Origin of the sequence: Nocardia asteroides (genome assembly GCF_021183625.1) — a bacterium.
GTDB classification, from domain to species: Bacteria; Actinomycetota; Actinomycetes; order Mycobacteriales; family Mycobacteriaceae; genus Nocardia; species Nocardia asteroides_A.
In genome coordinates, this window is sequence record NZ_CP089214.1 from 4,397,357 (window position 1) to 4,453,467 (window position 56,111).

Consider the following 56,111-nt stretch of genomic DNA (forward strand, 5'->3'; position numbering starts at 1 on the left):
GACGTCGGTCTTCAGCAGCGTGGTCAGCGTGTCCATGTCGTAGGCCTCGAAGGCGGCGACGAAATCGTCGACCAGCTTGCGCTGCTCCTCGTTCGCCTCGTCGTACTCGTCGGTCTCGGCCGGCGTCACCTTGGACATGGTGGCGCGCGCCCGCTGCAGCGCGCTGTTCACCGAGGCGGGCGACATGGTGAGCGCCTGCGCCGTCTCGTTCGCGGAGAAGCGGAGCACCTCGCGCATGATCAGGATGGCGCGCTGGGTGGCGGGCAGGTGCTGGCAGGCCGCGACGAAGGCGAGCCGCAGCGTGTCCTTGGTGCTGGCGTGCTCGGCCGGATCGGCGCCGAAGGCGAGCGCGTTCGGGATCGGCTCGATCCAGACGTAGTCCGGCTGCGGGGCGGGCAGCGTGGAATCCGGGCGGGACGGCCCGTTCATATCCATCGGCCTGGCCCGGCGCTGCGGGCCGTCCAGCATGTCCAGGCAGACATTGGTCGCGATCCGGTACAGCCAGGAGCGCAGGCTGGCCCGCCCCTCGAAGGAGCCGTAGGACTTCCAGGCGCGGGTGAAGGTCTCCTGCACCGCGTCCTCGGCCTCGAACGAGGAGCCGAGCATGCGGTACGCGTAGGCACAGAGTTCGCGCCGGTGCCCTTCGAAGGCGGTGAGCACCTCCGGAGTGACACCGGCGCTGGTAGCGGCGGTGGGGGTCTCCATGGGCTCACCCTGCCACAGCGCCCCGACAGATTTGAGCCCCGAAATTCGGAGGCGATGAATCCGGGCGCGCGGCGCCGTCTCTTCTGCTGACCCCCGAACGCACCACGTCAGGAGGCCGCCATGGCCAGCAAGATGATTTTCGTGAACCTGCCCGTCGCCGACCTACCGCGTGCCAAGCGCTTCTACGAGACGCTGGGCTGGAAGGTGAACGAGGACTTCACCGACGCGAACGCGTCCTGCATCGTGATCGACGACAACATCTGCCTGATGCTGCTGACCAGGGAGTACTTCCAGACCTTCGGCAAGCGCCCGACCGCCGACACGGTCGCCGCCCGCGCCGCCTCCTACGCGCTCGCGCTCGGCAGCGCGCAGGAGGTGGACGCGCTGGTCGACGCGGCGCTCGCGGCAGGCGCCACCGAGGAGGTCGACGAGACCAAGAAGGCGGAGGAGGCGGCCGTCGGCATGTACGGCCGCAACTTCATCGACCCCGACGGCCACACCTGGGAGCCGTTCTGGATGGACTACCCCGGGGCGGAGTAGCCCGCCGGGCGATATCGCCCGGTGCCGCGGTGGCCGCCACCGCCGCGGCACCCGGCGAAGCCGCCACTACTCGCCGGTGAAGACCGCCTTGCGCTTCTCCGCGAAGGCCCGCGGCCCCTCCTTGGCGTCCTTCGTCTTGAAGACCGCCATCCCGACCTCGCCGTCGATCTTGAACGCCTCGTCCTCCGGCATCCCCTCGGTCTCCCGGATCGTGCGCAGAATGGCCTGCACCGCCAGCGGGCCGTTCCCGGCGATCACGTTCGCGATCTCCAGCGCCTTGTCCAGCGCGCCACCGTCTGGCACCAGGTAGCCGATGAGCCCGATCTCCTTGGCCTCCGCCGCGGTCAGGTGCCGTCCGGTGAGCAGAATGTCGGCCGCGATCGTGTACGGCAGCTGGCGCACCAGCCGGACCGCCGACCCGCCGAGCGGGTACAGCCCCCAGCGCGCCTCGGAGACGCCGAACTTCGCGCCCTCGCCCGCGATCCGGATATCGGTGGCCTGCAGGATCTCGGTGCCGCCCGCGATGGCCGCACCCTCCACCGCCGCGATCAGCGGTTTGCGCAGCCGGCGCCCCTTGAGCAGCGCGGGCAGCGTGGTGGCGTCGAATCCGCCGCTGAAGCTCTCGCCCGGGTGCTTCTTGGTCATGCCCTTGAGATCGGCGCCCGCGCAGAAGGCGCCACCCGCGCCGGTCAGGATCGCGACCCGGATCTCCGGATCCTCGTCCACCTGGTCCCAGGCATCGAGCATGATGCCCATCATCTCGGTGGTGAGCGCGTTCCGCGCCTCCGGTCGATTCAAGGTGACGATGAGGACGTGGTCCCGCTTCTCGACGAGGCACTGCGCCATATCGGGTTCTCCTGACTTCTGAGGCTTGTCAGAAACAGTAACACGTTCTATTTTTAGCTCTGTGAGCTACAACATAGCGGATCTCGTCGAACACGCCATCGATCTCATGCCGGACCGGATCGCCCTGGTCGACGACGTCCGGGAGATCAGCTACGCCCAGTTGGAGGAGCGGGCCAACAAACTGGCTCACCACCTGCTCGAACAGGGCGTGCGTCCGGGCGACAAAGTCGGCATCTACTCGCGGAACACGATCGAGGCCGTCGAGGCCATGATCGCGGTCTTCAAGGCGCGGGCGGTGATGATCAACGTCAACTACCGCTACGTCGAGAACGAGTTGCAGCACATCTTCGAGAACTCGGACATGGTGGCGCTCGTGCACGAGCGGCGCTACGGCGACAAGGTCGCGGCGGTCCGGGCGAAGGTGCCCGCGCTGCGCACGCTCGTCGTGGTGGAGGACGGCACCGAGACGCCGTACCCGGAGGGCGCCGTCGAGTACGAGGCCGCGCTGGCCGCGGCGAGCGGCGAGCGGGATTTCGGCGAGCGCTCGCCGGACGACCTCTACATGCTCTACACGGGAGGCACCACCGGCCTGCCGAAGGGCGTCATGTGGCGCCAGGAGGACGTGTGGCGGGTGCTCGGCGGCGGCATCAACTTCATGACCGGCGAGTACGTCAAGACCGAGACCGAGCTGGCCGAGCAGGGCGCCGCGAGCCCCGGGCTGACCCGCTTCCCGATCCCGCCGATGATCCACGGCGGCTCGCAGTGGGCCAGTTTCCAGAGCCTGTTCAGCGGCGGCAAGCTGGTGATGATCCCGGAGTTCAGCGGGCACGGCGTGTGGCAGCACATCGACCGGCACACCATCAACGTCGTCTTCATCACCGGCGACGCCATGGCGCGGCCCATGCTGGACGCGCTGATCGAGGGCAACCCGGAGACCGGGAAGCCGTACGAGCACTCCGCGCTCTACGCGCTGGCCAGCTCCGCGGCGCTCTTCTCGCCCAGCCTCAAGGACAAGTACCTGGAGCTGCTGCCGAACACCATGATCACCGACTCGATCGGCTCGTCGGAGACGGGTTTCGCCGGGCTCAGCGTGGTCGCCAAGGGTAGTGCGTCCGACGGCGGGCCGCGGGTCAAGATCGACGCCTCCACCTCGGTGCTCGGCGAGGACGGCAAGCCGGTCGAGCCCGGTTCCGGCCAGATCGGCATCCTGGCCCGCAAGGGGTTCATCCCGCTCGGCTATTACAACGACCCGGTGAAGACCGCCGCGACCTTCCGCGAGTACGACGGAGTGCGCTACTCCATCCCCGGCGACTACGCGCGGGTCGAGGAGGACGGCTCGGTCACCATGCTCGGCCGCGGCTCGGTGAGCATCAACTCCGGTGGCGAGAAGATCTTCCCCGAGGAGGTCGAGGGCGCGCTCAAGGCACACCCGGATGTCTTCGACGCGCTGGTGGTCGGGGTCGCGGACGAGCGCTGGGGGCAGCGCGTGGTGGCCGTGGTGCAGCCGCGCGAGGGCGCCAAGCCCACCCTGGCCGAGCTGCACCCGACGATGTGCGAGAGCATCGCCAGGTACAAACTGCCGCGCAGCCTGTGGTTCGTGGACGAGATCAAGCGGTCGCCCGCGGGCAAGCCGGACTACCGCTGGGCCAAGGACCAGACCGAGGCACGGCCCGCCGACGAGCACGCCGAGGCGACCGGCAAGTAGCCGGGTCTTCTCACGGGCCGTCGCGCGGGGACGCGCGGCGGCCCGTTGTTTCTGTGGAGGGTGAGATGAGTCTTCCGTGGGCGTTCTTCGAGCGCACCGCCGAGCGGGCGTTCACGCCGCTGGCCATGGCGGCCAGCGCGTGGTCGCCGGACATGGTGAACGGGCCCGCGCTCTGCGGGCTGCTCGCCGAGTGTCTGGACCGGGAGTACGGCTCGCCGGAGTTCGTTCCGGCCCGGCTCACCGTCGACCTCTTCCGCCCGACCCTGCGCAAGCCGCTCGAGATCGCGACCGAGGCGGCGCGCACCGGGCGGCGGATCGTGGTCGCCGACGCCGAGCTGCGGCAGGACGGCAAGGTGGTGGCGCGGGCGAGCGCGGTCTTCCTGCGCCGCTCCGAGCAGCCGCCCGGTGCGCTCTGGACCCGCGCCGAGCAGCCCGCACCGCCGCCGACCGAGCTGCGCTCCGGTACCGACACGCACATCTGGGGTAGCGACGCGCACCCGTCGGGGTGGAGTTCGCAGCTCGGTGAGCACCAGAACGACAGCCGCAAGCGCTGCTGGCAGGAGCCGGTCTCGGTGCTGCGGGACGAGGTGACCGGGCCCTTCGCGGCCGCCGCGATCATCGGGGAGTCGACCAGCCTGATGACGAACTGGGGGAGCGAGGGGGTCGGGTTCATCAACGGCGATCTGACGCTCGCGCTGGCCCGGTTGCCGCGCGGGAAGTCGCTCGGGGTCGAGGCGGACAACCACATCGGCGTCGACGGGGTCTCGGTCGGCACCGCCACGCTCTTCGACGCCGACGGTGTCTTCGGCAGCTGCATCGTCACCGCGGTCGCCAACCCGGCGGCTCAGGTGGATTTCTCCCGAGGCAACGAAGTCGTCGACGCTCGGAGCCGCGCCGCCGCCGAGCGGCGCGGAGCGTGAGTTCAGCGATGGCGCTGTAGCCGTTTCCCGGTTCGCTACAGCTCGATCCGCAGCGCCTCCCCGGCGGGGGACGACCGGACAGGGGCGTCCGGGCGAACACGCTTGCGCCAGCCGGTGGTACCACTCGGTACCATGGGCGTATGGCCGGCTTGAACATCCGCTTCTCGGACGACGAACTCGACGCCCTGCGGCAGCGCGCCGAGGCCGAGGGGACGAGCATGCAGCAGTTCGTGCGCAACGCGGTGATCACGGCGATCAGCGAGCGGGCGCGGATCTTCAACGAGGCGGCGGACCATGTCCTCCGAGCGAGTGAGGAGCTCAACCGGAGGCTGGCGTGATCGAGTACCTCACGCTGCCCGAGTTGCTTGGTCTCGCGCAGCGGCTCGGGACACCGGAGGTCCGTGATTACGGCCTGCTCGATTCCGCACTGGCCCGGCCGCGGACCAGCGTCTTCGGCCAGGATGCGTACGCCGACCTCTGGCACAAGGCGGCGGCGCTGATGGAATCGGTGGCCCGCAATCACGGCCTCGTCGACGGCAACAAGCGGCTCGCCTGGTACGCGACCTGGGTATTCCTGCACCTCAACGGCTATCCGCTCGATCCCGGGTTCGACGTGGACCGGGCCGAGCGGTTCGTGCTCGCTGTCTGCCAGGGCGAGTTCGGTGTTCCGGCCATCGCAGCCGAGTTGCCGAGCTTCGCGGCGACCCCCTAGACCGCGGCGATATCGGCGCGGTCGGCGAAGAGGGCGCCGATGGCGCGGAGGTGGTCGGTGGCGCCGCCGAGGGCGAACTCGTTGTGCTTGGCGGCGATGAAGTAGCTCTGCACGATGTGGTCGCGGTCGATCCCGACACCGCCGTGCACGTGCACCACGGTGTGCGCGACCCGGTGCCCGGCCTCGGCGGCCCAGAACTTGGCGGTGTGCACGGCGCCCGCCGCGTCCAGCCCCTCGGCCAGCTGCCAGGCCGCCTGGGTGACCGCGAGCCGCAGCCCCTGGATGTCGATGTAGGCGTCGGCGAGGCGCTGCGCGACGGCCTGGAAGCTGCCGACCGGCTTGCCGAACTGCTCGCGCTCGCGGGCATACCCGGCCACCAGCTCCAGCGCCCGCTCCAGGGTGCCGAGCTGCAGCGCGGCGAGCCCGAGCCAGGCGCGCAGCCGCAGCCAGTCGAGCACGCGCGCACCGTCTTCCACGGTGCCGACCAGCTCGGCGGGGGCATCGGCGAGCGCGACCAGGTACTCCGGGCTGCGGTCGACCACCAGCTGCTCGGTGATCGTGACGCCTGCCCCGGCGGGGTCGATGAGCGCGACGGCGACCGCGTCGCCCACCGCGACCGGGACGAGGATCCGCTCGGCCTGCGCCGCGAACGGCACCGTGATCAGCTCACCGGTCACCGTCAGCGCGGCGCCGTCGGCCCGCGCGGTGGCGGCCGGAACCCCGCCCCAGTTCCGCTCCTCGGCCAGCGCGACGGTGAGCAGCGCCCGCCCGGCCAGCTCGCGCTGGGATTCGGAGCCGAACTCGGCGAGCGCACCGGCCCCGAGCACCGCGGACCAGAGGTACGGCACCGCCGCCACGTGCTTGCCGAGCTCGCGCAGCACCGCGGTCTGCTCCAGCACGCCGAAGCCGTTCCCGCCGACCGACTCGGGCAGCGTCGCCGCGGCCACGCCGGCCTCGGTCAGCGCCGCCCAGAGCGGCTCGTCGAAGCGGACGGCGGCGGTGTCGAGTTCGCGCAGCCGGTCGGCGGTGACGAGCTTGCCGCACACCTCCGCGGTGAGCCTGCCCAGATCCTGCTGCGCCTCGGTGGGGGTGAAATCCATGGTTGTTCGACCTCTCCGGGGGAGTTCAGCGGGCGGCGGTGTTCAACGGGCAGCGGCGGGTTGGCGCAGCGCGGTCATGGCGATGATGTCGCGCTGCACCTCGTTGGTGCCGCCGCCGAAGGTGAGGATGAGCGCGGCCCGGTGCATCCGCTCCAGCCGCCCGCGCAGCGCCGCGCCGGGGGAGTCCTGGCGCAGGTACGCCTGCGGGCCGAGCACCTCCATGAGCAGCCGGTACGCCTCGGTGGAGAGCTCGGTGCCGTACACCTTGCAGGCCGATGCGTCCCACTGTCGCGGCGCGGCGTCGCCGCCCGCGTCGGCGCGGCTGGAGATCTCCCAGTTCAGCAGCTTGAGGTGCTCCACCTTGGCGTGCACCCTGGCGAGGTTGAGCTGCACCCACTCCTGGTCGATCACCCGGTTGCCGTCCCGCGACGTGGTCTCGCGCGCCCACTCGACGGTCTGCCGCAGCGCGAGCTGCAGCGCCGCGGCGGAGGTGAGCGCCACCCGCTCGTGGTTGAGCTGGTTGGTGACCAGCGACCAGCCGCCGTTCTCCGCGCCGACACGGGCCGACACCGGAACCCGGACGTCCTGGTAGTAGGTCGCGCTGGTGTCCGGGCCCGCCATGGTGTGCACCGGCGTCCAGGAGAAGCCGTCGGCCGTGGTCGGCACGATGAGCATCGAGATGCCCTTGTGCTTGCGGGCGCTCGGGTCGGTGCGCACGGCGAGCCAGATGTAGTCGGCGTAGGCGATCAGGCTGGTCCACATCTTCTGGCCGTTGACCACGTAGTCGTCGCCGTCGCGCACCGCCGCGGTGCGCAGCGAGGCCAGGTCGGTGCCTGCCCCCGGCTCGGAGTAGCCGATGGCGAAGTGCAGCTCGCCCGCCGCGATCTTGGGCAGGAAGAACTTCTTCTGCTCGTCGGTGCCGTAGTGCATGATCGTCGGCGCGACCGAGTTGATGGTCAGGAAGGGCACCGGCGCGCCGGCGATGGCGGCCTCGTCGGTGAAGATGAGCTGGTCCAGGATCGGCCGGTTCTGGCCGCCGAACTCCTCCGGCCAGCCCAGTGCCAGCCAGCCGTCCCTGCCCATCTCGGCGACGACCTCGCGGTAGACGTTGCCCTCGCCGTACTCGCCGGTCTGCGCGCTCAGCGCCGCCCGGCGCTCGGGGGTGATCAGCTTCGCGAAGTACGCGCGGAGCTCGGCGCGGAGTTGTTCCTGTTGCGGCGTGTACGCGATGCGCATCGGCAGAACCTCATACTCGGATCGGTCGAGGAGAGCCACTCGAGGGGCTTCGACGGAAATGGATTGTCCCGATCATTGCATATCGGCTGAAACATGTTCCAGTATTGATCCACGATCCGGATCGGATCCGGCGCACAAGCCGCAGCCACGGCAGAGGAGAACTCGATGAAGATCATCTTGGATACCGACCAGTGTGAAGCGAACGGTGTCTGCGTCGGAATCGCCCCCGACGTGTTCGAACTCGATGATGACGACTACCTGCACATCCACGGCGAGGAGGTTGCCGAGGGCGACCGCCCCGCGGTGGCGGAGGCGGTGGCGCAGTGCCCGAAGGCCGCGCTGCGGCTCTCCTGAGAATTGCTTGCGGTGAACTGGAACACGTTCTAAAGTCGGCGCCGTGAGCGAAGCAGAACCGATCCTTGCCGGGCGAGTGGCCGTCGTGACCGGTGCGGGCGCCGGGCTCGGCAGGGCGGAGGCGCTCGGCCTCGCCGCCGCGGGCGCTTCGGTCGTCGTCAACGACCTGAGCGAGAACGAGGCGGTGGCCGAGACGCTGGCCGCGATCCGCGCACTCGGCGCCAAGGCGGAGTTCGTCGCGGGCAGCATCGCCGAGCGGGAGACCGCCGACGCGCTGATCGCCACGGCCGACGAGGCATTCGGCGGGCTGGACATCGTGGTCAACAACGCGGGCATCACCAGGGACCGCATGCTGTTCAACATGTCCGACGAGGAGTGGGACGCGGTGCTCGCGGTGCACCTGCGCGGCCACTTCCTGCTCACCAGGAACGCGGGCGCCTACTGGCGCGGCAAGTCCAAGGCGGCGGGCGGCCCGGTGTACGGGCGGATCGTGAACACCTCCTCCGAGGCCGGGCTGCTCGGCCCGGAGGGGCAGGCGAACTACGCCGCCGCCAAGGCGGGCATCACCGCGCTGACGCTCTCGGCGGCGCGCGGCCTCGCCCGGTTCGGGGTGCGCGCCAACGCCATCTGCCCGCGCGCCCGCACCGCCATGACGGCGGCGGTCTTCAGCGACGCGCCGGAGGGCGAGGTCGACCCGCTGGCGCCGGAGCACGTGGCCCGGCTGGTGACCTACCTGGCCTCGCCCGCCGCCGAGGCGGTGAGCGGGCAGGTCTTCGTCGTCTACGGCCCGATGGTGGCGCTGATGGCGGCGCCCGAGGTCGAGCAGCGGTTCGACGCGGCCGGGCCGGAGTGGTCCGACGCGGGACTGGCCGAGACACTCGGCGCCTACTTCGCGGAGCGCCCCGATGGGCGTACTTTCTCCGCCAAGTCCCTGACCGACCTGGGTTGATAGCCGTTCCATCGCCGGGCCGCCGTTTTGATCATCTGTCCAGGACTGTTGATCGTGGCGGCCACGCAGGGTAGGAATGGGGTTGCGCTGTGGGGTGCCTCACAGACACCTGTCCAACTCTGAATAGACACTCGTTACAATTTTAGTCCGCAAATTGGAGGAAATCAGCACTTCAAAGTGCTGAAATCCACCGTTGAGCGGGGTGAACATGTTCTAATCATGCGAAGCAGGGTCGAGCAAGGAGGATCGCCGATGAACCCCGTCCTTGCTGTGCCCCTCAGGGCCGTCGGGGGATTCTTCGAACTCACCGCGGATGTCGGTCGCGCGGCTTTCCGCCGCCCGTTCCAGGCGCGCGAGTTCGTCGACCAGTCCTGGTTCATCGCCAGGGTCTCGCTGGTGCCGACGCTGCTGGTCGCCATCCCGTTCACGGTGCTGGTCAGCTTCACGCTGAACATCCTGCTGCGCGAGATCGGCGCCGCCGACCTGAGTGGCGCCGGTGCCGCGTTCGGCTCGGTGACCCAGGTGGGGCCGATCGTCACCGTGCTCATCGTGGCGGGCGCGGGCGCCACCGCGATCTGCGCCGACCTCGGCGCCCGCACCATCCGCGAGGAGATCGACGCCATGCGGGTGCTCGGCATCGATCCGATTCAGCGCCTTGTGGTTCCGCGCGTGCTGGCCTCGATGTTCGTGGCGCTCATGCTGAACAGCCTGGTCTGCACGATCGGTATCGCAGGCGGCTTCCTCTTCTCGGTCTTCCTGCAGGACGTGAACCCCGGCGCCTTCGTCAACGGGATCACGCTGCTCACCCACCTGCCCGAGCTGATCATCTCCGAGATCAAGGCCGGGCTCTTCGGGCTGATCGCCGGGCTGGTCGCCTGCTACCTCGGGCTGAACGTCAAGGGCGGCCCGAAGAGCGTGGGCGACGCGGTGAACCAGACAGTCGTCTTCGCCTTCATGGCCCTGTTCGTGGTGAACGTGGTCGTCACGGCGGCCGGCATCAAGTTCACGGTGCGGTGACGCGATGGCCTTCGTGATCCAGTCCCGCTTCCCGCGCACGGTCCGGCGGCTGCGCCGCAGCTCGGACTCGCTCGACGCGATCGGCAAGCAGGCCGTCTTCTACATGCAGGCGCTGGCCTCGATGCCGCGCGCGATCACCCACTACCGCACCGAGACCATCCGGCTGATCGCGGAGATCAGCATGGGCACCGGCGCGCTGGCGGTGATCGGCGGCACGGTGGTGATCGTCGGGTTCCTGACGCTCTTCGCAGGCGGCACCATCGCGGTGCAGGGCTACAGCTCGCTCGGCAATATCGGCGTCGAGGCGCTGACCGGCTTCTTCGCCGCCTTCATCAACGTCAGGATCGCGGCGCCGGTGATCTCCGGCATCGGCCTGGCCGCCACCATCGGGGCCGGCTCCACCGCGCAGCTCGGCGCCATGCGGGTGGCCGAGGAGATCGACGCGCTGGAATCCATGGCGATCCGGCCGGTGCCGTACCTGATCGGGACCAGGGTGCTGGCCGGGATGATCGCGATCATCCCGCTCTACGCACTCGCGGTGATCGCCTCCTTCGTGGCCAGCCGCTTCGCCACCGTGGTGATCTACGGGCAGTCGGCGGGCGTCTACGACCACTACTTCTCCACGTTCCTGATCCCCAGCGACATCCTCTGGTCCTTCGCGCAGGCCATCTTCATGGCCCTCGCGATCATGCTGATCCACACCTATTACGGCTACACCGCGGCGGGCGGCCCGGTCGGGGTCGGCATCGCGGTCGGCAATGCCGTGCGCACCTCGCTGGTCGCGGTGGTGTCGGTGACGCTGCTGATCTCGCTGGCGATCTACGGAACCTCCGGCAACTTCCATCTCTCGGGGTGACGCGGACCATGACGACGCAGCAACGCGCGGCCGAGCCGGGCCGGGGCACCCGGTTCCTGGACCGGTTCGGGCTCAAGCTCGCCGGGCTGGCGATGGTGCTCCTGCTGGTGGCGGTCGCCGCGGTGGCGCTGACCATGTTCGTCGGCGGGTTCACGCCGGTCGCGGCGGTCACGGTGGAGGCGCCGCGCAGCGGCCTCGTGCTCGACCCGGACGCCAAGGTGCGGGTGCGCGGGGTGGAGATCGGCCGGGTCACCGGGGTGGACACCACCGGGGACGATGCCAGGATCTCACTGGCGCTCGACCCGGACCAGCTGCACCTGGTGCCGTCGAACGCCCGCGTCGACATCCGCTCGACCACTGTCTTCGGCGCCAAGTACATCAACTTCGTGATCCCGGACGACCCGTCGAGCACCCCGCTGAAGTCGGGCGCGACGGTCGCCGCGGAGTCGGTGACGGTCGAGTTCGACACCATCTTCCAGCACCTCTCCCAGGTGCTGAACGAGCTGGAGCCGGAGAAGCTGAACGCCACGCTGGCCGCGCTCGGCTCGGCGCTCGACGGCCGCGGCCAGAAGCTCGGCGAGCTGCTGAGCACCAGCGACGCCTACCTGCGCGAGCTGAACCCGTACCTGCCGGCGCTGCAGCGCGACCTCGACACCACCGCCCAGGTCACGAACATCTACGCCGACGCCGCCCCCGACCTGCTCCGCACGGTCGACAACCTGACCGTCACCGGCGGCACCCTCGTCCAGGAGCAGCGCAACTTCGACGGCCTGCTGCTGAACGTGATCGGCATGGCCGACACCACCGGCGCGGTGCTGCGCGAGAACGAGACCCAGGTGATCACCGCACTGGAGCTGCTCACCCCGACCACCGCGCTGCTGAACCAGTACTCACCCGCGCTGTACTGCCTGGTCAACGGCTTGGCCACCGCGCTGCCGCTGGGCGAGGCGGTCTTCGGCGGCGGCCAGGAGGGAGTCGCGCTGAACACCAACTTCATGTACGGCGCCGAGCCGTACACCTACCCGAGGGACCTGCCGAAGGTGAACGCCACCGGCGGCCCGAGCTGCCGGGGCATCTCCGACCGCTACCCGGGCATGCACTCGGACTACACCGTCACCGACACCAGCGAGGGCGCGCCCTACACCCCGAACACCAAGATCACCCTCGGCCCCAAGGTGTTCGAGATCCTCTTCGCCGGCATGCCGGGGGTGGGGCAGCCGTGAAACGCAGCAACGCCACCGGCATCAAACTGGCGATCTTCACCGTGGTGATGACGCTGATCTTCGCCGGGCTGGTCGTGGTCTTCAGCCAGATGCGGTTCTCCCGCGAGGAGGGCTACCACGCCGTCTTCACCAGCTCGTCGGGCATGCTGCCGGGGGCGAAGGTGCGGATCGCGGGCGTCCCGGTCGGCTCGGTGACCGCGGTGGAGGTCGGCGACGATCACCGCGCGCACGTCGAGTTCGACGTCGACCGCCGGTTCCCGCTCTTCACCAGCACCAGGGCGGCGATCCGGTACGAGAACCTGGTCGGCGACCGCTACCTGGAGCTGCTGGAGGGGCCGGGCTCGGCCGAGCAGCTGCGCTCCGGCGGCAGCATCCCGCTGGAGCGCACCGCGCCCGCGCTCGACCTGGACATGCTGCTCGGCGGCTTCAAGCCGCTGCTCCGCGGGCTGGACCCGGGCCAGGTGAACGACCTGACCAACGCGCTGCTGCAGATCTTCCAGGGCCAGGGCGGCACCCTGGTCTCGCTGCTGAACAGCGGCGGCTCCTTCTCCCGCACGCTGGCCGACCGGGACGCCCTGATCGGCAGCGTGATCACCAACCTGAACACCGTGCTCGCCACCATCGACGAGCGCGGCGACCAGTTCGAGACCACCATCGCCGAGTTGCAGCGCCTGGTCAGCGGGCTGGCCGAGGACCGCGATCCGATCGGGGCCGCGCTGCCCCGGATCGCGGGCGCCACCGGCGACCTCACCGACCTGCTCGCCCAGGCCCGCCCCGACCTGCGCGCCACCATCGCGCAGACCGACCGGCTCGCCACCAACCTGAACGCGGGCGAGGCCGACGTGCAGTGGGTGCTCGACAAGCTCCCGGAGACCTACCGCAAGCTCATCCGGATCGGCTCCTACGGCTCGTTCCTGCAGCTCTACGTCTGCGAGACGAACATCGTCATGGACGGCCCGAACGGGCAGCCGATCCAGATCAACCTGCCCGGTCCGCAAACGACTGGAAGGTGCGCTGACACAGAATGAGCGAACAGCGTTCCCCCACAGTGACAAACGGTCGTTCCACGACGATGACGATCGGCATCGTCGGCCTTGTGCTCGCGGTCGCGATCGCCCTCTCGGCGCTGCAGTTCGACCGGCTGCCCTTCATCCGCTCCGGCGCCACCTACACCGCCTTCTTCGGTGACGCGGGCGGGCTGGTCCCCGGCGACGCGGTGCAGGTGGCCGGGGTGCGCTCGGGCCGGGTCGAGGACGTCCGGCTGGACGGAGCCAAGGTGCTCGTCACCTTCAGCCTGAACGAGTCGATCGTGCTCGGCGAGAAGACCGGCGCGGCGATCAAGACCAACACCGTGCTCGGCCGCAAATCGCTCGAGGTCTCGCCGGACGGGCCGGGCGCGCTGCGCAGCACCGACACCATCCCGCTGGAGCGCACCAACTCGCCGTACTCGCTGAACGAGGCGCTCGGCGACCTGGCGGGCACCGTGCAGGGGCTCGACATGCAGCGGGTGGACGAGACGCTGGACGCGCTCTCGGTGAGCTTCGCCGACACCCCGGCCCCGCTGCGCTCCGCGCTGGACGGCGTGACCGCGCTCTCCCGCAGCATCAACACCCGCGACCAGGCGCTCACCGACCTGCTCGGCAGGGCGCAGCGGGTCACCGAGATCCTGGCCGAGCGCGGCACCCAGATCAACGCGCTGCTGCTCGACGGCAACGAGCTGCTCGGCGAGCTGGACCGCAGGCGCACCGCGATCAGCCAGCTCATCGTCTACGTGAACGGCCTGGCGCAGCAGCTGCGCGGCGTGATCGCGGACAACGAGGCCCAGCTGAACCCGGCGCTGCAGAAGCTGGACCAGGTGCTCGACCTGCTGACCAGGAACCGGGAGAACATCTCGCTGGCGCTGGACCGGCTCGGCCCGTTCTCCGCGGCGCTCGGCGAGCAGGTCGGCAGCGGCCCCTACTTCCAGGCGTACGTGGTGAACGCGACCAGCACCGGGCTGCAGATCCTGGTCGACTCGCTGGTCTGGCCGCAGCACCTGCCCGACTCGCTGCGCCAGTACCTCGCCGATCCACCGCCCTCGATCGGGCCAGCCGCTCAGGAGCCGCCGCGATGACCGTGCGGAACACCGTCAGCAACATCCCGCGCCGGACGCTCGCCATCGGGGCCGCGGTGCTGGTCGTCGCGCTGATCGCGGTGGCCGGGTACTTCGGCCTGCGCAATATCGGCACCACGACCGTGACCGCCGAGTTCCAATCCACCGCGGGGCTGTACGAGGGCGACGACATCCGGATCCTCGGGGTCAAGGTGGGGCGGATCGACGAGATCGAGCCCGGCGACGACAAGGTCGCGGTGACGATGACGCTGAACCGCGGCGTCGACGTCCCCGCCGAGGCCCGCGCCGTCCTGATCGCCCCCTCGCTGGTCTCGGCGCGCTTCATCCAGCTCGCCCCGGCCTACACCGGCGGCGCGAAGCTGGCCGACGGCGCCACCATCGGGCTGGAGCGCACCGCGGTCCCGGTCGAGTGGGACGACATCAAGACCGAGCTCTCCAAGCTGGCCACGACGCTCGGCCCGGTCGGCGACGACGAGCAGGGCTCCTTCGGCCGCTTCGTGAACGTCGCCGCGGACAACCTGGACGGCAACGGCGACCGCTTCCGGGACACGCTGCGCGAGCTCTCGGCCACCCTGAGCACGCTCTCCGACGGCCGCACCGACCTCTTCGGCACCATTCGCAACCTGCAGAAGTTCGTCGAGGTGCTGAGCGCGAGCAACGAGCAGATCGTGCAGTTCGGCGGCAGGCTGGCCTCGGTCTCCTCGGTGCTGGCCGGGGTCTCGGCCGAGCTCGGCGCCGGGCTGGACAACCTGGATCTGGCCATCGTGGACGTCAGGCGCTTCCTGGACGACAGCGGCACCCAGCTCACCGACAGCGTGCAGAAGCTGGCCCAGGCCACCCAGATCCTCGCCGACAAGCGGCCGGAGCTGGAGCAGGCGCTGCACTCGGGCCCGACCGCGCTGGTGAACTTCTACCAGCTCTACAAGCCGGCCCAGGGCACGCTGACCGGGGCCATCGCGCTGGCCAACCCGGGCAACCCGATGAGCTTCCTCTGCGGCTCGGTGCGCGCCCTGGAGAAGAATCAGTCCGACCGCAGCGCGGACCTCTGCAACGAGTTCCTCGCCCCGGTGATCCAGTCGCTCGGCATGAACTACCTGCCGATCATGACCAACCCGGCGACCGGCGTCACCGCCTTCCCCGACCAGCTCGTCTACAGCCCGCCGAGCCTGGCCGCCGCGGGCCCGCGGGATCAGGGTCCCGCCCCCGCGCAGGCGCCGATCTCGGTGCCGCAGGGGCTGGCCGGGCTCGCCATTCCGGGAGGTGGGCGATGAACCGCCGAGGTCTGACCGTGCTCGCCACGGCCGCCGCGATCGTGCTCGGCACCACCGGCTGCGAGTGGGACGGGCTGAACTCGATCCCCATGCCCGGCGCCAAGGGCACCGACGCCGGGGCCTACCAGGTGCGCATCCAGATGCCGAACGTCACCACGCTGACCCGTAATTCGCCGGTCCGGGTGAACGACGTCGCGGTCGGGACGGTCGCCGACATCACGGTCGAGGGCTGGCACGCGCTGGTCACCGTCTCGCTGGAGCAGGACGTGCGGTTGCCCGCCAACGCCACCGCCGCGATCGGCCAGACCAGCCTGCTCGGCAGCAACCACGTCGAGCTGGCGTCGCCGAAGGACGTCGCGCCCGAGGGCGAGCTGCGCGACGGCGACACCATCCCGCTGGCGCGGGCCTCGGTGTACCCGACCACCGAGCAGGTGCTCTCCTCGCTCTCGGTGGTGCTGAACGGCGGCGGCATCTCCCAGCTGGAGAACATCACCCGCGAGCTGAACACCGCGCTGACCGGCCGCGAGAGCGATGTCCGCGACCTGATCGTGCAGCTCAACGACCTCACCATCGGCTTGAACGGGCAGACTCGGAGCATCATCGACGCGATGGGCGGGCTGGACCGGCTCGGCGGAGAGCTGGTGGCGCAGCGCGACGTGCTCGCCGCCGCCATCACCGACATCCACCCGGCGCTCACCGTGCTGGCCGACCGGCGGGCCGAGATCACCAGGGCGCTCACCGCGCTCGGCGAGCTCAGCGACGTCACCGAGCGGATCATCGACGCCAGCGGCGACGACCTGAAGGCCAACCTCGCCGCGCTGCACCCGGTGCTGCAGACGCTGGCCGACACCGGGCACAACCTCACCGAGTCGCTGAAGATCATCGCGACCTTCCCGTTCCCGATGAAGAACCTGGACCGGGCGATCAAGGGCGACTACCTGAACCTCTTCATGACCCTCGACCTGACCGCGGCCAGGCTGGACTCCAACTGGCTCACCGGAACCCCGCTCGGTGGCCGCTTCGGCGGGATCGAGGGCGTGCTCGGCACCATCGCGCCGGAGACCGCCAGCCAGCCCGGCAACCCCGCGCTCGGCCCGCTCGCCACGCCCGACCAGGCGCCCGGCCCGGCCCCGACCATTCCCGGGCTGCCGCCGATCCCGGGGCTGCCCGCCATTCCCGGCCTGACCGTGCCGCTGCCCGGAGCACCGGCCGCACCCGGAGGTGCCGGGCAATGACGCTCACCCGCTTCGTCCGCATCCAGCTGGTCATCTTCGCGATCCTGACCGCGGTCGGGCTGATCATCATGGGCGGCACCTACGTCGGCGTGCCCGCCATGCTCGGCATCGGCCGCTACCAGGTCACGGTGCAGCTCGCCGCCACCGGCGGGCTCTACCCGAACGCCAACGTCGCCTACCGCGGCACCAATGTCGGCAAGGTCGAGGAGGTGAAGCTGACGCCCGGCGGGGTGGACGCGATCATCTCCATCGACAGCGACCACAAGGTGCCCTCCGACGTCGACGCCTGGGTGCGCAGCGTCTCGGCCATCGGCGAGCAGTACGTCGACCTGATCCCGGCCGAGAACCGCGGCGACGACGGCGATCTGCGCGACGGCGACGTCATCCCGGTGAACCGCACCAAGCTGCCGCAGGACGTCGGGTCGCTGCTCGACCAGACCGACCGGCTGCTCTCCAGCGTCGCCGACACCAGGCTGCGCCAGGTGATCGACGAGTCGTTCCGCGCCTTCAACGGCGCCGGCCCCGACCTGCAGCGCTTCATCGACTCGGCCGCGCTGCTGGTGCAGGAGGCGCAGAGCAGCGTCGAGCCGACCAAGCAGCTGCTCGACCAGATCGGGCCGCTGCTCGACACCCAGGTGCAGTCGGACGCGAACATCCGGAGCTGGACCGCCGACCTCGCCACCGTCACCGACCAGCTGCGCGCGCACGACCCCGCGCTGCGCAATATCCTCACCGAGGGTCCCGGCGCGATGCAGCAGGTCACCGAGCTGTTCCAGACGCTGCGACCGACGCTGCCGCTGCTGCTCGCCAACCTGGTGAGCGTCGGGCAGGTCGGCACCATCTACCACGCCGGGCTGGAGCAGATCCTGGTTGTCTACCCGCCGCTGGTGGCCGCGCTGCTCACCGCGGTGCGCGGGCCGCTGGAGTACGGCGCGATGGTCGACTTCATGCTGACCGTCAACGACCCGCCGCCCTGCACCACCGGCTTCCTCCCGCCCGAAGAGCGCCGCGACCCCACCCTGCTCGACATCCCGGACACCCCGCCCGGGCTCTACTGCAAGGTGCCGCAGGACGCGGCCGAGGCGGTGCGCGGCATCCGCAACACGCCCTGCCAGGAGTACCCGGGCAGGCGCGCCCCCACCCCCGAGCTCTGCCGCACCGGCGCCTACACCCCGCTCGGCAACAACCCGCCCTTCGGGCCGCCGCAGCCGGTCGAGCCCGCCGCCTACACCGGCGGCTCCGACGGCACCGGCGGCTCTGACGGCACCGCCGTCACCCCCGCCTCGGCCCGCGCCTACGACCCCGGCTCCGGGGTGTACATGGGCCCCGACGGCCGCTCGTATCGGCAAGGCGACGTGGCCGACGGATCGGGCACGGTACCGTCGAGCTGGCAGGCGATGCTCGAGGAGCAGCAACGATGAGCGAGATCAACGACGACAAGCCGCGTGCGCGCCGCCGGGCGCTGCGCTCGGCCGGGCCGCCGCCCGCCGAGGGCGGTGCCACACCCGAGGGGACGGTCTCCGGCGTCGGTGACGGCGGCTCCTCCCCGGCGGTGACCGCCGGGCGGAGCGCGTCCACTGCCTCGGTGCCCACCTCCGGCTCCGACGTGGCGTCGACGAAGGCCGAGCCTGCGACATCCGAGGCCGCGGCTCCGAAGGCAGAGCCCTCGGCTGCCGAAAGCGTGCCCGTGGCTGGGGCTGAGACCGCGCCTTCCGCTGCGGACGATACCGCGCCGACGAAGGCCGACACCGTGGCCGCGAAGGCGGAGCCGGCTTCGGATCCCGCGCTCTCGGAGGCGGAGCCCGCAGCGGCGAAGGTCGCGCTCGACAAGGACACCGACGAGACCCCCGCGCCGGAGACGGCCACTCCGGCCCGCTCCTGGAAGCGCCTCGCGCTGACCGCCGCCGCGGCGATCGCCGCCATCGCGATCGTGGTGAGCGCGGTCCTCTCGACCCTCGCGGTCCGCGATAACGACGCCAGGGACGAGCGCCGCAACGAGTACCTGCAGACCGCCCGCCAGACCGTGCTGAACCTGACCACAATCCGCGCCGACTCCGCCAGGGAGGACATCGACCGGATCCTCTCGGTCGCCTCCGGCGACTTCAAGACCGAGTTCGACGGCCGCGTCGACCCCTTCACCGACATCGTGCAGCAGGCCAAGGTCGTCTCCACCGGTGAGATCGTCGAAGCCGCCCTCGAGCGCGACGACGAGAACTCCGCCCAGGTCCTCGTCGCCGCCAAGCAGACCCTGACCAACGCGGGCCAGGCCGAGCCCCAGACCCGCTACTACCGCTTCCGCGTCACCATCGCCCGCGGCGACGAGGGCCTCACCGCGTCGAAAGTGGAGTTCGTGGCATGAGCGAGTCAGGCCCGGAGACGGAAGCGGAGCGTGGCCGCGTGGGGGCCTCGCTCGGGCCGAAGGGATACAGCATGAGCCGAACCAAAATTCTCGCCGGTGCGGCCGCCGTTCTCCTCCTCGCCGCCGCCGTCCTGGCCGGCGTCAACGGCTACCGCCTCTGGGACGACAACCGCACCGAGCAGGCCCGCGCCGACGCCGCGACAACCGCGAGCCGCACCGTCTCCGCCATGTTCAGCTACGACTTCAACTCCGTCGACACCGAACTCCCCAAGGCCGCCGACAACCTGGCCCCCGACTTCCGCGCCGACTACCTGACCCTGATCCAGGACGCCATCGCCCCCGGCGCCAAGGAGAAGCAGCTCAGCGTGCAGGCCGACGCCCAGGCCGCGGGCATCGTCTCCGCGGACGCGAGCCACGCAGTGGTCATGCTCTTCCTGAACCAGATCACCACCAGCAGGGACAGCCCCGAGGGCACCACCAGCGGCAGCCGGGTCAAGGTCGAGCTGGACCGCGACGGCGACCGCTGGCTGGTCGCCGCCGTCACCCCGGTGTGAGGTCGCGGGGCAGCCGCACCGTGAAGGTGGTGCCCTGCCCCGGCGCGCTCACCGCCCGCACCGTACCGCCGTGCGCGGTCACCAGCGCGCGCACGATCGACAGCCCGAGCCCGGTCCCGCCGCTGGCCCTGGTCCGCGAGGTGTCGGTGCGGTAGAAGCGCTCGAAGATCCGCTCCGCCTCGTCCTGTGGCAACCCGGGCCCGGTATCGGCCACCTCCAGCAGCACCTCGTCCGCCGCGGGCGTGAGCCGCACGGTGACGGCCGTGCCCGGCGGGGTGTGCACGACGGCGTTGCTCAGCAGATTGCTCAGCACCTGCCGTAGCCGGGTGTCGTCGCCGAGCACCTCGAGCGTGCCGGTGCCCGGCCGCACCTCCAGCTCGACGGTGTGCGGCTCGGCGTCCTTGGCTCCGAGCATCCGCGCACTGTGCACGGCATCGCTGGCCAGCGTGAGCAGGTCGACCGGCGCCCGGTCCAGCGGCCGGTCGGCGTCCATCCTCGCCAGCATGAGCAGGTCCTCGACCAGCAGCCCCATCCGCTGCGCTTCGCGCTCGATCCGGTCCATGAAGAGCGCGGGGTCGCTGGTCGCGCCCTGCCGGAACAGCTCGGCGAAGCCGCGGATGGTGGTGAGCGGGGTGCGCAGCTCGTGGCTGGCGTCCGCGACGAAGCGGCGCATCCGCTCCTCGGAGTGCCGCGCGGCCTCCTCGGACGCCGTGCGCGCCTCGAAGGCGCGCTGGATCTGCGCCAGCATGCCGTTCAGCGAGCGGGAGAGCCTGCCGACCTCCGTCTTGGTGTTCTGCTGCGGGACCCGCCGGTGCAGATCGCCCGCGGCGATGGCGGCGGCCGTGCGTTCGACGTCGAGCAGCGGCCGCAGGCTCCGGTTGATCACGAAGTACGCCGCGACGGCGAGCGCGACCAGCACCAGCACCCCGACCACGACCAGCAGCATGACCAGCTGGTCGACGGTGTCCCGGTTCTGGGTGAGCGGCGCCGCCACCGTGGTGGTGCCGTCCCTGGTGCGCAGGCTGAGCACCCGCCACCGCACGTCGGCGTTGTCGGTGGAGCCGACGGTCACCGGCCGCCCGATCGGCGGCTCCGGCAGCGCGGGGGTGGCGTCGATGTTGAACGGCCGCAGCACCAGCCGGGCGGGGTCGTCCGGCCGCTCCACCTCGACGAAGAACGGGCTCGGCGGCTGCCTGCCGTCGGCGGGCAGCGGCCCGACCAGCCGGTCCGGCCTGGCCCAGGAGAGCGCGGCCTCGCGCAGCTGCTGGTCGGTGCGGTTCAGCAGCGAACGCTCCAGCGCGGAGGTGACCAGCATGCCGGAGGCGACCAGCCCGGCGGCGCAGAGCAGCACCAGCGCCAGCACCAGCCCCACGCGCAGCGGAATCGCCGACAGCCGGGCGCCGAGCGCGCCCCTTGCCCTCGCTACCCCGACCCGGCTCACCGCCCCGACCGCGCGCGCTGCGGCTCGCGCATCACGTACCCGACCCCGCGCAGCGTGTGGATCAGCCGCTGACCGCCGGTGTCGACCTTCTTGCGCAGGTACGACACATAGGTCTCGACCACCCCCACCTCACCGCCGAAGTCGTAGCGCCACACGTGATCCAGGATCCGCGGCTTGGAGAGCACCGTGCCCGCGTTGACCATGAAGTAGCGCAGCAGCGTGAACTCGGTGGGCGAGAGCGCCACCGGTTCCCCTGCCTTCCACACCTCGTGCGTGTCGTCGTCCAGCTCGATATCGGCGAAGCGCAGCCGCGACCTCTCCTTCGGCGGCTCGCCGTGGCCGGCCCGGCGCAGCACGACGCGCAGCCGGGCCACCACCTCCTCCAGCGAGAACGGTTTGGTGATGTAGTCGTCGGCGCCGAGCGTGAGCCCCGCGACCTTGTCCTGCACCTCGTCGCGCGCGGTCAGGAAGAGCACCGGCGCGTCGATGCCGTCGGCGCGGAGCCTGCGGAGCAGTCCGAAACCGTCCATGCCCGGCATCATGACGTCGACGATCAGCGCCTGCGGACGGAAGCCGCGCGCGCGATCCAGCGCCTGCGCGCCGTCCGCCGCCGTGGCCACCTCGAAGCCCTGGAACCGCAGGCTCACCGCCAGCAACTCCACGATCATGGGCTCGTCGTCGACGACGAGCACCCTGGCCTCGGGCGGTACAGCTGTCATGGAGCCCATCGTCGGTCACCGGCCTCCGAAGTCGCTGGACCTTTCCTGTGAAGTCGCTGTGCGCGGTCAGTCGTCGGTGTCGCGATCGACCTCGTCGTCGTCCTCGTCGCCGACGGTCATCAGCGCGCTGCCCGCCACCTGGTCCTGCGCGAGCGCCTCCAGGAAGGCCCTGGCCCAGCGGTCGACGTCGTGCGCGAGCACCTGCCTGCGCAGCGCCCGCATGCGGCGGCGCCTGGTATCCCGGTCGTCGTCCACCGCGGCGACGATGGCGTCCTTGACGCTATCCAGGTCGTGCGGGTTGCACAGGTACGACTGGCGCAGCTCGGCCGCCGCACCGGTGAACTCGCTGAGCACCAGCGCGCCGTTCAGCCCGCTGTGGCAGGCCACGTACTCCTTGGCCACCAGGTTCATGCCGTCGCGCAGCGGCGTCACCAGCATGACGTCGGCCGCGACGAAGAAGGCGACCAGCTCCTCGCGCGGGATGGGCCGGTGCAGGTAGTGCACCACCGGGTAGCCGACCCGGGCGAACTCGCCGTTGATCCGGCCCACCTGGCGCTCGATGTCGCCGCGCATCTGGATGTAGCTGTCGACCCGCTCCCGGCTCGGCGTGGCGAGCTGCACCATGACCGTGTGCGTCGGGTCGATCCGGCCGTCGACCAGCAGCTCCTCCAGCGCGTTCAGCCGGATATCGATGCCCTTGGTGTAATCCAGCCGGTCGACGCCGAGCAGGATGGTCTTCGGGCTGCCGAGTTCGGCCCGGATCTTGGCGGCCCGCTCGCGCACCGACCGGCGCCGGGAGAGCTCGTCCAGCTCGGCGGAGTTGATCGAGATCGGGAAGGCGCCGACCCGCACCGTGCGGAACCCGACCTGCACGACGCCCAGCTTCGAGCGCACGCCGACGGTGCCGCGCGATGTAGGCTGCCCGGCCAGTCTGCGGGCCAGGTAGAGGAAGTTCTGCGCGCCGCCGGGGAGGTGGAAGCCGATCAGGTCGGCGCCGAGCAGCCCCTCCACGATCTCGGTGCGCCACGGCATCTGCATGAACAGCTCGACCGGCGGGAACGGGATGTGCAGGAAGAAGCCGATGGTCAGGTCCGGCCGCAGCATCCGCAACATCTTCGGCACCAGCTGGAGCTGGTAGTCCTGCACCCAGACGGTCGCGTTCTCCGCCGCCACCTTGGCCGTCGCCTCGGCGAAGCGCCGGTTGACCTCGACGTACGCGGCCCACCAGGCCCGGTCGTAGACCGGGCGCACGATGACGTCGTGGTAGAGCGGCCACAGCGTGGCGTTGGAGAAGCCCTCGTAGTAATCGGCGACCTCGTCCGCGGTGAGCGGCACCGGGTGCAGCTCGAGACCGTCCTCGATGATCGGGTCGAGGTCGACGTCCGGGATGCCCGCCCAGCCGACCCACGCCCCCCTGTTGCTGCGCAGCACCGGCTCCAACGCGGTGACCAGGCCACCCGGGCTGCGCTTCCAGCGGCGGGTGCCGTCCGGCAGCTTCTCCAGGTCGACCGGCAGCCGGTTGGCGACGACGACGAAGCCGGAGCCGCTGCCCGCGACGGGTGCGTAGTCGGCGGCGGTGCCGCCGCGGCCGATCGGTTCGGGCCCTGCGTCGGGCGAGACGGTGTCGGAGTCGTCGGACTGGTGGTCGTTCATGTGATCCACTCACGCATCCTTTGCGCTTCGAGGCCGCTGACGAGCGTCTGCCGCAGTGTGCTGTTGTGTGTGTCGGTCCGGCCGGTCGACGGCGCCCTCGGCGTCGACTGCCCCGGTCTGCCTACTCGGCGCGGGTGCCCGTGCCGATGCCGAGCATCGCCAGCAGCATCCGGCACTCGTCGGCGTCCGTGGCGTACGCCGCGACCACCCGCTGTGCCTGACGTGCGGTCTCGTCGGCCAACGGCTCGAGATCGTCGTCCGCGATGTCGTTCGCGCTGCTCTTCGCGGCCATCTGTCAGTCCTCCCGGCTAATACGCTGGTCACTGCGAATAGTCAATGATATCCGGCGCCGGGGAGCGGGTGCCCCGCGCCCGCGCTCCGAATGCCACGTGGGGCGGCATTCATGCACAGCCCCCGAGTTGTGCACAGCCCGCACCGGTGCGGTGCACACCGCCACCCCGCTCCCTATACCGTGGACCACGAACCACCTCCACGAAAGGACCGACCACGATGCCGCTGGCCACGGTGAACGGAATCTCGCTCAACTACCAGGTCAAGGGCGACCGCACCAGGGGCACCGATGTCAAGGGCGCGGGCCCGCTGGTCGTGCTGATCATGGGCACCGGCAGCCCCGGCCGGGTCTGGGAGCTGCACCAGGTGCCCGCCCTCGTCGCCGCCGGCTACCGCGTCTGCACCTTCGACAACCGCGGCATCGCCCCGTCCTCCGAGTCCGCCACCGGCATCGCCATCGAGCAGCTGGTCGCCGACACCGCCGGGCTGATCGAGCTGCTCGACGAGGGCCCGGCCCTCGTCGTGGGCACCTCCATGGGCGCGCGGGTGGCCCAGGAGCTGGCGCTGGCCCGCCCCGAGCTGGTGCGCAAGGCCGTGTTCATGGCCGGGCACGGCCGCCTCGACCAGTTCCAGAAGACGCTCTCGGCCGGTGAGCACGAGCTCGACGCGAGCGGCGTCCGGCTACCTGCCAAATACGAGGCCGCGCTCACCGCCGTCATGAACCTCTCGCCCGCCACCATGGCCGATCGCAACGCCGCCCGCGACTGGCTCGACCTCTTCGAGTTCACCGGAGGCCCGGTCACGCCCGGCATCCGGGCACAGCGCAAGATGGACCACGATTTCGATCGGGTGCAGGCATACCGGGGCATCACCGTGCCGTGCCTCTCGGTCGGTTTCGCCGACGATCGGATGATCCCGCCCTACCTGTCCCGCGAGGTCGCCGACGTCATCCCGAACGCGCGCTACCAGGAGGTTCCGGACGCCGGGCACTACGGCTACCTGGAGCGGCCCGAAGCGGTGAACAAGATCCTGCTGGATTTCTTCGCCGCCTGAGGTAACGGCCCAGCCGTAACACCCGGCTTGCTAGGGTCGAAACAACGCTCGGGCTCATCGTGGTCGTGCCCGAGCCCGATCCCCGACCAACGCGCCAGTATCTCAGTGAGGTGAAATGAGCACCAACCCCTTCGATGACGAAGACGGCCGCTTCTTCGTTCTGGTCAACGACGAGGAACAGCACTCCCTGTGGCCGGCCTTCGCGGAGGTCCCGGCCGGATGGCGAGTGGTTTTCGGCGAGGACAGCCGCACCGCGTGCGTCGAGTACGTGGAGAAGAACTGGACCGACATGCGGCCCAAGAGCCTGCGTGACGCGATGGCCGCCGACGACGCGGCCCGCCAGGGCGCCCAGTCCTGACCCTCGTTCCGATACTGCGCCGGGACGATCGACCCCCCACCGGGTGACACGAAACCCTCGTGCCACCCGGTGCGGTGCCGTATATGCTGGCACCGCCTTCCGCCTCCTTAGCTCAGTGGTAGAGCACTCGCCTTGTAAGCGAAAGGTCGTCAGTTCAATCCTGACAGGAGGCTCTTCAGCTCGATCCGCGAGGACGGATCACAGCTTCGCCGCCGCAGGAACGGACGAGCAGTGCCGAAACCATCAGGCGTCGAACTGCTCGAACGTCACCTCGTAACCGTCGGGATCGAGATTTCGCGGAAGCCGAGGCGCAGGTAGAGGGCTGCGGAGCGGTGGAGGTCGTGGACTCGGAGGCCGATCTTCAGCTGTTTGGCACCCATCACCGGAGTGAGTCTGGCAGAGAAATCTCAGCCGGTGATGATCGGGACCAGATAGCGGCGGGCGAACTCGTCGAGTTCCGCTTCCGTCGACAGATCGCGACTTCCGTGCGGGGCGAGGATCAGCGAATGCACGATGCGGCAGACGATTTCGGCGCGGGTGACGGGGTCGTCGGGGGAGGCGAGCAGGCCGCGGTCGGTGGCGCGCTGGAGGGCGGCGGCGGTGGCGGCGATGGACATGGCGAAGGTGGTGGCGCCCTCGGTGGTCAATTTCAGGACTACGCGCTCGGGCTCCAGCGACAACATGCGCTGGGCGAGCGGATTGCTGCGCCAGCGGCCGATGACGGTGACGAAGATGTCGACGACCAGGTCGTCGATCGTGTCGTGGCGCTCGGCGATGTCGGCGATCTCCGCAAGCACCGTGCCGACCTCGCGGCTGACGACGGCCTGGACGAGGTCGTCGCGGGAGCCGATGCGGCGGTAGACGGTGACCCGGTCGACGCCGGCTTCCCTGGCGACGTCCTCGATCGTCGTCTTCTTCACGCCGACGGCCTGGAAGCGGGTGAGCGCGGCATCCAGGATCCGCGTTTCGACGGTGTCGGAGACGGCGTTCTCGAGGGAGGCGGACACCCCTCGACGCTAGCAGAACCGGATGGTAGTGCAACATTCTGCGTTGAATTGTTGCCGCAACATTGAAATGTACTTTGTTGCACTGTACGGTCGGCTCATGGCTGAAACAGAGGCGCACGCGATCGAGGCCCGCGATGTGCGGTTCGACTTCGATTCGGTTCCGCTGCACTACATCCCGGGTGAGGTCCTGGCCACCCACATCGTGAACGTCATGCACCTGGTGCTCCCGGAGGGGGAGCGGGCGATGGCGCAGGCGCTCAGCGAGGCGCTCCCGTACATCCGCGATCCGCGGCTGCGCGAGGAGGTGCAGGGGTTCGTGGGTCAGGAGACCACGCACGCCAACTCCCACGAGGCGGCGCGCAGGCACCTGCAGTCGCTCGGGCTGGATGTGGAGTCCTTCGTCGGCAGGATCGGCTGGCTCGTCGACCGGCTGCTCGGCGACCACGGGCTGGACGGGCGGGCGAAGGAGGAGTGGCTCAGGGAGCGGCTCGGGCTCTTCGCCGGGATGGAGCACTACACCGCGGTGATCGGGGAGTGGCTGCTGAACGCGGACGTGCTCGCCGAGAAGAACATGCACCCGGCCATGCTCGACCTGGTGCGCTGGCACGGCGCCGAGGAGGTCGAGCACCGGAGCGTGGTCTACGACGCCTACATGTACCTGGACGGCGGCTACGCGCGGAAGGCGCGCACGGCGGTGCTGGCCGGCGCGACGCTGCTGCCGCTCTTCATCATCTCGACGGCGTACCTGTACCGGAAGGATCCGTCGCCGGACAAGGGCCGGTTCTGGGGGTCGCAGTTCGTCGGCGCGACGCTGCGCGGGGTGGTGCCGAGCTGGACCGTCTTCTTCTCCGAGCTGCCGCGCTACCTGCGCCCCGGCTTCCACCCCTCGCAGCTGGGGCCGATGGACAAGGCGCTGCGCTACCTGGCGCACTCACCCGCGGCCAGGGCGCACTCGTGACAGCCCCGGGTGCGCTGCGGCTGCTCGCTACCGCGATGGACCTCTACAAGCAGGTGTTCGTCGCGGGTGCCGCGGCGCCGCTGCTCTCCAGCCCGCAGCCGGTGCGGAACAGCGGCTTCGACCGGGACGTGGTGGTCGAGGCGGTGGAGCGGGTCGCGCTCGACGTCGTTGCGCTGACGCTGCGCGCCCCGGACGGCGGCGTGCTTCCGGTCTGGCGGCCCGGTGCGCACCTGGAGCTGTTCCTGCCCTCGGGCAGGCAGCGCCGCTACTCGCTCTGCGGCAACCCGCGCGACCGTTTCCGCTACCGGATCGCGGTGCGGCTCATCCCGGACGGCGACGGCGGCTCGCGCGAGGTGCACGAGACGCTGCGCTCCGGCTCGGCACTGCGGATTCGCGGGCCGCGCAATGCCTTCGGGTTCGTCGAGGCGCCGTCGTATCTGTTCATCGCGGGCGGTATCGGGATCACGCCGATCCTGCCGATGGTGCGGGCGGCCGGTGGCCGGGGGCGGCTGGTCTACCTGGGCAGCAGCCGAAATCGGATGCCGTTTCTGAATGAACTGCCCGGCGCCGAGGTGCGCCCGGACGACGAATTCGGCCCGCCGGACGTGGCCGAACTACTTGGCAAGGCCGAGCCCGGCGCGGCGGTATATGTCTGCGGCCCACCCGGCATGCTCGCCGCCGCGCAACGACTGGCCTTCGACAGCAACCCCACCGGGTCGCTGCACGTGGAGCGGTTCGCGCCGGCGCCGGTCGATGGCGGCCGGGAATTCGACCTCACGCTGGCGCGCACCGGCCGCACGGTCCGGGTCGGCGCCACCGAGACCGCGCTGGCGGCGATCCAGCGGGTCGACCCGCGGGTGCCGTACTCGTGCAGGCAGGGCTTCTGCGGCAGCTGCGAGACCAGGGTGCTCGCCGGAGCGGTCGAGCACCGCGACCGGGTGCCTGCCGCGCTGGCCAGGCCCGACCGAATCCGCCCGTGCGTCTCCCGCGCGGCGGGCGACGCCCTCGTACTCGACTGCTGAGAGGAAACCGATGGAACACAACCACGTGCTGATCGTCGGTGCGGGCTTCGGCGGCATCGGGCTGGCGATCAAACTGCGCGAGGCGGGCTTCGACGACCTCGCGGTGCTGGAGCGCGCCGCCGAGCTCGGCGGCACCTGGCAGGCCAACACCTACCCGGGCGCCGCCTGCGACGTGCCCTCGCACCTGTACAGCTACTCGTTCGCGCCGAACCCGGACTGGTCGCGCACCTACGGCAGGCAGCCCGAGATCCTGGCCTACCTGCGCCGGGTCGCCGAGCGGCACGATGTGCTGCGGCACATCGAGTTCCGCACCGAGCTCACCGACGCGCGCTGGGACGAGGAGGCCGCGCTCTGGCGGGTCGAGACCTCGCGCGGGCAGCGCACCGCCGACTTCCTGATCTCGGCGGCCGGCGTCTTCGCCGAGGCCAAGTACCCGAACCTGCCCGGGCTGGAGACCTTCGAGGGCACCGCCTTCCACTCGCTGCACTGGGATCACGACCACGACCTCACCGGTGAGCGGGTCGCGGTGATCGGCACCGGCGCCTCCGCGGTGCAGTTCGTGCCGGAGATCCAGCCGCGGGTGGCGAAGCTGACGGTGTTCCAGCGCTCGGCGCCGTGGATCGTGCCCCGGATGGACCGCGCGACGCTCGGCGCGGAGCGGCTGCTGCTGCGCCGGGTGCCGCTGCTGCGCCGGGCGATCCGCGCGGGCTGGTACACCGCGATCGAGGGGTTCGGGCTGGTCTCGCTGGTGGACAAGCGGTTCCGGCACCTCTACGAGGCGCTCGGCCGGTTCCAGCTGCGCAGGCAGATCGCCGACCCGGAGCTGCGCGCCCTGGTCACCCCGGATTACATGATCGGCTGCAAGCGCGCCATCTTCTCCGACGCCTACTTCCCGGCGCTCGCCGCGCCGAACGTCGACGTGGTGACCACCGGCATCGCCGAGGTGCGGGCGCGCTCGATCGTGCTGCGGGACGGCACCGAGCGGCCGGTCGACACCATCGTCTACGGCACCGGCTTCACCCCGACCCCCAGCGTCTACGGCAGGTACATCGGCCGGGACGGGCGCAGCATCGCCGAGCTCTACCTGGACGAGCCGCAGAGCTACCTCGGCATCGCGGTGGCCGGGTTCCCGAACTTCTTCAGCACGCTCGGCCCGTTCGGGGCGGCGGGCAACCAGTCCGCCATCTTCATGATCGAGTCGCAGATCGGCTACATCGTCGACGCGCTGCGCACCGCGCGGCGGGCGGGCGCGCGGCGGGTGGAGCTGCGGCCCGAGGTGCAGACCGCGTTCCTGGCGGAGATGCGCCGCCGCAGCGCCGACACGGTCTGGCTGACCGGCGGCTGCGACAGCTACTACACCACCGCGGACGGCGCCAACTCCGGGCTCTACCCCAACTGGAGCTTCGAATACCGCCGCCGCACCAGCCGTTTCGACATCGACTCCTACGAGGTGAGCGCATGATCCGCGCACTGTTCCGGGTGACGGAGCCCGACTACCGGGTCCGCGGGCAGGTCGTCCTGATCACCGGGGCGGCGCAGGGCATCGGCCGGGAGCTGGCCACGGTGCTGCACCGGCGCGGCGCGGTCGTCGCGCTGGCCGATGTGGACGAGGTGGGCGCGAAGGCGGCGGCCGCGGCGCTCGGCGGCAGGGCCGCCGCCTTCGGCGCCGACGTCACCGACCGGGCGGCCATGGCCGACGTGGTCGAGCGGGTGCTCGAGCGGTTCGGCGGGCTGGACGTTGTGGTCGCGAACGCGGGCATCGTGCCGAAGCCCGCCACGCTGCGCACCATGGACCCCGCCGTCTTCGACGCCGTGCTCGAGGTCAACCTGACCGGCGCGTTCAACACCGTCAAGCCCGCGCTGGAGGCCATCGTGGCGAGCCGGGGGCACGTGGTGGTCGTCTCGTCCTGCGCGGCCTTCGCGCCCGGCATGGCCGGTTCGCCGTACATGATCAGCAAGGCCGCGGTGGAGCAGCTGGGCCGGGCCCTGCGGGTGGAGCTGGCCGCGCACGGCGCCACCGCGGGGGTGGCCTACTTCGGCATCGTCGACACCGCCATGACGCACGAGACGCTGGACAACGACGACCTCGGCCGCCGGGTCGAGGCGCTGCTGCCCTGGCCGCTGAACGTCAGGATCAGCGGCGCCGAGGCGGCGCGGGTGCTCGCGGACGGCATCGAGCGGCGGGCGCCGCGCACCACCGCGCCCGCGGGCTGGGAGCCGTACGCGCTGCTCCGCGGCGTGATCAACGTCGCGCTGGACGCCAGGCTGAGCAGGGACCGCGGGCTGCACGCGCTGCTGCACGCGGTGGAGCAGCGGGTGCGCGGGTAGTCAGTCCGGGACGTTGTCCGAGAAGCCGAGGTCGCGCAGCGCGGCCTTGATCTTCGCCTGCGCCTCGTCGAGCGATTCGGCGCTCGGGTTCGGGTCGGCGCCGGAGATGTCGAAGTTGCCCATGTCGAAGGCCGGGAAGACGTGCACGTGCAGGTGCGGCACCTCCAGCCCGGCGATCAGCAGCCCGGCGCGCGGCGCGTCGAAGGCCGCGCGCACGGCCTTGCCGACGGTCTGCGCGACGCCGCTGATCCGGGCGAAGACGTCGGCGTCGACGTCCTGCCACTGGTCGATCTCCTTGCGCGGCACCACGAGGACGTGGCCCTGGGTGACCGGCGCGATGGTCAGGAACCCGACGAACTCGTCGTCCGCCCAGACGAAGCGCCCTGGCAGGTCACCGGCGATGATCGCGCTGAATACGGAAGCCATGCCCGCAGCGTAGTCAGACGCCGACGAAGTGCGACAGGACGCCCTGCACCTCGTAGATGTCGACCTGCCGGTTGAACTTCTTCTGCAGCGGCTCGGACGCGCCGGAGATCCAGATCACCAGCTCGGCGTCGAGGTCGAAGGTGCCCGCGGTCTCCACCGCGAAGTGTGTGATCGAGCGGTACGGCACGCTGTGGTAGCTCACCTTGCGGCCGGAGAGCCCCTGCTTGTCAACCAGGATCAGCCTGCGGTTGGTGAAGAGCATGGCGTCGCGCACCAGGATGTAGGCCGAGTAGATCTGCTCGCCGTTGCCGAGCAGCCGCCCGTACTCCTGCTGCGCCCGTGCGGGATCCACACTGCCCGCGTTGCCCATGATTCCGTCGATGAAGCCCATCGGATCTCCCCGTCCCGGTCCAGCGGCGGCGCGGTGGCGCCCCCGCTCCACTATGCCTGCGAGCAGGACACCTTCGTCCTCTACTCTGTTGCGCGTGCGCGCACTCGTCATCGGTTCCGGAGCCCGTGAACACGCCCTCGCCCTCGCCCTGCGCAGGGACCCGGCGGTGACGGCGGTCGTCGTCGCGCCCGGCAACGCGGGCATCGCCCAGCACGCCGAGCTGCGGCCGGTCGACCCGTCGTCCGGGGAGGCGGTGGCGGCGCTGGCCCGCGAGATCGACGCCGACCTGGTGGTGATCGGCCCCGAGGTGCCGCTGGTGCTCGGCGTCGCCGACGCGGTGCGGGCCGCCGGGATCGCCTGCTTCGGCCCGTCGGCCTCGGCCGCGCGGATCGAGGGCTCGAAGGCGTTCGCCAAGGACGTCATGGCCGCCGCCGGGGTGCGCACCGCGCACAGCGAGATCGTGGACACCCCCGCCGATCTGGACGCCGCGCTCGACCGCTTCGGCCCCACCTGGGTGGTCAAGGACGACGGGCTGGCCGCGGGCAAGGGCGTCGTGGTGACCCCGGATCGCCTCACCGCCCGCGACCACGGCGCCGAGCTGCTGGAGCAGGGGCACCCGGTGCTGCTGGAGTCGTTCCTGGACGGGCCGGAGGTGTCGCTGTTCTGCCTGGTCGACGGGGAGACGGTGGTACCGCTGCTGCCCGCGCAGGACCACAAGCGGGTCGGCGACGGCGACAGCGGCCCGAACACCGGCGGCATGGGCGCCTACACGCCGCTGCCCTGGCTGCCAGCGGGCGCGGTCGAGGAGATCGTGCGCGACGTGGTCGCGCCGGTCGCTGCCGAGCTGGTGCGCCGGGGCGCGGCCTTCTCCGGGCTGCTCTACGCCGGGCTCGCCATGGGCGCGGCCGGGCCCGCCGTCGTCGAATTCAACTGCCGCTTCGGCGATCCGGAGACCCAGGCGGTGCTCGCGCTGCTGGAGAGCCCGCTCGGCGAGCTGCTGCACGCCACCGCCACCGGGCGGCTCGCGGAGCTGCCCGCGCCGCGCTGGGCCGACGGCGCCGCGGTGACCGTCGTGCTCGCCGCCGAGAACTACCCCGCGCACCCCCGGCTCGGCGACGTCGTCGCCGGGGCGGGCGAGACCGGCCCGGACGAGGCGACCGTGCTGCACGCCGGGACCGCGCTGCGCGACGGTGCGCTGGTCTCGGCCGGTGGCCGGGTGCTGAGCGTGGTCGGCACCGGCGCCGACCTGGCCGCCGCGCGGGAGCAGGCGTACGCGCGGATCGGCTCGATCAAGCTGCCCGGCGGCCACTACCGCACGGATATCGGGCTCGGCGCGGTCGAGAACCGGATCGCGCTCAGTTCAAGCTGAGGCCGCGGAGCGCGAACCAGCGCTGCGGGTCGACGTGCTGGCCGCCCTCGATCACCTCGAAGTGCAGGTGCGGGCCGGTGGAGTCGCCGCGGTTGCCGATCCGGGCGATCTGCATGCCCGCGGGCACCCGCTCGCCGACCGAGACGAAGAAGTCGTACATGTGGCCGTAGACGGAGATGGTGCCGTCGTCGTGCCTGATTCGCACCCAGAGGCCGAAGCCCTGGGCCGGGCCCGCGTCGATCACGGTGCCGTCGGCGACCGCGTAGATCGGTGAGCCGATCGGGCCCGCGATGTCGATGCCCTGGTGCATGGTGCCCCAGCGGGAGCCGAAACCGCTGGTGAAAAGCCCGCGCGCGGGCAGGACGATGCCGCCGGGGCCGGGGATCACCGAGCCGGGGGTGCTGCCGGGGACCGGGGCGACGCCGGTGGTGAGCCAGGGGACCGCTTCGCCAGCGGCGGCCGCGGCGGCCTCGGCGCGGGCGCGCTCCAGGGTGGCGCGGGCGGCGGCGGCGACCACGGCCTGTTCGCGCAGCCGCTCGCCGTTGGCGACGGCGTCGAGGAGGCGGCGGATCGACGGGGTCGAGGTCTGGACCTGCGGGGGGTAGGGGAGCGCGACGCGCTGGGCCTCGCCGGGGGCGAGCGGGCGGTTCACGACGGCGCCGTTGTTCGCGGCGTCGCCGGTCGCCAGGACGGCGATCACCAGCACCCCCGCGATGAGGTAGCGGTGGTCCTTGGCACGGGTGCGCAGTTCGTCGCGGGTGGGGCGGCGCTGCCAGAGTTCGCGGGGGGTCGGCGCCTCGCGCAGGGTCGCGGCGGCGTCGTGCCGCAGGGTCGCCAGGGTGGACCGGCCCGCCCAGGCGTGCGGGTCGCGGTCGCGCAGGCGCGGGGCCGTCGCGCCCGCGGCGAGGTCTGCCGCGAGCACGTTGTCGTGCTCCGCGCCGGAGCCGTCGGGCGCCGTGACCGCCGCCCCGTTCTCCGCCTGACCCCCGGCCCCGTTCTCCGCCGGGCCCCCGGCCCCGTTCTCCGCCGACTCCGGCGCAGACGACTTCCCCCGCCGCCACCGCTTCCGCCGGTCCGGCGGGACGATCACGGTGCCCCCGGCGCGGTCGAGGCGGGGGCGGCGCGCCTCATCGTCCATTGCGCCGACCATATCCCCGGCCGCTCGCGGACGGGTGCTCTACCGTCGGACGGGTGTCCATGCAATCGCGCCGGTCGACCATCCCCCCTTTCTACGTCATGGACGTCTGGAAGGCCGCAGCCGCGCGCGCCCGCAGCCACGGTGACGTGCTGGTACTCGCCGCGGGGCAGCCATCGACCCCCGCCCCGGCTCCGGTGCTGCGCGCCACCGGAGCCGCGCTCGGCACCGAGCTCCTCGGCTACACCGAGACCTTCGGCATCCTGCCGCTGCGCGAAGCCATCGCCGAGCACCACGCGACCACCTACGGCTACCCCGTCGACCCGGACGACGTCGTGGTGACCACCGGCTCCTCCGGCGCCTTCACCCTGCTCTTCCTCGCCGCCTTCGACCCGGGCGACACGGTGGTGGTGGCCCGCCCCGGCTACCCCGCCTACCGCAACACCCTCACCGCGCTCGGCTGCCGGGTGCTGGAGCTGGACTGCGGCGAGCAGACCAGGTTCCAGCCGACGGTCGCCATGCTCGCGGCGCTGCCCGAGCCCCCCGCCGGGCTGGTGGTCGCGAGCCCGGCCAACCCCACCGGCACCATGATCGACCCGGCCGAGCTGGCCGCGCTCGCCCGCTGGTGCGAGGCGAACGGCACCCTGCTGATCTCGGACGAGATCTACCACGGCATCACCTACGAGGACAGCATCGGCGGCACCTCGTCGGCCTGGGAGACCTCGAGGGAAGCTGTGGTGATCGGCTCGGTGTCGAAGTACTTCTCGATGACCGGCTGGCGGCTCGGCTGGATGCTCGCCCCCGCCGGGCTGCGCCCCGCGCTGCAGCGGCTGGCCTCGAACATGACGGTCTGCCCGCCCGCGATCTCGCAGTACGCGGCGGTGCACGCCTTCGGCGCGGAGGCGAAGCAGGAGCTCGACGGCCACGTGCGGCGCTACGCCGTGAACCGGAAACTGCTGCTGGAGGGGTTGCCGAAGATCGGGATCACCGATCTGGCCCCGGCCGACGGCGCCTTCTACGCCTACGCCGACGTCGGGCACCACACCAGGGATTCGCTGGCCTGGTGCGCGGAGGTGCTCGCGCACACCGGCGTCGCGCTGGCGCCGGGGCTCGATTTCGACACCGCGCGCGGGCACCGCACCGTTCGCTTCTCGTTCGCGGGCGCCACCGCCGACATCGAGGGGGCGCTGGCCCGGCTCGGCCCCTTCCTGACGCGCTGAAACACCCTGTCTCAGTACCGTTGTCCGAATTAGCTGGCTCCCAACAACTTTGCGCGGTACGGCACCGCGGGCAGCGCAATTGGGTAAAAATCGGGTAACTGTGTTCTTCCTCTTTCGATTTCGCACGGATGTATTGATGACGACTGGCACGATGGCACGGTGATAACCGCGACGACCCCGAAAGGCGAACGGCGTCGCCAGGCTCTGGTCGCAGCCGCCGCAGACCTCCTGCTCGAAGGCGGTTTCGAGGCGGTGCGGCACCGATCGGTCGCAACCCGCGCCGACCTGCCACTGGCATCGACGACGTATTACTTCGAATCCCTCGAGGATCTGATCGCGCGCGCGGTCGAGTTCGCGGGCAACACCGAAGTCGACGGCATGCGCAGGCGGGTCGGCGAGGTGAGCCACCGCCGCCGCGGCGCGGAGGCGACCGTCGACCTGGTGCTCGACCTGCTGATCGGCCCGGAGGGCACCGACGACGGCGCGCGCGGCAGGCTGATCGCCCGCTACGAGCGTTCGGTCGCCTCCGCCAGGCACCCCGAGCTACGCGGCGTGCAGCTCCGACTACGCCAGCAGCTCGACGAGCTGCTCGCCGACGTGCTGCGCCGCTCCGACCGGGTGGTCAGGCAGGAGCAGCTGCGCAGGCTGGTCGCGGTGGTGGACGGCGCGGTGGTCGCCGCGCTCGGCGAGATGAACCCGGAGCCGCGCCGGGCGGCCCGCGGCGCGCTGCTCGAGGTGATCGACATCGTCGCCCCGCCGACGTCCCAGCAGCCCGATCGGCTCCGGTCACTAGACTGACCGGACGTGACCACTGCCGAGACCGCCCCCGCACCCGAGAACACCGCGCCCGGCCGGGTGCCCAACGTGCTCGCGACCCGCTACGCCGGGCCCGAGCTGGTGCGGCTGTGGTCGCCGGAGAACAAGATCGTGCTCGAGCGCAGGCTCTGGCTGGAGGTGCTGCGCGCGCAGTCCGAGCTCGGCGTGGACGTGCCCGCCGAGGTGGTCGCCGACTACGAGCGCGTCATCGATCAGGTCGACCTCGGCTCGATCGCCGCCCGTGAGCGGGTCACCAGGCACGACGTGAAGGCCAGGATCGAGGAGTTCAACGCCCTCGCCGGCCACGAGCACGTGCACAAGGGCATGACCAGCCGCGACCTCACCGAGAACGTGGAGCAGCTGCAGATCCGGCTCTCGCTGGAGCACGTGCACACGCACGGGGTCGCGGTCGCGGCCCGGCTGGCCGAGCGCGCCGCCGAGTACCGCGCCCTGGTCATGGCCGGGCGCTCGCACAATGTCGCCGCGCAGGCCACCACGCTCGGCAAGCGCTTCGCCTCGGCCGCGGACGAGCTGCTGATCGCGCTCACCCGGCTGCGCGAGCTCATCGACCGCTACCCGCTGCGCGGGATCAAGGGCCCGATGGGCACCGCGCAGGACATGCTCGACCTGCTCGGCGGCGACCCGGAGAAGCTGGCCCGGCTGGAGCGCCAGGTCGCCACGCACCTCGGCTTCGCCACCGTGCTCACCAGCGTCGGCCAGGTGTACCCGCGCTCGCTCGACCACGACGTGCTCTCCGCGCTGGTGCAGGTGGGCGCCGGGCCGTCGTCGTTCTCGCACACCGTGCGGCTGATGGCCGGGCACGAGCTGGTCACCGAGGGTTTCCAGCCCGGGCAGGTGGGCAGCTCGGCCATGCCGCACAAGATGAACACCCGCTCCTGCGAGCGGGTGAACGGCCTGCAGGTGGTGCTGCGCGGGTACGCCTCGATGGCTGCGGAGCTGGCGGGCGCGCAGTGGAACGAGGGCGACGTCTTCTGCTCGGTGGTGCGCCGGGTCGCGCTGCCGGACGCCTTCTTCGCCATCGACGGCATGATGGAGACCTTCCTGACCGTGCTCGCCGAGTTCGGCGCCTACCCGGCGGTGGTCGCGCGGGAACTCGACCGCTACCTGCCGTTCCTCGCCACCACCAGGATCCTGATGGCGGCGGTGCGCGCCGGGGTCGGGCGGGAGACGGCGCACGAGGTCATCAAGGAGCACGCGGTCGCGGTGGCGCTCGCGATGCGCGAGCAGGGCCGCGAGCCCGACCTGCTGGACCGGCTGGCCGCCGACGACCGGCTGCCGCTCGACCGCGCCGCGCTGGACGCCGCGCTCGCCGACAAATCGGCCTTCGTCGGCGCCGCCGAGGCGCAGACGGGGGCTGTGGTCTCGGCAGTCGAGGAGCTGGTGGCCCGCTACCCGGACGCGGCAGGCTACACCCCGGCGCCGATCCTCTGAGCGCGCCGTGAACCCGTACACGATCTTCGCCGACATCATCGCCGGGCGGGCCCCGGCCAGCGTGGTGTACGACGACCCCGATGTGCTCGCCTTCCTCGACATCCGCCCGGTCACCCCCGGCCACCTGCTGGTGGTGCCGAAGGTGGTGGCGCGCAGCCTCGCCGAGCTCGACCCGGCGCTCGGCGGGAAGCTGTTCCAGGTGGGGCAGCGGCTCGCGGCGGCGCTGCGGAGCAGCGAGGTCGGCTGCGACGGGGTCAACTTCTTCCTGGCCGACGGGGTGACCGCGGGCCAGGAGGTGTTCCACGTGCACCTGCACGTCATCCCGCGCACGCCGGGCGACGGGTTCGGGCTGCGGGCGCGGGCCACCAGCCCGCACCGCGCCGACCTGGACTACCTCGCCGGTTCCATCCGCGGCGCGCTCTCCCGCGGGTAGCTCAGCGCGCCCTGCGGAAGACCCGGAGCACCGCGATCACCACCAGGGTGGCGGCGAGCAGCGCGGCGCCGAGGATCACCGGCCCGGCCGGGGCGCCGAGCACCTGCACCTGCTCGGTGCGGGTGATCCGCTCGCGGTGCTCGGCGTCGGAGTCGGCATCGGCGAAGGTGAAGTCGCTGGTGATCCGCGCGGGATCGGTGATCGAGACGGCGAGTTCGGTGAGGTAGTCGGCGCCTCCCGCGGTGAGCTCGCGGAGCAGCGGGTCGTCGGTCTCGGTCAGCCGCCCGGCGAACTCGACCTCGGTGAACTGCCGCGGCACGTCCGGGTCGGTGCGGCGCACCCGGTGCTCGCCGAGCACGTAGAGCCGCACCGACTGCGGCAGCGTCGCCGCCGACGACATGCGCATGGGGTAGACCGGGGCGGTGGCGTCGAAGGTGAGCCGCACCGGGTCGAGCGCGCCGTCCAGCCCGTCCGCGCCGGTGAGCCGGATGGCGACGAACGACCAGCCGTCCGCCAGGTACGGCGCGAGCGTATCGACCACCTCGGAGCGCATGTGATATCCGTTGTCGCGCAACCAGTTCCGCACACCGTCGAGGCCGCCGCCGGAGAGCGTCGTCGCCTCCAGCGGGCCGAGCGTGACCTGGTTCAGCACGGTCGGGCCCGCGCCGGGCGCGGCGGCCGAGCTGAGCCCGTCGAGGTCGTCGGAGCCGAAGAAATCCCGCTCGGTGACGATCTCCGGCGCGGTCCGCCGCTCGAGCTCGTCGAAGGTGCCCGCGGAGCCCGCGCTCACCGTGGCCGGGGCCGGGGTCGGGACGACGAGCGCGGCGCGGTCGCCGTCGGAGCGCAGGGCGAGCTGCATGAGGATGGTCTGCCGCGCGCCGTCCCAGTGCACCAGCGCCACTTCGTTGTTCACCGTGGCGATCTCGCCGGTTCCGGCGACGGCGCCGCAGGCACAGGCCGCGGCGGGGACGGCGGCGCCGCCGGTCAGCGCGGCCACCGCGAGGAGCAGGGTTGCCAGCACACCGGCCGGACGGGGGCGTGCGGCGAGAGGCATGGAGCGAGCCTAATCACGGCGGCTTCGCGACAGTAGGGTGGTGCGCATGTCTGTCGAGAGTGTGCCGCCCCCCGTCGCGAAGACCGTGCCGACCGAGCGCGTGCAGCACGGCGATGTCGTGATCGACGAGTACGAGTGGCTCCGCGACAAGGACGATCCCGAGGTGATCGCCCACCTGGAGGCGGAGAACGCCTACACCGAGGCGAACACCGCGCACCTGGCCGAGCTGCGCACCGCCATCTTCGACGAGATCAAGGGCCGCACCCAGGAGACCGACCTCTCGGTCCCGACCCGGCTCGGGCAGTACTGGTACTACTCGCGCAGCTTCGAGGGCAAACAGTACGGCGTGCACTGCCGCTGCCCGGTCGACCCGGCCGCGGCGGGGCTCGACGCCTGGACCCCGCCGCAGCTGGAGGCAGGCACCGAGATCGCGGGCGAGCAGGTGCTGCTGGACAGCAACGTGCTCGCCGACGGGCACGACTTCTTCGCGCTCGGCGCCTTCTCGGTGAGCAACGACGGCACCCTGCTCGCCTACTCCACCGACACCGTCGGCGACGAGCGCTACCTGCTGCGCTTCCTCGACCTGCGCACCGGCGAGCAGCTCGGCGACGAGATCCCGGGCACCGCCCCCGGCGCCACCTGGTCGCTGGACGGCTCGCACGTCTTCTACCAGACCGTCGACGACTCATGGCGCCCCGACACCGTCTGGCGGCACCGGCTCGGCACCGCCGCCGCAGCCGACGTCAAGGTCTTCCACGAGCCGGACGAGCGGTACTGGGTGAGCATCGGCAGCACCCGCTCGGAGAAGTACCTGCTGATCTGGGTCGCCTCCAAGATCACCAGCGAGGGCTGGATGCTGGAGTCGGCCGACCCGGAGGGCGAGTTCCGGGTGATCCTGCCGCGCCGCGATGGCGTGGAGTACGGCGTCGAGCACGCCGTGATCGCGGGCGAGGACCGGTTCCTGGTCCTGCACAACGACGTGGTCGACGGGGTGAAGGCGGAGAACTTCGTGCTCGCCGAGGCCCCGGTCAGCGACCCCGCCGCGCTCACCCTGCTCATCGGGCACCGCGACGACGTCCGGCTGGAGGACGTCGACGCCTTCGCCGGCCACCTGGTGCTCGGCTACCGCCGCGAGGCGCTGAGCAGGCTCGCGGTCTGGCCGCTCACCCCCGACGGCTACGGCGAGCGCCGCGAACTCGAGTTCGACCTGCCGCTCTTCGCCGTCGGGCTCGGCGCCAACCCGGAGTGGGAGCAGCCGACGCTGCGCATCGGGCTCACCTCCTTCACCACCCCGACCCAGGTCTTCGACTACGCCCCCGACACCGGCGAGCTGCTGCTGCGCAAGGAGCAGCCGGTGCTCGGCGGGTACGACCCCGCGCGCTACGAGCAGAGCCGGGACTGGGCGGTCGCCGAGGACGGAACCCGCATCCCGATCTCGCTGGTCTGGCGCAGGGACGCGGTGCAGCCGGGCACCGCGGCGCCGCTGCTGCTCTACGGCTACGGCTCCTACGAGGCCAGCATCGACCCCGGCTTCTCGGTCTCCCGGCTCTCGCTGCTCGACCGCGGCATGGTCTTCGCGGTCGCGCACGTGCGCGGCGGCGGCGAGATGGGCAGGCTCTGGTACGAGAACGGCAAGACGCTGCGCAAGAAGAACACCTTCACCGACTTCGTCGCCGCGGCCAGGCACCTCATCGACACCGGCCGCACCAGCGCGGACCGGCTGATCGCGGACGGCGGCAGCGCGGGCGGGCTGCTGGTCGGCGCGGTGGCGAACCTGGCCCCCGAGCTCTTCGCCGGCATCCTCGCCAACGTGCCCTTCGTGGACCCGCTGACCTCGATCCTGGACCCCTCGCTCCCGCTCACGGTGATCGAGTGGGACGAGTGGGGCAACCCGCTCGCCGACCCCGAGGTCTACGCGTACATGAAGTCCTACTCGCCGTACGAGAATGTCGAGGCCAAGAACTACCCGGCGATCCTCGCCATCACCAGCCTCAACGACACCCGGGTGCTCTACGTGGAGCCGGCCAAGTGGGTCGCGCGGCTGCGCGCGGTCGCGACCGGCAACGCCCCGCTGCTGCTGAAGACCGAGATGAGCGCGGGCCACGGCGGGGTCAGCGGGCGCTACGAGAAGTGGAAGGAAGTCGCCTTCGAGTACGCCTGGGTGCTGGACACCGTCGGGCTCGGCAAGGTGGCGCCGTCATAGCGGCACGCTCCGATATGTGACGGTGTTGGCTTCGGCGTCATCCCGGCTGCACGCCGCGGACATGTCGTCCTGCCACCGTTGCGGGTATGACTGCCGAGCTGATCGTCTCCGTGTCCGGCATCCGGGACACCACCCGGGACGCCGCGATCGAGTTCGCGGCCGCGATGGACGACCGGGGCGTCCCGCTGTCGCTGCTCGTCGCGCCGCGGCTGAAGGGCGGCTACCGGCTGACCGATGACCCGGCCACCCTGGCCTGGCTGCGCGGGCGGCGCGCCGGTGGCGACGCCATCGTGCTGCACGGCTACGACCAGGCGGCCACCAAGCGCAGGCGGGCTGAGTTCGGCGCGCTGCCCCGGCACGAGGCGCGGTTGCGGCTGATGGCGGCGGATCGGGTGATGGAGCGGGTGGGGCTGCGCACCCGGCTCTTCGCCGCCCCGCGCTGGGATGCGTCGGCGGGGGCGATGGAGGCGCTTCCCGATGTCGGTTTCCGGCTGGCGCTCGGGCTGACCTCGATCGTCGACCTGGAGCGCAACAGTGCGCAGCGCACCCGCGTGTACGGGATCGGCGAGGGTTTCCGCACCGAGCCGTGGTGGTGCCGGGCGCTGGTCCTCGGCGCGGCCAGGACCGCCAAGCGCGGTGGGGTGGTGCGGCTCGCGGTGTCCGGGGCGCAGCTGGCTCGTTCCGGCCCGCGGCAGGCGATGCTCGACGCCATCGACCTGGCGCTCTACCACGGTGCCTCCGGGCAGCTGTACCGGTGGGAGCCGTTCGGCGCCGCGACACGCGCAGCCTGACCGACCGAACGGTCTGTTTCGGCGGCTGTTCGCGGACGCCGGGTGTGTCGAGCCCGCTCGTCGGGGCGGCGAACCGAACCCCGGGTCGGTGGGCGAAGCCGCCACCCGGCGACCGGGCCGATGTCTCCGGATGTTCCCGTGCCGCCGTTCGGCGCAGCGCCGGAACAACACCGGCAACCCGGCTTCTCCGGAATTTCTATTGTTTCGGTCGGATTCGCCGCTCCCGCACCGAATTGGATGCCGCAGAATTCGGGGTGCCGAAAAGAAATCCGAAAAAATCCGGCCCGGGGGCGTTTGCTTCCATGGTGAACGGTGCAATTCTGTCAGTGCGGCATCCGATCGCATCAAGACGACAGGAAGGAAAGCGCAATGCTCGAAACTCTTCTCGAATTGATCACCACGCTGGTCTCGACCCTCAGCGCGAGCACTCCGGATATCCCCGACCTCCCGCTGCCCTGACCGGCCCAGCTACGCTGACCAGCCGCCCCGCCTCGGACAACTGCCGACGCGGGGCGGCTTCGTCGGTACTGCACAATTGTGTTTTGCAATCGTGGATGCACGTGCATTGCGTCTTCCGGCTATCCCGATGCGTTTTGCGCAGGTGTGCGCGGATCAGCCGGGGAACTCTTTACTTTGCTCGTGATCGATGAGCGAGAACTCCGTCTCCTCCGGCCCCATTTCGGTGAGCCGTCCGAAGTAGATCCCCCGCGCCTCCGGCGCGACGACTCCGTAGTGGATCGGCACCGCGCTCCGCGGGCGAACCGCCCGCAGATAATCCACCGCCTCGCTGATCCGCATCCACGGCGCCGCCGCCGGGATGGCGAGCACGCCGACCGGGCTCGGCGGCACCCAGAGCGAATCGCCGGGGTGCACCAGCTGCGCGGGCTCCGCCGGGGTGCCGAGCTGGAAGACGGTGTTGTCGATGACCGGCAGCTCCGGGTGGATCACCGCGTGCCTGCCGCCGCCGCCGGTCACGGTGACCCCGCCGACGGTGAGCACCTGCCCGGCGTGCACCGCCTCCCACGGCTCCGGCCGCAGCTCGGCGGTCTGCGGGTCGGCGAGCAGCCGGGCGCCGGGGTTGGCGTCGATCAGCGCGCCGATCCGGTCACCGTCGATGTGGTCCGGGTGCTGGTGGGTGACGGCGATGGCGTCGAGCCCGGTGATGCCCTCGAACCCGTGCGCGAAGGTGCCCGGGTCGAACAGCACTTTCGTGCCGTGCAGCTCGACGAGGATGCAGGAGTGTCCGAAGTGAGCTATGCGCATGCGGCGATGCTAGTCGCCGGTGACCGGCGTGACCGGCTGTGATCTCGCACCCCCCGGCAGCCGTCCGCGCCCGCCGCCATTACGCTGTGCCGGTAACCCCCCGAATCTTTCGCGAGGAGAAAACGCGTGGCACGAGTCGTGGTCGAGGTGATGCCGAAGGCCGAGATCCTGGATCCGCAGGGTCAGGCCATCGTCGGTGCGCTTCCCCGCCTGGGATTCGCCGGTGTGTCCGATGTGCGGCAGGGCAAGCGCTTCGAGCTCGATGTCGAGGACTCGGTGAGCGACGCCGAGCTCGAGCAGATCGCCGAATCGCTGCTCGCCAACACCGTCATCGAGGAGTGGAAGGTCGTCCGGCTGTCATGAGCCCGCGCATCGGGGTGATCACCTTTCCCGGCACGCTCGACGACGTCGACGCGGCCCGCGCGGTCCGGCTCTCCGGCGCCGAGGCGGTGAACCTGTGGCACGCCGACGCCGATCTCAAGCGGGTCGACGCGGTGATCGTGCCCGGTGGCTTCTCCTACGGCGACTACCTGCGGGCAGGCGCCATCGCCCGGTTCGCCCCGGTGATGGGCGAGGTGGTGCGCGCCGCGGGCCAGGGGCTGCCGGTACTCGGCATCTGCAACGGCTTCCAGGTGCTGTGCGAGGCCGGGCTGCTGCCCGGCGCGCTCACCCGCAACGACGGGCTGCACTTCGTCTGCCGCGACGAGTGGCTGACCGTCGAGTCCACCGGCACCGCGTGGACCGGCCGGTTCGAGCAGGGCGCGCAGATTCTGATCCCGCTCAAGTCCGGCGAGGGCCGCTTCCAGGCCGCGGCCGAGGTGCTCGACCGGCTGGAGGGCGAGGGCCGGGTGGTCTTCCGCTACTCCGGCGACAACCCGAACGGCTCGCAGCGCGGCATCGCCGGGATCTCCTCGGCGAACGGCCGGGTGGTCGGGCTGATGCCGCACCCGGAGCACGCCACCGAGGCGCTCACCGGCCCCAGCGACGACGGGCTCGGGCTCTTCCTCTCGGTCCTCGATTCGCTCGTGGCGGCCTGAGCCGCAACGACTTCCCGGTACCCGGCCCGGATCGCGCTCCCGCGCGGTCCGGGCCGGTGTCGTTTCCGGTGCTCCGGCGGCTGTGCCGAATCCTCTCGCTGAAATTTGCATTTCGAGTATTCGAAGTCGAATTGAACTGGCACAGCCGACTTTTCGGACACCTCCGCAGTGTCCGGTGACCGGCCGACACCACTCGCTCACGCGAATTTTCCACGTTCGGTAGTCTTCCCCTCGTTCCAATTCTCGAGGCAGTCAGGACAATTGTGGAAACCATGGTGGGCGGTAATTCCACGCTGCATGGCGCGTTGCGTTCCGCGGAGCGGAGTTGGGTGCGTCACCTCGACGACGCTTTGTACGCGCGCCAGCTTTCCCCGGATCAGTGGTCGATGTTGTCGAATCTCTCCGTCGACGGCCGGACCACGATGAGCGAATTGGCGGCGAAGTCGCAGTTGCCGCCATCTTCGGCGACTCGGCACGCCGATGCGCTGGCCGAACGCGGGCTGATCTTCCGTGTGGCGGCCGAGGACGACCGGCGGCGCATCCTGATCGGGCTCAGCAAGCTGGGCGCCGAGCTGGTCGCGGCGGTGCGCGCCGAGGAGTATCGGGCCGAGCAGCAACTCCGTTCCCGGATCGGGGCGCGGCGATATGCGGAACTGCTCCGATTGCTGGATCTGGTGGCGCAGACCGTCGGTTGATTCATCCGATGAAATTCGCGCGGCATTTCCGCCGGTAATTGTGACGGGTTGTGCGAATGGTGCGGATGTGATTCCGTATCGTCAATAGGACTTGACGGTCCCGCACCTGGGCCGGAGTGGCGGCGCCGCGCTGCCTAGGATCGCGGGCATGCCCGTCGTCAGCACCACCGCCACCGCCACCGGCCTGTGCGCCTTCATCGACGCCTCGCCCTCCCCGTTCCACGTCTGCCACACCGTGAGCCGGGAACTGGAGGGACGCGGCTTCCGCGCGCTGCGCGAGGCGGAGCCGTGGCAGGCGGGCGAGCCGGGCCGGTACTACGTGATCCGAGGTGGATCGCTGGTGGCCTGGAGCACCGAGGGAATCGCGCCCGGTGCCGGGTTCCGGGTGGTCGGCGCGCACACCGACAGCCCCAACCTGCGCGTCAAGCAGCACCCCGACCTGCTCTCGGCGGGCTGGCAGCTGGTCGGGCTGGAGCCCTACGGCGGCGCCTGGCTGAACTCCTGGCTCGACCGCGACCTCGGCATCTCCGGCAGGCTCACGCTGCGCGATCCCGACGGCGGCGGGGTGCGCGAGCAGCTGGTGCGGATCGACGAGCCCATCCTGCGGGTGCCGCAGCTCGCCATCCACCTCTCCGAGGAGCGGCGCGGGGTCACGCTCGACCCGCAGCGGCACGTCAACGGGGTCTGGGGCGTCGGCACCGAGCCCGCCTCGTTCATCCGGTACGTGGCCGAGCAGGCCGGGGTGGTCGCGGCCGACGTGCTCGGCTGGGAGCTGATGACCCACGACCTCGCGCCGAGCACCCTGGTCGGCCGCGACCGCGACCTGGTGAGCGCGCCCCGGCTGGACAACCAGGCCACCTGCTACGCCGGGCTGGCCGCCTTCCTGGCCGCGCTGGCCGAGCCGGGCGCGGCGCTGCCGGTGCTCGCGCTCTTCGACCACGAGGAGGTCGGCAGCCAGTCCGAGCGCGGCGCGCAATCCGACCTGCTGCCCGCGGTGCTGGAGCGGATCGTGCTCGGCGCGGGCGGCGGGCGCGCGGAGTACCTGGCGGCACTGGCCGGCTCGCTGGTCGCCTCCGGCGACATGGCGCACGCCACGCACCCCAACTACCCGGACCGGCACGAGCCCGCGCACCGGATCGCGGTGAACGGCGGCCCGGTGCTCAAGGTCAACCAGAACCTGCGCTACGCCACCGACGCCGTCGGCACCGGCGCCTTCGCGCTGGCCTGCGCCGAGGCGGGGGTACCGCTGCAGCGCTACGTGCACCGCGCCGACCTGCCCTGCGGCTCCACCATCGGCCCGATCACCGCGGCCCGCACCGGCATCGGCACGGTCGACGTCGGCGCGCCGCAGCTGGCCATGCACTCGGCGCGCGAGTTCATGGGCGCGGCCGACGTGCCTGCCTACGCGGCCGCGCTCGCGGCCTTCCTCACCCCGGCCGCCTGACCGACGGCGACCCCGGCGACCAGCACCAGGAAGGTCACCCAGACGTAGCTGCTGCCGATGACCTGCTGCCACCAGGCCCACTCCAGCTCCCGGTCCTTCGCGTGCGGCAGCAGCCACTGCGGGCCGATCAGGAAGAGCAGCGCGAGCGCGCCGGTGCCGATGAGCAGCGGGCGGGAGCGGTTGCCCTCGGCGATGGCGACGCCGAGCAGCAGCAGCGCGGGGGCGGCCCAGACCCAGTGGTGCGACCAGGAGACCGGCGAGACCAGCAGCAGCGCGGCGGCGTTCACCAGCAGCGCAGAGACCGGGCGGTCGGCGGCGAGCAGCCGGTGCATCCAGAGCGCGGCCAGCGCGACCGCGATCGCCCCGAGCCCGAGCCAGAGCGCGGTGGCGGCGCCGTCGGAGACGCCGAGCCGGAAGGCGAGCCCCTTCAGCGACTGGTTGCCCGCGAAGTAGGGCGGGCCGATCCGGTCGGTGTTGGCCAGCGTCTCCGACCAGTACTGCACCGAATCCGTCGGGAAGAACAGGAAACCGACGCCGACCGCGGCGGCCGCCGAGACCACGAGCGTGCCCGCCGCCTTCCAGTCCCGGCGGAGCAGGAAGAAGAGCAGGTAGCCGGCCGGGATGAGCTTCACCGAGACCGCGATGCCGATCAGCATGCCGCGCGGCCAGAAGGTTCTCGGCGCCAGGCAGTCGAGCGCCACCGCGGCCATCAGCACCAGGTTGATCTGGCCGAAGCCGAAGGTCTGGCGCACCGGCTCCAGCATCTGGGCCAGCGCCACCGCGGCGATCACTGCGGTCAGCACGGCCACCCGGTTCAGCTCGGGCCGCAGCCGGATCAGCACCAGCCACAGCGTGATCGCGAGGCTGGCGATCGAGGTGACCAGCACCACGATCTCGGCGACGCCGAGCGGGACCAGCGCCAGCGGGGCGAAGAGCAGCGCGGCCAGCGGGGGATAGGTGAAGGGCAGCGCGATGTCGCCGATCGGCGGCATCGGGCCGTACAGCTCGCCGCCGTCCAGCCAGACCCGCGGGCCGTTGCGGTAGACCTGCAGGTCGATGTAGTGGTCCCACCAGTGCAGCAGCAGCGAGACGGTCGCCGACAGCGCGAACAGGCCGATCGCGAGGAGCAGCAACCGTCGCTGCCGCCGTGCCGAATCGGCAACCCCCGATCGTTCGTTCACGCGGCACAGGGTAGCGGGTGCCGTCCCCCCATCGGCCCACGGCTAAACTCGCAGGCGATTTCCCGCATCGCGAAAACCGGCCCGAAAGGACCCTGGTACTCCCGTGACTTCGCAGGTCGACACCGTCAGCGCAGCCGTAGCAACCCCGGACACCGCGCAGCCCTACACCGAACTCGGGCTCAAGGACGACGAGTACGCCCGCATCAGGGAGATCCTCGGCAGGCGCCCCACCGACGCGGAGCTCGCGATGTACTCGGTGATGTGGAGCGAGCACTGCTCGTACAAGTCCTCCAAGGTGCACCTGCGCTACTTCGGTGAGACCACCACCGACGCGATGCGCGCCTCGATGCTGGCCGGGATCGGCGAGAACGCCGGCGTTGTCGACATCGGCGACGGCTGGGCGGTCACCTTCAAGGTGGAGAGCCACAACCACCCCTCCTACGTGGAGCCCTACCAGGGCGCGGCCACCGGCGTCGGCGGCATCGTCCGCGACATCATGGCCATGGGCGCGCGCCCGATCGCGGTGATGGACCAGCTGCGCTTCGGCGCCGCCGACGCCGCCGACACCAGGCGCGTGGTGGACGGCGTTGTCCGCGGGGTCGGCGGCTACGGCAACTCGCTCGGGCTGCCGAATGTCGGCGGCGAGACCGTCTTCGACGCCTCGTACCAGGGCAATCCGCTGGTGAATGCGCTCTGCGCGGGCGTCATGCGGGTGGAGGACCTGCACCTGGCCTTCGCCTCCGGCGCCGGCAACAAGATCATTCTGTTCGGTGCGCGCACCGGGCTGGACGGCATCGGCGGCGTCTCGGTGCTCGCCTCGGACACCTTCTCCGGCGACGAGTCCGGCGGCGGCCGCAAGAAGCTGCCGAGCGTCCAGGTCGGCGACCCGTTCACCGAGAAGGTGCTCATCGAGTGCTGCCTGGAGCTGTACTCGGCGAAGCTGGTGGTCGGCATCCAGGATCTCGGCGGCGCCGGGCTGGCCTGCGCCACCTCGGAGCTCGCCGCGGCCGGCGACGGCGGCATGCGGGTCGAGCTGGACCGGGTGCCGCTGCGCGCGGCCGACATGACCCCGGCCGAGGTGCTCTCCAGCGAGTCCCAGGAGCGCATGTGCGCGGTGGTGACCCCGGAGAACGTGGACGCCTTCCTCGACGTCTGCCGCAAGTGGGACGTGCTGGCCACGGTGATCGGCGAGGTCACCGAGGGTGAGCGGCTCATCGTCACGTGGCACGGGGAGACCGTGGTCGACGTCCCGCCGCGCACCGTCGCGCACGACGGCCCGGTCTACGAGCGCCCGGTGCGCCGCCCGGACCACCAGGACGCGCTGATCGCCGACAGCACCGACCGGCTGGCCCGCCCCGGCACCCCCGACGAGCTGCGCGCCACCCTGCTGACCATGCTGGCCAGCCCGCAGCTGTGCAGCCGCAGGTGGATCACCGAGCAGTACGACCGCTACGTGCGCGGCAACACCGTGCTCGCCGAGCACGCGGACGCCGGCGTCATCCGGATCGACGAGAACAGCGGCCGCGGCATCGCGCTCGCCACCGACGCCTCCGGCCGCTACACCAAGCTCGACCCGTACACCGGCGCGCAGCTGGCGCTGGCCGAGGCGTTCCGCAACGTCGCCGTCACCGGCGCCACCCCCAAGGCCGTCACCAACTGCCTGAACTTCGGCTCGCCCGAGGATCCGGGCGTCATGTGGCAGTTCCAGCAGGCGGTCCGCGGGCTCGCGGACGGCTGCGTCGCGCTCGGTATCCCGGTGACCGGCGGCAATGTCAGCTTCTACAACCAGACCGGGCAGGACGCGATCCTGCCGACCCCGGTGGTCGGCGTGCTCGGCGTCATCGACGACGTGCGCCGGCGCATCCCCACCGGCCTCGGCACCGAGCCGGGCGAGACGCTGATCCTGCTCGGCGAGACCCGCGACGAGTTCGGCGGCTCGATCTGGTCCCAGGTGGTGCACGACCACCTCGGCGGCGTCCCGCCGCAGGTCGACTTCGCCCGCGAGCAGCTGCTGGCCGATGTGCTCACCGCCGGATCGCGGGACGGCATGATCAGCGCCGCGCACGACCTCTCCGAGGGCGGGCTGATCCAGACCGTCGTCGAGGCGGCGCTGGCGGGCGAGACCGGCTGCCGGGTGCTGCTGCCGGAGGGCGCCGACCCGTTCGTCGCGCTCTTCTCCGAATCCGCGGGCCGGGTGCTCGTCGCCGTGCCGCGCTCCGAGGAGACCAGGTTCAGCAAGATGTGCGAGGCCCGCGGGCTGCCCGCGGTGCGCATCGGCGTCGTCGACCAGGGCTCCGACTCGGTGGAGGTGCAGGGCCAGTTCACGGTGCCGCTCACCGAGCTGCGGGCCGCCTTCGAGGGCACCCTGCCCAGGCTCTTCGGCGCCCTGGGCTGATCAGCCGGTCTTGAACGGGTCGTGCTCGGCGATCAGCTTCTCCAGCCGCGCCTCGTCGACCCGGACCCGCAGCGAATCCGATTCCTGCCGGTCCCTGACCACCTTGGCGAGGGTGAAGGAGCTGGTCACCAGGAACAGCACGGACATCGCGAGGAAGCCGCGCTGCCACACGTCCAGCGGCAGGTAGAGGATGCCGACGCCCGCCCCGATCAAGCTGACGCCGAACGCGATCGCGGCCTGCGCCACGTAGGCCCCGGTCATCTTCGACTGTGCGTTGGTAGTGCTCATGGGTATCGAGTCTGCGGCGCGGGTGGGCCCGGCGCCTGCGTGTGACTACTCGAGCGCCCCCGAGTAGTTGCGCCGGTTCCGATGCGCACCGGCAGGCGCTGGGACACCGGGTGTGACGGGGTCGCCGCGAGCCGCCGCCGGGGGATGTCCGGGATGCCAGCCATACTGTTCCGGTGACGTCCGCCCAGCCCCCCGCCGCGTCGGCCCGCTGAGCCGCGTCGTGCCAGCGACCTCCCCGACGCTCACCCGGCTGCGCAGGCGGCTGCTGATCGTGGTGCGGCACATCGAGATCATCATCGACCTCAACTACGCCGGGCTGGTGGTCGCCACCCTCTTCTTCGCGCTCTCGGTGACGCCGTCGCTGGTGCCGCGCGACTGGCTGTTCCAGGGGCTCGTCTCCGGGATCAACGCCGCGCTCGGCTACGGCGTCGGCTGCGTGCTGGAGTGGCTGTTCCGGCTGTGGGTGTGGCCGCGGGTGCGCGGGCGGGTGCCGGAGCCGCCGACCTGGGTGCGGTACGCCGTGAAGTCGGCGGTGTTCCTCACGGCGGCGCTCGGCGCGGGCTTCATGCTGGTGCAGTCGGCGCGCTGGCAGCGCGAGATCAGCGCGCTGATGGGCATGGAGGGCACGCCGACCCCGGCCTACCTGCGCACCGGGCTGCTCAGCGTCGCCGTCGGGGTGGCGGTGGTCGCCGTCTACCGGACGGTGCGCGCCTTCGTGACCGTGCTGGCCAGGGAGCTGAACCGCTGGGTCCGGGTGCCGCGCGAGCTCGCGCCCGCGGTCGGGCTGCTCGTCCTGGTGATCGCGGTGGTCACCGTGTTCAACGGCGTCGCCAGCCGGGCCTTCTTCGCGCTGGCGAACGAGGCGTTCAAGGTGCGCAACGACGACACCTCGGCCTACGCCATCCAGCCGGTGCTGCCGGAGCGCTCGGGCAGCCCCGATTCGCTGGCCGAGTGGGACACCCTCGGCTTCGAGGGCCGCTGGTTCGTCTCGCACGGGCCGAGCCGGAGCCGGATCGCCGCCGTCACCGGGCGGCAGGCGGCGGAGCCGATCCGCGCCTACGTCGGGCTGGAGTCGCGCGCGGGCGACCGCACCCAGGCCGAGCTGGCCGTCGCCGAGCTGGAGCGCACCGGCGCCTTCGAGCGCAGGGTGCTCGTACTCATGACGACGACCGGCACCGGCTGGGTGAACTCCATGGCGGCGGGCGCCATCGAGTACATGTACGGCGGCGACAGCGCGATCGTCGCCACCCAGTACTCCTACCTGCCGAGCGTGCTCTCCTTCCTGGCCGACCGGAGCAAGGCGGCGAGCGCCGGGCGCGAGTTGTTCGACGCGGTGTACGAGCGCTGGTCGGCGCTGCCGCCGCAGGCGCGGCCCAAGCTGCTGGTCTACGGCGAGAGTCTGGGGTCGCAGGGGTCGGAGGAGGCATTCGACGGGCTGGCCGAGCTGCGCGCGCAGGTGGACGGGGCGCTCTGGGTCGGGCCGCCGAACTCGAACCGGCTGTGGAAGCAGTTCGTCACCCGGCGCGATCCCGGGTCGCGCGAGGTGCAGCCGGTGTACGCGGACGGGCTCGTCGTCCGGTTCGCGGCCGAGTGGGCGGATCTGGACCGGCCGGAGGCGGAGTGGCGGACGCCGCGCATCGCGTACCTGCAGCACGCCTCCGACCCTATCGTCTGGTGGTCGACGGACCTGATCTTCTCGCAGCCGGACTGGCTCTCCGAGCCGCGCGGCTCGGACGTCTCCGCACAGATGCGCTGGTACCCCTTCGTCACCTTCTGGCAGGTCGCCGCGGATCTCACCAATGCGCAGGGGGTCACCGACGGGCACGGCCACCGCTACGGTGACCTGGTGATCGACGGCTGGGCCGCCGTCGCCGCCCCGCCGGAGTGGAACCCGGAGCTGGCCGAGAACGTCCGGATCCAGCTGGAGGCGGCCGAGGATTTCGAGCGGGCCACCAAGTGAGGGGCGCGCCGCGGAGGGATCGCCACGGGGGCGCCGGCCCGGCTCGGCAGGATGCGGCGGCCCGGCGCGCGCACCCGGGTGTAGCGCGGGCGATCGTGCGGCCGTTCGCCGGGCGCACCGCGGCGAGCCGGGGCCGGGCGCTGCTCGCGGTGGCCGCGCCGCTCGTGTGGCACGACGCGGTACTGCCGCGGCTCGGGCTCGACATTCGCGGACGCACCGCCGCGAACGTCGCCTTCGCGACGGGGTACGCGCGGCTCTGCGCCGGACAACCCCGCTGGCGGGCGCCGGCCGGATGGCGCCGGGGATTCGGTGCCGCCGCTGCGGTCCTCGCCGGCTACGGCGCAGCCCTGACCTTCTCGCCGACTCGCCGGATCCTGGCCGGCACCCCGGACCGGGCGCCGGGTGTCTCCGTCGCCGAGTGGATCGGCGTGCACATCCCGCTCGGCACCGTCTACTCCGAGGAGCTGATCTTTCGCGGCACGCTCGACGGCATCGCGGGCACCCCGCTCACCGCCCTCGTCTTCGGCCTCTGGCACATCGCCCCCGCTCGCGCCGCGGGCGACCCGATCCTGCCCACCGTCGCCGCCACCACGGCGGCCGGGCTGGTCTTCGGCGCGCTGCGCCGGAGCAGCGGCAGCGCGACCGCCCCCGCCCTGCTGCACTACGCCCTGAACGCGGGCGGCGCCATCACCCCCCGGCTGGCCCGGTCGCGCGCGAAGCCCGCGACCGCCGCCGGGTAACCTCGCGACGTGCCAGGACGCTCCACCGTCGACCCGAACGAACTCCGCGCCGCCACCGCCGCGGTGCGCGACTGGCTGCTCGACGAGAGCACCCCCGCCCCGGCCCGCGCGCAGCTCGGCGCCGCCGTCCGCGCCACCGCCCGCACGCTGGCCCAGGCAACCCCCGGCCATTCGGTCGAGGTCAGGGTGCCGCCCTACGTCGCGGTGCAGTGCGTCGACGGCCCGCGGCACACCCGCGGCACCCCGCCGAACGTGGTCGAGACCGACCCGCGCACCTGGCTCCTGCTCGCCACCGGCCTGCTGACCTTCGCGGCGGCCACCGAGAGCGGCGCCGTCACCGCCTCCGGCAGCCGGGCCGCCGAGGTGGCGCACTGGCTGCCGGTCACCCGGCTGTAGCGGCGCCCCGGTTCAGCACGTTCTTCCGGTGCAGCCCCTTCTGGTCGTAGAACCGGGTCACCACCGCGCCGAAGACCAGCCCGATGCCGAGCCCGAGGATTGTCATCCAGACTCCGCGGGTGAGCCCGGCCGGGCCGCTCGCGTCGAAGTACAGGATCGCGCGGATGGCGAGGAACACCTGGTGCATCGGTTCGAAGGTGGCCAGCCAGGCGAAGTACGGCGGCGTCGCCTCGATCGGCACCGTCCCGCCGGAGGAGGGCAGCCCGAGCACGACGAAGAGGATCAGGTTGGCGAGCAGCCCGGCCGAGCCGATCGCCGCCAGCATGGAGATGCCGGTGATGCCGACCGCCGCGATGGCGAGCCAGCTGTAGAGGAAGAGCGCGAGCCCGTGGCTCAGCGGCAGGTCGAGCAGGTGCGCGGTGAGCAGGAAGACCCCGGAGACGATGGCCGCGGCGACCGCCATCACGCCCCACTTGAGCAGCACGGTCCGGAATCGGGTGATCGGGGTCGGCGGATAGTGCACATACCAGGGGCCGTACTCGGTGGGCACGAAGCCGAGCTGGGCATCGACCATGGTGTGGATGACCATCGCGCCGACCACGCCGGCGAGCAGCAGGAGCAGCGCGTAGAAGAAGGCCGTCAGCCCCTGGCCGGTGCCGTTCGGCAGCGGGTGGTACTGCTGCACCAGCACGTCGATCGGCTCGCGCAGCACCACCCGCGCGGCGCCGGTCAGCTCGGTCTTCTGCGCGCCCGGCGGGCTCGCCGCCAGCTGCGCGTTCACCTGGTCGGTGAGCTGCCGCCCGACCTGATCGTTCACCCGGACCAGCATCTCGTCGGCGATCCGGAGCACAACCTGGGTGCTGTAGGCGCCCGCGCGCGGGTTGGTCTCGATGGTCACGATGGGCCGCTGGATGTCGCCGGGCACCACGCTGCCGATACCGAGGATGCCGAGCGATTTGCTGAAGTCGCTGGGGATGACGACGGCGCCGTAGACCTGCCCGGTCTGCAGCAGCCGCTCGGCCTCGCTGATCCCGACGACGTGCAGCTCGACCTTGTCGGTGGGGATCGCGGCGACGATGCCGTCGGTCACCTGCCTGCCGAAGTTCACCTGCTGCTGCCCGCCGCCGGTGTCGAGCACGTCGCCGAGGTCCTGGTTCACCAGGGCGATCGGGAAGTCGTGCAGGTTCTCCTCCGGGTCGGCGACGTAGCCGAGGTACATCACGCCGAGCAGCGCCGTGAGCAACGTGAGTACCACCACAGGCGCACCGGTCATCCTGGCCCAGCCGAGCAGGCTCCGCGGCGTGCTGCCGCCGGTCGCCGGAACCTGGACCGAATCGGCCGAATTGCCTGATCCGGCGGGGTCTTCCGGCTTACCGGGCTGGTCGGGCGTGGTCACCGCAGCACGGTAACAGGTGGAACCGGCGGTTCCGCGGTCATCGTGACGCGGAACGCTCCGCGCCGCCGCGCCGCCTGCCACCAGCGGGGCTGGCCGTAGAATGGCGGTCGCCCCAAGCCCGCCCGAACAGGGAGCGAACGGTGACCAACGCCGACTTTCCGGTCGACAGCGATCTATCCACCCCCAACCCGGTCCCGCCGCCGGCCGCCGCCCATGATCAGGACGAGAACGAGCCGCGCGAGGAGTGCGGCGTTTTCGGGGTCTGGGCGCCGAGCGAAGACGTCGCGAAGCTGAGCTACTACGGCCTCTACGCCCTCCAGCACCGCGGGCAGGAGGCGGCGGGAATCGCCGTCTCGGACGGTCAGCAGATCCTGGTCTTCAAGGATCTCGGCCTGGTCAGCCAGGTGTTCGACGAGCAGACGCTGGCCGCCATGCCCGGCCACGTCGCCATCGGGCACTGCCGGTACTCCACCACCGGCTCCACCACCTGGGAGAACGCGCAGCCGATCTTCCGCACCACCGCCGTCGGCTCCGGGCTCGCGCTCGGGCACAACGGCAACCTGGTCAATACCGCCGAGCTGAACGAGCGCGCCAGGGAGCAGGGGCTGCTCGGCCGCCGCCCGGCGGGCGACAGCAAGCCCGCCCCGATCGCCGCCACCTCCGACTCGGACGTGATGACGGCGCTGCTCGCGCACGCCGCCGCCGACTCCAGCATCGAGCAGGCCGCCATGGAGCTGCTGCCGACGCTGCGCGGCGCCTTCTGCCTGACCTTCATGGACGAGCACACGCTCTACGCCGCCCGTGACCCGCACGGGGTGCGCCCGCTGGTGCTCGGCAGGCTCGACCGCGGCTGGGTGGTCGCCAGCGAGACCGCCGCGCTCGACATCGTCGGCGCCGCCTTCGTCCGCGAGATCGAGCCGGGCGAGCTGCTCGCCATCGACGCCGACGGCGTGCGCTCCATGCGCTTCGCCGCGCCGGAGCCGAAGGGCTGTGTCTTCGAGTACGTCTACCTGGCCAGGCCGGATTCCACCATCGCGGGCCGCTCGGTGCACTCCACCCGGGTCGACATCGGCCGCAGGCTGGCCAAGGAGCACCCGGTCGAGGCAGACCTGGTGATCCCGGTGCCGGAGTCGGGCACCCCGGCCGCGGTCGGCTACGCGCAGGGCTCGGGGGTGCCCTACGGCCAGGGGCTGATGAAGAACGCCTACGTCGGCCGCACCTTCATCCAGCCGAGCCAGACCATCAGGCAGCTCGGCATCCGGCTCAAGCTGAACCCGCTGCGCGAGGTGATCAGGGGCAAGCGGCTGATCGTGGTGGACGACTCCATCGTCCGCGGCAACACCCAGCGCGCCCTCATCCGCATGCTGCGCGAGTCCGGCGCGCTGGAGATCCACGTGCGGATCGCCTCGCCGCCGGTCAAGTGGCCGTGCTTCTACGGCATCGACTTCGCCTCCAGGGCCGAGCTCATCGCCAACGGCGCCGGGCTGCCGGACGGCGCCGC

At 71.3% G+C, this 56,111-nt stretch carries 56 protein-coding genes and 1 tRNA gene (2 of these 57 running past the window's edge); 40 read left to right on the top strand and 17 right to left on the bottom strand.

Annotated features, from left to right (window positions below):
• A protein-coding gene (locus LTT61_RS20920; RefSeq protein WP_233015764.1) for a sigma-70 family RNA polymerase sigma factor crosses the window boundary here: on the bottom strand, positions 1–705 show its 5' portion. It extends 297 nt beyond the left edge of the window; 705 of the gene's 1,002 nt are visible here — the first part of the coding sequence; its start codon is at positions 703–705; its stop codon lies beyond the left edge, outside the window.
• A 120-nt stretch (positions 706–825) separates the two neighbouring features.
• Here LTT61_RS20920 and LTT61_RS20925 point away from each other — a divergent pair, with 120 nt between their 5' ends.
• A complete protein-coding gene (locus LTT61_RS20925; RefSeq protein ID WP_233015765.1) occupies positions 826–1,245 on the top strand; it encodes a VOC family protein in 420 nt (139 codons plus the stop codon).
• Between the two features lie 66 nt (positions 1,246–1,311).
• On the opposite strand, the gene LTT61_RS20930 is transcribed toward LTT61_RS20925, so the two are convergent.
• On the bottom strand, positions 1,312–2,091 hold the full coding sequence (locus LTT61_RS20930; RefSeq protein WP_233015766.1) for a crotonase/enoyl-CoA hydratase family protein: 780 nt from the start codon (positions 2,089–2,091) through the stop codon (positions 1,312–1,314).
• 61 nt (positions 2,092–2,152) lie between these two features.
• On the opposite strand from LTT61_RS20930, the gene LTT61_RS20935 reads away from it, so the two are divergent.
• From LTT61_RS20935 to LTT61_RS20950, 4 genes are all read left to right on the top strand, one after another.
• On the top strand, positions 2,153–3,796 hold the full coding sequence (locus LTT61_RS20935) for an acyl-CoA synthetase (RefSeq protein WP_233015767.1): 1,644 nt from the start codon (positions 2,153–2,155) through the stop codon (positions 3,794–3,796).
• Between the two features lie 65 nt (positions 3,797–3,861).
• On the top strand, positions 3,862–4,716 hold the full coding sequence (locus tag LTT61_RS20940; RefSeq protein ID WP_233015768.1) for an acyl-CoA thioesterase domain-containing protein: 855 nt from the start codon (positions 3,862–3,864) through the stop codon (positions 4,714–4,716).
• A 140-nt stretch (positions 4,717–4,856) separates the two neighbouring features.
• Positions 4,857–5,054, top strand: a complete 198-nt coding sequence (locus LTT61_RS20945) for a plasmid mobilization protein (protein ID WP_233015769.1) — start codon at positions 4,857–4,859, stop codon at positions 5,052–5,054.
• Positions 5,051–5,428: a type II toxin-antitoxin system death-on-curing family toxin gene (locus tag LTT61_RS20950; RefSeq protein WP_233015770.1), complete on the top strand. Its 378-nt coding sequence runs from the start codon at positions 5,051–5,053 to the stop codon at positions 5,426–5,428. The genes LTT61_RS20945 and LTT61_RS20950 overlap by 4 nt, the downstream gene beginning before the upstream one ends.
• Here LTT61_RS20950 and LTT61_RS20955 read toward each other — a convergent pair.
• Both LTT61_RS20955 and LTT61_RS20960 read right to left on the bottom strand, forming a co-directional pair.
• Positions 5,425–6,528, bottom strand: a complete 1,104-nt coding sequence (locus tag LTT61_RS20955) for an acyl-CoA dehydrogenase family protein (RefSeq protein WP_233015771.1) — start codon at positions 6,526–6,528, stop codon at positions 5,425–5,427. The two genes, LTT61_RS20950 and LTT61_RS20955, sit on opposite strands and share 4 nt — an antisense overlap.
• 42 nt (positions 6,529–6,570) lie before the next feature.
• Positions 6,571–7,764: an acyl-CoA dehydrogenase family protein gene (locus LTT61_RS20960; RefSeq protein ID WP_233015772.1), complete on the bottom strand. Its 1,194-nt coding sequence runs from the start codon at positions 7,762–7,764 to the stop codon at positions 6,571–6,573.
• Between the two features lie 165 nt (positions 7,765–7,929).
• Between LTT61_RS20960 and LTT61_RS20965 the strand changes: the two genes are divergently transcribed.
• The 12 genes from LTT61_RS20965 to LTT61_RS21020 all read left to right on the top strand — a co-directional run bounded on the left by LTT61_RS20965 (position 7,930) and on the right by LTT61_RS21020 (position 19,695).
• Positions 7,930–8,118, top strand: a complete 189-nt coding sequence (locus LTT61_RS20965) for a ferredoxin (protein ID WP_233015773.1) — start codon at positions 7,930–7,932, stop codon at positions 8,116–8,118.
• 43 nt (positions 8,119–8,161) lie between these two features.
• The gene (locus LTT61_RS20970) at positions 8,162–9,067 is read left to right on the top strand and encodes a 3-oxoacyl-ACP reductase (protein WP_233015774.1); all 906 of its coding nucleotides are present in this window, start codon (positions 8,162–8,164) and stop codon (positions 9,065–9,067) included.
• A gap of 252 nt (positions 9,068–9,319) precedes the next feature.
• Entirely contained in the window at positions 9,320–10,084 is a 765-nt protein-coding gene (locus tag LTT61_RS20975) for an MlaE family ABC transporter permease (protein WP_233015775.1), read from the top strand.
• Positions 10,085–10,088: 4 nt separating this feature from the next.
• Positions 10,089–10,940 carry an MlaE family ABC transporter permease gene (locus LTT61_RS20980; RefSeq protein WP_233015776.1) on the top strand — a complete coding sequence of 284 codons (852 nt, stop codon included), beginning with the start codon at positions 10,089–10,091 and terminating at the stop codon, positions 10,938–10,940.
• Positions 10,941–11,032: 92 nt separating this feature from the next.
• Positions 11,033–12,163, top strand: coding sequence for an MCE family protein (locus LTT61_RS20985; RefSeq protein ID WP_233021122.1), 1,131 nt, complete (start codon positions 11,033–11,035; stop codon positions 12,161–12,163).
• On the top strand, positions 12,160–13,191 hold the full coding sequence (locus tag LTT61_RS20990; protein ID WP_269821774.1) for an MCE family protein: 1,032 nt from the start codon (positions 12,160–12,162) through the stop codon (positions 13,189–13,191). Before LTT61_RS20985 ends, LTT61_RS20990 begins: the two co-directional genes overlap by 4 nt.
• Positions 13,188–14,276: an MCE family protein gene (locus LTT61_RS20995; protein ID WP_233015777.1), complete on the top strand. Its 1,089-nt coding sequence runs from the start codon at positions 13,188–13,190 to the stop codon at positions 14,274–14,276. Before LTT61_RS20990 ends, LTT61_RS20995 begins: the two co-directional genes overlap by 4 nt.
• Entirely contained in the window at positions 14,273–15,547 is a 1,275-nt protein-coding gene (locus tag LTT61_RS21000) for an MCE family protein (protein ID WP_233015778.1), read from the top strand. The genes LTT61_RS20995 and LTT61_RS21000 overlap by 4 nt, the downstream gene beginning before the upstream one ends.
• Complete coding sequence (locus LTT61_RS21005) at positions 15,544–16,782, top strand: MCE family protein (RefSeq protein WP_233015779.1); 1,239 nt, start codon at positions 15,544–15,546, stop codon at positions 16,780–16,782. The genes LTT61_RS21000 and LTT61_RS21005 overlap by 4 nt, the downstream gene beginning before the upstream one ends.
• On the top strand, positions 16,779–18,203 hold the full coding sequence (locus LTT61_RS21010) for an MCE family protein (protein ID WP_233015780.1): 1,425 nt from the start codon (positions 16,779–16,781) through the stop codon (positions 18,201–18,203). The genes LTT61_RS21005 and LTT61_RS21010 overlap by 4 nt, the downstream gene beginning before the upstream one ends.
• Entirely contained in the window at positions 18,200–19,141 is a 942-nt protein-coding gene (locus tag LTT61_RS21015; protein WP_233015781.1) for a hypothetical protein, read from the top strand. The genes LTT61_RS21010 and LTT61_RS21015 overlap by 4 nt, the downstream gene beginning before the upstream one ends.
• Positions 19,142–19,212: 71 nt before the next feature.
• Entirely contained in the window at positions 19,213–19,695 is a 483-nt protein-coding gene (locus LTT61_RS21020) for a h domain protein (RefSeq protein ID WP_233015782.1), read from the top strand.
• Here LTT61_RS21020 and LTT61_RS21025 read toward each other — a convergent pair.
• From LTT61_RS21025 to LTT61_RS21040, 4 genes are all read right to left on the bottom strand, one after another.
• A complete protein-coding gene (locus tag LTT61_RS21025) occupies positions 19,682–21,136 on the bottom strand; it encodes a sensor histidine kinase (protein ID WP_233015783.1) in 1,455 nt (484 codons plus the stop codon). The genes LTT61_RS21020 and LTT61_RS21025 overlap by 14 nt on opposite strands.
• Entirely contained in the window at positions 21,133–21,855 is a 723-nt protein-coding gene (locus LTT61_RS21030) for a response regulator transcription factor (protein WP_233015784.1), read from the bottom strand. The genes LTT61_RS21025 and LTT61_RS21030 overlap by 4 nt, the downstream gene beginning before the upstream one ends.
• Positions 21,856–21,921: 66 nt before the next feature.
• Positions 21,922–23,508, bottom strand: coding sequence for an alpha,alpha-trehalose-phosphate synthase (UDP-forming) (locus tag LTT61_RS21035; protein ID WP_233021124.1), 1,587 nt, complete (start codon positions 23,506–23,508; stop codon positions 21,922–21,924).
• Positions 23,509–23,629: 121 nt separating this feature from the next.
• Entirely contained in the window at positions 23,630–23,800 is a 171-nt protein-coding gene (locus tag LTT61_RS21040) for a hypothetical protein (RefSeq protein ID WP_233015785.1), read from the bottom strand.
• 218 nt (positions 23,801–24,018) lie between these two features.
• Between LTT61_RS21040 and LTT61_RS21045 the strand changes: the two genes are divergently transcribed.
• The 3 genes from LTT61_RS21045 to LTT61_RS21055 all read left to right on the top strand — a co-directional run bounded on the left by LTT61_RS21045 (position 24,019) and on the right by LTT61_RS21055 (position 25,383).
• Positions 24,019–24,852, top strand: coding sequence for an alpha/beta fold hydrolase (locus LTT61_RS21045; RefSeq protein WP_233015786.1), 834 nt, complete (start codon positions 24,019–24,021; stop codon positions 24,850–24,852).
• Between the two features lie 115 nt (positions 24,853–24,967).
• Positions 24,968–25,210 carry an MbtH family protein gene (locus tag LTT61_RS21050; protein ID WP_233015787.1) on the top strand — a complete coding sequence of 81 codons (243 nt, stop codon included), beginning with the start codon at positions 24,968–24,970 and terminating at the stop codon, positions 25,208–25,210.
• 101 nt (positions 25,211–25,311) lie between these two features.
• Positions 25,312–25,383, top strand: a tRNA-Thr gene (locus LTT61_RS21055).
• 234 nt (positions 25,384–25,617) lie between these two features.
• Here LTT61_RS21055 and LTT61_RS21060 read toward each other — a convergent pair.
• A complete protein-coding gene (locus LTT61_RS21060; protein ID WP_233015788.1) occupies positions 25,618–26,217 on the bottom strand; it encodes a TetR/AcrR family transcriptional regulator in 600 nt (199 codons plus the stop codon).
• A gap of 97 nt (positions 26,218–26,314) precedes the next feature.
• Here LTT61_RS21060 and LTT61_RS21065 point away from each other — a divergent pair, with 97 nt between their 5' ends.
• From LTT61_RS21065 to LTT61_RS21080, 4 genes are read left to right on the top strand one after another with little or no spacing between them, the layout of a single operon-like run.
• Positions 26,315–27,175: a metal-dependent hydrolase gene (locus tag LTT61_RS21065; protein ID WP_233015789.1), complete on the top strand. Its 861-nt coding sequence runs from the start codon at positions 26,315–26,317 to the stop codon at positions 27,173–27,175.
• 35 nt (positions 27,176–27,210) lie between these two features.
• Positions 27,211–28,197 carry a PDR/VanB family oxidoreductase gene (locus LTT61_RS21070; RefSeq protein ID WP_233021125.1) on the top strand — a complete coding sequence of 329 codons (987 nt, stop codon included), beginning with the start codon at positions 27,211–27,213 and terminating at the stop codon, positions 28,195–28,197.
• A gap of 10 nt (positions 28,198–28,207) precedes the next feature.
• The gene (locus LTT61_RS21075; protein WP_233015790.1) at positions 28,208–29,659 is read left to right on the top strand and encodes a flavin-containing monooxygenase; all 1,452 of its coding nucleotides are present in this window, start codon (positions 28,208–28,210) and stop codon (positions 29,657–29,659) included.
• Complete coding sequence (locus LTT61_RS21080) at positions 29,656–30,525, top strand: short-chain dehydrogenase/reductase (protein ID WP_233015791.1); 870 nt, start codon at positions 29,656–29,658, stop codon at positions 30,523–30,525. Before LTT61_RS21075 ends, LTT61_RS21080 begins: the two co-directional genes overlap by 4 nt.
• On the opposite strand, the gene LTT61_RS21085 is transcribed toward LTT61_RS21080, so the two are convergent.
• Both LTT61_RS21085 and LTT61_RS21090 read right to left on the bottom strand, forming a co-directional pair.
• Complete coding sequence (locus LTT61_RS21085) at positions 30,526–30,951, bottom strand: HIT family protein (protein WP_233015792.1); 426 nt, start codon at positions 30,949–30,951, stop codon at positions 30,526–30,528. It lies immediately after the preceding gene.
• Positions 30,952–30,964: 13 nt separating this feature from the next.
• Complete coding sequence (locus LTT61_RS21090; RefSeq protein ID WP_233015793.1) at positions 30,965–31,342, bottom strand: PH domain-containing protein; 378 nt, start codon at positions 31,340–31,342, stop codon at positions 30,965–30,967.
• A gap of 94 nt (positions 31,343–31,436) precedes the next feature.
• On the opposite strand from LTT61_RS21090, the gene purD reads away from it, so the two are divergent.
• Positions 31,437–32,711 (top strand): phosphoribosylamine--glycine ligase, encoded by a 1,275-nt coding sequence (gene purD, locus LTT61_RS21095; RefSeq protein WP_233015794.1) that lies wholly within the window; start codon positions 31,437–31,439, stop codon positions 32,709–32,711.
• Here purD and LTT61_RS21100 read toward each other — a convergent pair.
• On the bottom strand, positions 32,698–33,849 hold the full coding sequence (locus tag LTT61_RS21100; RefSeq protein WP_332909194.1) for a M23 family metallopeptidase: 1,152 nt from the start codon (positions 33,847–33,849) through the stop codon (positions 32,698–32,700). The genes purD and LTT61_RS21100 overlap by 14 nt on opposite strands.
• Before the next feature lie 53 nt (positions 33,850–33,902).
• Here LTT61_RS21100 and LTT61_RS21105 point away from each other — a divergent pair, with 53 nt between their 5' ends.
• The 4 genes from LTT61_RS21105 to LTT61_RS21120 all read left to right on the top strand — a co-directional run bounded on the left by LTT61_RS21105 (position 33,903) and on the right by LTT61_RS21120 (position 37,767).
• Positions 33,903–35,066: a pyridoxal phosphate-dependent aminotransferase gene (locus LTT61_RS21105; protein ID WP_233015795.1), complete on the top strand. Its 1,164-nt coding sequence runs from the start codon at positions 33,903–33,905 to the stop codon at positions 35,064–35,066.
• Between the two features lie 159 nt (positions 35,067–35,225).
• Positions 35,226–35,864 (top strand): TetR/AcrR family transcriptional regulator, encoded by a 639-nt coding sequence (locus tag LTT61_RS21110; RefSeq protein ID WP_233015796.1) that lies wholly within the window; start codon positions 35,226–35,228, stop codon positions 35,862–35,864.
• Positions 35,865–35,870: 6 nt separating this feature from the next.
• Positions 35,871–37,334, top strand: a complete 1,464-nt coding sequence (purB, locus tag LTT61_RS21115) for an adenylosuccinate lyase (protein ID WP_233015797.1) — start codon at positions 35,871–35,873, stop codon at positions 37,332–37,334.
• A gap of 7 nt (positions 37,335–37,341) precedes the next feature.
• Positions 37,342–37,767: an HIT family protein gene (locus tag LTT61_RS21120; RefSeq protein ID WP_233015798.1), complete on the top strand. Its 426-nt coding sequence runs from the start codon at positions 37,342–37,344 to the stop codon at positions 37,765–37,767.
• Position 37,768: 1 nt separating this feature from the next.
• Here LTT61_RS21120 and LTT61_RS21125 read toward each other — a convergent pair whose 3' ends face one another.
• On the bottom strand, positions 37,769–38,821 hold the full coding sequence (locus tag LTT61_RS21125; protein WP_233015799.1) for a DUF2330 domain-containing protein: 1,053 nt from the start codon (positions 38,819–38,821) through the stop codon (positions 37,769–37,771).
• A 46-nt stretch (positions 38,822–38,867) separates the two neighbouring features.
• On the opposite strand from LTT61_RS21125, the gene LTT61_RS21130 reads away from it, so the two are divergent.
• Positions 38,868–41,024: a S9 family peptidase gene (locus tag LTT61_RS21130; RefSeq protein ID WP_233015800.1), complete on the top strand. Its 2,157-nt coding sequence runs from the start codon at positions 38,868–38,870 to the stop codon at positions 41,022–41,024.
• A gap of 86 nt (positions 41,025–41,110) precedes the next feature.
• Positions 41,111–41,815, top strand: a complete 705-nt coding sequence (locus LTT61_RS21135; RefSeq protein ID WP_233015801.1) for a DUF2334 domain-containing protein — start codon at positions 41,111–41,113, stop codon at positions 41,813–41,815.
• A 612-nt stretch (positions 41,816–42,427) separates the two neighbouring features.
• Here LTT61_RS21135 and LTT61_RS21140 read toward each other — a convergent pair.
• Positions 42,428–43,078, bottom strand: a complete 651-nt coding sequence (locus LTT61_RS21140) for an MBL fold metallo-hydrolase (protein WP_233015802.1) — start codon at positions 43,076–43,078, stop codon at positions 42,428–42,430.
• Positions 43,079–43,204: 126 nt separating this feature from the next.
• Between LTT61_RS21140 and purS the strand changes: the two genes are divergently transcribed.
• The 4 genes from purS (at position 43,205) to LTT61_RS21160 (ending at position 46,254) form a co-directional block, all read left to right on the top strand.
• The gene (purS, locus tag LTT61_RS21145) at positions 43,205–43,441 is read left to right on the top strand and encodes a phosphoribosylformylglycinamidine synthase subunit PurS (protein WP_233015803.1); all 237 of its coding nucleotides are present in this window, start codon (positions 43,205–43,207) and stop codon (positions 43,439–43,441) included.
• The gene (gene purQ / locus LTT61_RS21150) at positions 43,438–44,115 is read left to right on the top strand and encodes a phosphoribosylformylglycinamidine synthase subunit PurQ (protein ID WP_233015804.1); all 678 of its coding nucleotides are present in this window, start codon (positions 43,438–43,440) and stop codon (positions 44,113–44,115) included. Before purS ends, purQ begins: the two co-directional genes overlap by 4 nt.
• A gap of 272 nt (positions 44,116–44,387) precedes the next feature.
• A complete protein-coding gene (locus LTT61_RS21155; protein WP_233021127.1) occupies positions 44,388–44,810 on the top strand; it encodes a MarR family winged helix-turn-helix transcriptional regulator in 423 nt (140 codons plus the stop codon).
• A 148-nt stretch (positions 44,811–44,958) separates the two neighbouring features.
• The gene (locus LTT61_RS21160; RefSeq protein WP_233015805.1) at positions 44,959–46,254 is read left to right on the top strand and encodes a M18 family aminopeptidase; all 1,296 of its coding nucleotides are present in this window, start codon (positions 44,959–44,961) and stop codon (positions 46,252–46,254) included.
• On the opposite strand, the gene LTT61_RS21165 is transcribed toward LTT61_RS21160, so the two are convergent.
• Entirely contained in the window at positions 46,212–47,435 is a 1,224-nt protein-coding gene (locus LTT61_RS21165; protein WP_233015806.1) for a glycosyltransferase 87 family protein, read from the bottom strand. The two genes, LTT61_RS21160 and LTT61_RS21165, sit on opposite strands and share 43 nt — an antisense overlap.
• 103 nt (positions 47,436–47,538) lie before the next feature.
• Here LTT61_RS21165 and purL point away from each other — a divergent pair, with 103 nt between their 5' ends.
• Entirely contained in the window at positions 47,539–49,830 is a 2,292-nt protein-coding gene (purL, locus tag LTT61_RS21170; protein WP_233015807.1) for a phosphoribosylformylglycinamidine synthase subunit PurL, read from the top strand.
• Here the strand turns inward: purL and LTT61_RS21175 are convergent, their stop codons facing one another.
• Positions 49,831–50,118, bottom strand: coding sequence for a YiaA/YiaB family inner membrane protein (locus LTT61_RS21175; protein WP_233015808.1), 288 nt, complete (start codon positions 50,116–50,118; stop codon positions 49,831–49,833).
• Between the two features lie 220 nt (positions 50,119–50,338).
• Here LTT61_RS21175 and LTT61_RS21180 point away from each other — a divergent pair, with 220 nt between their 5' ends.
• The 3 genes from LTT61_RS21180 (at position 50,339) to LTT61_RS21190 (ending at position 53,214) form a co-directional block, all read left to right on the top strand.
• The gene (locus LTT61_RS21180) at positions 50,339–52,078 is read left to right on the top strand and encodes an alpha/beta hydrolase (protein WP_233015809.1); all 1,740 of its coding nucleotides are present in this window, start codon (positions 50,339–50,341) and stop codon (positions 52,076–52,078) included.
• A gap of 95 nt (positions 52,079–52,173) precedes the next feature.
• Complete coding sequence (locus tag LTT61_RS21185; RefSeq protein ID WP_233015810.1) at positions 52,174–52,818, top strand: CPBP family intramembrane glutamic endopeptidase; 645 nt, start codon at positions 52,174–52,176, stop codon at positions 52,816–52,818.
• A 9-nt stretch (positions 52,819–52,827) separates the two neighbouring features.
• The gene (locus LTT61_RS21190) at positions 52,828–53,214 is read left to right on the top strand and encodes a sterol carrier family protein (protein WP_233015811.1); all 387 of its coding nucleotides are present in this window, start codon (positions 52,828–52,830) and stop codon (positions 53,212–53,214) included.
• On the opposite strand, the gene LTT61_RS21195 is transcribed toward LTT61_RS21190, so the two are convergent.
• On the bottom strand, positions 53,201–54,610 hold the full coding sequence (locus LTT61_RS21195; protein WP_332909195.1) for a YhgE/Pip domain-containing protein: 1,410 nt from the start codon (positions 54,608–54,610) through the stop codon (positions 53,201–53,203). The two genes, LTT61_RS21190 and LTT61_RS21195, sit on opposite strands and share 14 nt — an antisense overlap.
• 140 nt (positions 54,611–54,750) lie before the next feature.
• Between LTT61_RS21195 and purF the strand changes: the two genes are divergently transcribed.
• Positions 54,751–56,111 carry the 5' portion of an amidophosphoribosyltransferase gene (purF, locus tag LTT61_RS21200; protein ID WP_233015812.1) on the top strand. 286 nt of this gene lie beyond the right edge of the window, so the window shows 1,361 of its 1,647 coding nt (coding positions 1–1,361); its start codon is at positions 54,751–54,753; its stop codon lies beyond the right edge, outside the window.

Coding starts and splice junctions, on each gene's coding strand:
- LTT61_RS20925 (WP_233015765.1), top strand. CDS start 826: ATGGCCAGCAAGATGATTTTCGTGAACCTGCCCGTCGCCGACCTACCG.
- LTT61_RS20930 (WP_233015766.1), bottom strand. CDS start 2,091: ATGGCGCAGTGCCTCGTCGAGAAGCGGGACCACGTCCTCATCGTCACC.
- LTT61_RS20940 (WP_233015768.1), top strand. CDS start 3,862: ATGAGTCTTCCGTGGGCGTTCTTCGAGCGCACCGCCGAGCGGGCGTTC.
- LTT61_RS20945 (WP_233015769.1), top strand. CDS start 4,857: ATGGCCGGCTTGAACATCCGCTTCTCGGACGACGAACTCGACGCCCTG.
- LTT61_RS20955 (WP_233015771.1), bottom strand. CDS start 6,528: ATGGATTTCACCCCCACCGAGGCGCAGCAGGATCTGGGCAGGCTCACC.
- LTT61_RS20960 (WP_233015772.1), bottom strand. CDS start 7,764: ATGCGCATCGCGTACACGCCGCAACAGGAACAACTCCGCGCCGAGCTC.
- LTT61_RS20965 (WP_233015773.1), top strand. CDS start 7,930: ATGAAGATCATCTTGGATACCGACCAGTGTGAAGCGAACGGTGTCTGC.
- LTT61_RS20975 (WP_233015775.1), top strand. CDS start 9,320: ATGAACCCCGTCCTTGCTGTGCCCCTCAGGGCCGTCGGGGGATTCTTC.
- LTT61_RS20980 (WP_233015776.1), top strand. CDS start 10,089: ATGGCCTTCGTGATCCAGTCCCGCTTCCCGCGCACGGTCCGGCGGCTG.
- LTT61_RS20985 (WP_233021122.1), top strand. CDS start 11,033: ATGGTGCTCCTGCTGGTGGCGGTCGCCGCGGTGGCGCTGACCATGTTC.
- LTT61_RS20995 (WP_233015777.1), top strand. CDS start 13,188: ATGAGCGAACAGCGTTCCCCCACAGTGACAAACGGTCGTTCCACGACG.
- LTT61_RS21000 (WP_233015778.1), top strand. CDS start 14,273: ATGACCGTGCGGAACACCGTCAGCAACATCCCGCGCCGGACGCTCGCC.
- LTT61_RS21005 (WP_233015779.1), top strand. CDS start 15,544: ATGAACCGCCGAGGTCTGACCGTGCTCGCCACGGCCGCCGCGATCGTG.
- LTT61_RS21010 (WP_233015780.1), top strand. CDS start 16,779: ATGACGCTCACCCGCTTCGTCCGCATCCAGCTGGTCATCTTCGCGATC.
- LTT61_RS21015 (WP_233015781.1), top strand. CDS start 18,200: ATGAGCGAGATCAACGACGACAAGCCGCGTGCGCGCCGCCGGGCGCTG.
- LTT61_RS21020 (WP_233015782.1), top strand. CDS start 19,213: ATGAGCCGAACCAAAATTCTCGCCGGTGCGGCCGCCGTTCTCCTCCTC.
- LTT61_RS21030 (WP_233015784.1), bottom strand. CDS start 21,855: ATGACAGCTGTACCGCCCGAGGCCAGGGTGCTCGTCGTCGACGACGAG.
- LTT61_RS21035 (WP_233021124.1), bottom strand. CDS start 23,508: ATGAACGACCACCAGTCCGACGACTCCGACACCGTCTCGCCCGACGCA.
- LTT61_RS21040 (WP_233015785.1), bottom strand. CDS start 23,800: ATGGCCGCGAAGAGCAGCGCGAACGACATCGCGGACGACGATCTCGAG.
- LTT61_RS21045 (WP_233015786.1), top strand. CDS start 24,019: ATGCCGCTGGCCACGGTGAACGGAATCTCGCTCAACTACCAGGTCAAG.
- LTT61_RS21050 (WP_233015787.1), top strand. CDS start 24,968: ATGAGCACCAACCCCTTCGATGACGAAGACGGCCGCTTCTTCGTTCTG.
- LTT61_RS21065 (WP_233015789.1), top strand. CDS start 26,315: ATGGCTGAAACAGAGGCGCACGCGATCGAGGCCCGCGATGTGCGGTTC.
- LTT61_RS21070 (WP_233021125.1), top strand. CDS start 27,211: ATGGACCTCTACAAGCAGGTGTTCGTCGCGGGTGCCGCGGCGCCGCTG.
- LTT61_RS21075 (WP_233015790.1), top strand. CDS start 28,208: ATGGAACACAACCACGTGCTGATCGTCGGTGCGGGCTTCGGCGGCATC.
- LTT61_RS21080 (WP_233015791.1), top strand. CDS start 29,656: ATGATCCGCGCACTGTTCCGGGTGACGGAGCCCGACTACCGGGTCCGC.
- LTT61_RS21085 (WP_233015792.1), bottom strand. CDS start 30,951: ATGGCTTCCGTATTCAGCGCGATCATCGCCGGTGACCTGCCAGGGCGC.
- LTT61_RS21090 (WP_233015793.1), bottom strand. CDS start 31,342: ATGGGCTTCATCGACGGAATCATGGGCAACGCGGGCAGTGTGGATCCC.
- LTT61_RS21100 (WP_332909194.1), bottom strand. CDS start 33,849: ATGGACGATGAGGCGCGCCGCCCCCGCCTCGACCGCGCCGGGGGCACC.
- LTT61_RS21125 (WP_233015799.1), bottom strand. CDS start 38,821: ATGCCTCTCGCCGCACGCCCCCGTCCGGCCGGTGTGCTGGCAACCCTG.
- LTT61_RS21130 (WP_233015800.1), top strand. CDS start 38,868: ATGTCTGTCGAGAGTGTGCCGCCCCCCGTCGCGAAGACCGTGCCGACC.
- LTT61_RS21135 (WP_233015801.1), top strand. CDS start 41,111: ATGACTGCCGAGCTGATCGTCTCCGTGTCCGGCATCCGGGACACCACC.
- LTT61_RS21140 (WP_233015802.1), bottom strand. CDS start 43,078: ATGCGCATAGCTCACTTCGGACACTCCTGCATCCTCGTCGAGCTGCAC.
- purQ (WP_233015804.1), top strand. CDS start 43,438: ATGAGCCCGCGCATCGGGGTGATCACCTTTCCCGGCACGCTCGACGAC.
- LTT61_RS21155 (WP_233021127.1), top strand. CDS start 44,388: ATGGTGGGCGGTAATTCCACGCTGCATGGCGCGTTGCGTTCCGCGGAG.
- LTT61_RS21160 (WP_233015805.1), top strand. CDS start 44,959: ATGCCCGTCGTCAGCACCACCGCCACCGCCACCGGCCTGTGCGCCTTC.
- LTT61_RS21175 (WP_233015808.1), bottom strand. CDS start 50,118: ATGAGCACTACCAACGCACAGTCGAAGATGACCGGGGCCTACGTGGCG.